Source organism: Pseudoalteromonas sp. P1-13-1a (assembly GCF_001401875.1).
Classification (GTDB): Bacteria; Pseudomonadota; Gammaproteobacteria; order Enterobacterales; family Alteromonadaceae; genus Pseudoalteromonas.
This window is the reverse complement of the sequence record NZ_LKDV01000014.1, coordinates 1-57671: the sequence shown is the minus strand read 5'-3', so window position 1 is coordinate 57671 and position 57671 is coordinate 1. Positions and strand designations below refer to the sequence as shown.

The window sequence follows — 57671 nt, the reverse complement described above, 5'->3', positions numbered from 1 at the left end:
TGTGCAGCCGTTGTTGGGCTGTTGACCCATTTGAAGACTTTCATGAATATGGACAACTCTCTGATGAAGAAATTCACGAGCTGCATAAAGGCGAAATGCTTTATGGCGATACTGAATTTGGCTTGATTTTAAGTAAAGGTAATACTAACTCCACTAGTTTTAAATTTAGAGGAAATTTATACCAAGACTTCGAAAACTGGCGCAATCAGTTTAAATTAGACACTTTATATAAACGCGATGAAAATGACGACACAGGGCAAACAGACGTAACAGCAGATCGTATTTTTGTCTCAGCCCAGGGTAACTACAAGGTGGGGGTTAAAAATTCTTCATTTTTTATTTACGGTGACTACGAAGAAGATAAATTTAGCGGTCTAGAATACAAAAGTACAGTCGCTACTGGTTATGGTGCCAGAGTATATCAAGGTGTAAAAAATAAAGTAGATATTGATATTGGCCCCGGTCTATATCGCTCAGTGGCTGATGATGAGTCAGAAGTAAGTGAAGAAGATGAAAACAAAACCGGTTATTTAGTACGTATTGCAATGCAGTGGGAACGTTTGGTATCAAAGCGTACGCGCTTTAATCAAGATGTGAGTATTGAACAGTCTTTATCGGGGTTAAATTCACGTTTGAAGTCAGAAACCGCTTTGATTAGTCAAGTCATAGGCGCGGTATCGTTAAAGTTTGCCTACATGTATCGTTATAACTCAAAACCTGAAGACGATAATCTTAAATACGACTCAGAATTAAGCGCCACGTTGGTGTACAGTTTTTAATAATAAAGAGAGCGTTATGTATCAGCATAAACAATATGCGGTGTTTATATTTTTTGTTTTAGCATGGATAGGCGGCTTTGTAGCCTTAGCCTGGAACTTAATGGGTGCAGATGCGCCATTAATGGTATTTGCCGGTGTACTCGTTTTAGTTGGCTTTTTGTTTCATGGTTTAACTGTAAAAGTTGACGAGCAAACAATTAGTTGGGCTTTTGGTCCTGGCGTTGCGGGGCAACGATTAGCGCTTGCAGACATAGTAGAGGCTAAAGCGGTGCAAAACTCCTACCGCCACGGTATTGGTATTCGTATTACACATGATGGGTGGGTGTATTCTGTATCAGGCTTTAGTGCAGTGCAGCTAACCTTAAAAGACGGTACTAATTACCGAGTAGGAACAAACGATCAGCAAGGCTTATTACGTGCGCTTGAGGGTAAAATAACACCTAATGAAACGCCTTTAGAGCAACCGGCGCCAATAAAAACCGCGACCTACAACAATATGTTATAAAAAAAAGCGCCTTAGGCGCTTTTTTATCAACGGCACTATGATTAGTGATCGTGACCACAACCGCCTTCACCGTGCACGTGGCCGTGCGCAAGCTCTTCTTCAGTTGCTTCGCGCACCTCTAAAATTTCTACATCAAAATTAAGAGTAATACCCGAAAGCGGGTGGTTGCCATCAACTATAACGTCTTCATCTTGAATCTCGATAATCATTACAGATTGATCACCATCATCAGTTGACGCTCTAAATTGCATACCTACTTCAATCTCCATGCCATCAAACATTGACTTAGGCACCGCTTGCATTAGGTTATCGTGACGTTCGCCGTAACCTTCTTCAGGTTCTACTTTTACATTTAATGTATCACCGGCTTGCTTGCCTTGGAGTGCATTTTCAAGCCCTGGGATTAAGTAGCCTGTGCCAATAATAAAAACCAGTGGCTCGCCATCAAAAGAGTTATCAATGGTATTGCCATCGTTATCCAGTACTGAATAATGCATTTTTACTACTGTGTTTGGTGCAACGATCATAGTCATTCCTATTTATTCATCTTCAAGAGAGTAAGGTAGAGGCAGAATGCTTAGCTCTACCTGAGGGGTGTGCTTTGCACGAAGTACGTGTGTACTTGGTGTATCGTTTGGCAGCACAACAAGGCCAAATAAGGTTTGGCTATTTTCGTTATAGCTTTGGGCAATTAGTTTACCAGCGCGGCGCCAGTTCTCGCCCACTTGGGTTTCAAGCTCTGGCTCTTCAAGTAGGCCATCACTTTTACCTGTAACAATATACATAGCGCGTTTGTTTTTACCTAGGTACTTCATACGGGCAACGGTTTCTTGGCCGGTGTAACAGCCTTTTTTAAAACTAATGCCGTTAATCGCCTGAAGATTCACCATTTGTGGTACGTATTCGCCAATGGCGTCACTATTTAGCTGTGGCTCGCCCGCTTTTATAGCGGCCTCTTGCCATAGCGCGCAGTTATCTAAAGTAGACACATCATCTGGCATACTAAATTGGCTATCAACCATTAATAAAACGCGATTTGGCGCTAATTTTAGTGCTTTACCGCTTGGAAAGTCACAGGCTGTTTGCTCGTCAGAAAAACGAATATCGAGCTTTTCAAGCACTGGGGCTAAATCGTCACTGATCAACCCAATTAGTCTATTCGTAGAGATATCTATATCTACTTTGGCAAACACAGCGTATTTTTTTAGCTCGATAAGCGATTGCTCTACCTCAGGCTGTGAGCCTGCTAGGTAATAACTATCTTGATGGGAAAATAATTTAAACACACCCCACAGCTTGCCTTTGGCACTGCAGTGGCCAGCCCATAAATAATTGCTGTTAGATAGTTTATTGAGATCTTGAGTAATTTGTCCGTGAAGATAAGACAATTTATCCGCACCGGTTAGGCTAATAAGCTGGTGAGATAACGGACATGCATAAACGCTCGACATAAAAACCTTCTGTGCAATACAAATGAGTAGACATAATAACGTAGTTATAACCAAGGGTACAGCAACGAAGCTGGGCAGTTTTTATTATTTGGCCAATGATTAATAGCTGCTAATTATGCAGGTATTTGTTAAACTCAGGGCAATTAAGTATGAGGTTTAAAATGACTGAAATTCATAGTAAAGCACGTATACGCTGGGCTTGTCGCCGCGGCATGTTAGAGTTAGATGTTTTGTTTATGCCATTTGTCGAGCAGGCATATGATTCATTAAATGCACAGCAACAGGCTGTATTTCAGCGTTTGCTAACCCAAGAAGACCCTGATTTGTTTGCATGGTTTATGGGCCATGAAGAATGTAAAGATGCTGAGCTTAATACTATGGTATCGCTAATTTTAGACCGAGTACGTGTATAGGTTTACAGTAGTAAATAACAAAGCAGAACATCGGCCTGTGGTGCAGTTTTTCTGCTTATTGAGTGTTGTAATAGGGCTTTACTTGAGCTCTTTTTTTAGCATTGTTGTCTGTTTAACTCTAAATGCAATTGCACTTTGCTGGGTATGGCAAAAAATACTCGCAATTCACCCAGATAGTGGCGTTATTATTTTAGAGCATAAACAAATACGCTTTGAAAACGAAAACGTAAAGATTCAAGGGCAAATCACCCCAAAAACTATCATATTAAATACCAGTGTATGGCTACATATTAAAGGCTTTAATAAACGTCAGTGGTTAATTATCTCAGCCAATAGTGTGAACAATCAAAGCTACGCGCGGTTAAAGCGCGCAGCTTTGATTGCTATTAATGGCGAGGAGGAGTCAAAATAGTAGGTGTTGGGTTTTCATTTTGCTCAGGGTAGTCAATTGTATAGTGTAAGCCTCGACTTTCTTTACGTTGCATTGCGCTTCTAATAATAAGTTCGGCTACTTGCACTAAATTACGAAGCTCCAATAAGTTATTACTGACTCTAAAGTTTGCGTAATAATCATGTATCTCTTGCTGCAATAATTCAACACGATGTAGTGCTCGCTCTAGGCGTTTAGTTGAGCGCACAATACCTACGTAATCCCACATAAATAATCGCAGCTCGTGCCAATTATGGGTAATAACAATTTCTTCATCAGAATTACTGACTCGGCTTTCATCCCAGCTTGGAAGTGCAAGAGGTTCAGGCGCCTTATCGAGCTTACTTAAAATATCTTTCGCAGCAGCATGGGCAAATACAATGCACTCTAATAGTGAATTGCTCGCCATACGGTTTGCACCGTGCAAACCCGTGTAGGCAACTTCGCCTACAGCGTATAAGTTATCTAAATCAGTTTTACCGTTAAAGTCACTCATTACACCGCCACAGGTGTAATGCGCAGCAGGTACAACCGGAATAGCCTCTTTGGTTATATCCAGCCCTACACTTAAACATTTTGCGTAAATAGTCGGGAAGTGCTCAATGATAAAGTCTTTATCTTTGTGGCTAATATCTAGGTACACACAATTTGCACCTAAACGTTTCATTTCAAAGTCGATAGCCCGAGCCACTATGTCGCGCGGAGCAAGCTCTTCTCTATCATCAAAGTCTTTCATAAAGCGGGTGCCGTCGGGGCGCTTTAAATACGCACCTTCGCCACGCATGGCTTCGGTAATTAAAAAGTTTTGCAGTTCAGGGTGATAAAGGCTGGTGGGATGAAATTGATTAAATTCCATATTGGCTACTCTACAACCTGCACGCCATGCCATGGCAATACCGTCACCGCTAGATACATCAGGGTTTGAAGTGTATAAATACACCTTGCTTGCTCCCCCTGTAGCGAGCGCTACAAACTTAGCGGAGATAGTTTCTACTTTTTTTGCTTTTTTATTCCACACGTACATGCCATGAATATGCGAACCTGGTTTACCTAAGCTTTTATCACTAATCAAATCGATGGCATTATATTGCTCGAGTAGGGTAATGTTTTTATGCGCTTTAACTTGGCTAATCAACGTGGTTTGTACAGCCTTACCAGTGGCATCGGCTGCATGTAAAATACGACGATGGCTGTGTCCGCCTTCGCGGGTTAAATGGAAGCGCTCTTTTCCTTTACTATCAAACTCCATATCAAAAGGAACGCCTTGCTCAATGAGCCATTGTAGACACTGGTGCGCATTACTTGCTGTATAATGCACCGCTTCTCGGTCACATAAACCGCCGCCGGCATCGAGAGTGTCTTCAACATGCGATTCTATGCTGTCGTTTTTTTTATCAAATACTGCGGCAATCCCGCCTTGTGCATACAGTGTCGAGCCTTCGGTGAGGGCCCCTTTACTGATCACAGTAACATTACAATAGTTAGCTAAAGACAATGCAAGCGATAAGCCGGCCGCGCCGCTACCGATAATAGCGACATCAGCAATATGATGTTTATTTTGGTTCATGTCAGAGGTACTTTGCGGTTACAATGCTCAAATTAGAGCAATATTTGTTTTTAATAATGTAGTTGTATCATATTTGTCATATTACTATGTAGTGATTTTAATGGCTTAGCGGCGTTATTTAAGACTATTTTATAAAAAAAGAATATTAAGCAGAACTTTTTATTCATAAAGAGGTCAGAGTATTTGTGAACAATGGCGACACTATGAATAACCAGCAAGAATCAAACAGAGGAGTACCGGCTCGAATGAGCGAGCAGGAATTAGATTTAGCGCTTGTAAAAAGGGTCCAGCAAGGAGATAAAAACGCCTTCAACCTATTAGTAAAGAAGTATCAGAACAAAATTGCAGGGTTGATTTCACGTTATGTGTCTAACCAAGGCGATATTGCAGATGTAGCACAAGAGGCATTTATTAAGGCCTACCGTGCACTTCCAAACTTTAGAGGTGATAGTGCCTTTTATACGTGGTTATACCGTATTGCCGTTAATTGTGCTAAAAATTATTTAGTAGCTCAGGGCCGTAAACCGCCAGCAAACGATATAGACGCTGAAGATGCCGAGTTTTATGACGGCGCGGATTCGATGCGTTCTAACGCATCGCCTGAGAACTTACTGTTAAGCGACGAAGTACGCGCTGTTATTTTTAATACGATTGATAGTTTGCCTGAAGACCTTAAAACCGCGATTACCCTAAGAGAAATCGAAGGGATGAGCTATGAAGAAATAGCCGTGGTAATGGATTGCCCTGTTGGGACAGTACGTTCGCGTATTTTTAGAGCCCGAGAAGCAATAGATAATAAATTAAACCCATTAATAGGCGAGTCTTAGTATGACAAAAGCACACGTTAACAAGTTGGATAGCGAAACGTTATCAGCATTACTTGACGGCGAACAACACCTTGCAGAGGGTAAAATTTCTGATCAGGATGTTGCTACGTTTGGTCGATATGCGCTAATTGGTGATGCGATGCGTGCTCAAAAAAATAACAACGACATACACATCGATATAAGCGATAACATCGCCTTAGCACTTGAAAGTGAGCCTGTGTATGCCGATTTCACCCAATCGACAGCAAACAAAACACCTGATACCGAGCATAGTGAAGCGCAGCAAGACAACAAAGTAGTGGCGTTTAATTGGCGCAAGCCGGTTGCACAACTTGCTATTGCTGCAAGCGTAGCTATGTTTGCCATTGTTGGCGTAAATACCTTGCCGCAAGGTGCGGGCGAGCAAGAAAGCGAAATTCCGCTTTTACAAACTACCCCATTAACAGGTATGGCATCACCGGTGAGTTATTCATCAGAACCTGCTCTTGAAAACGCTGAGCAAGGTTTACGCGAATTACAGCAACAACGCATTGGCGCGTTAGTTTTAGAGCATCAACGTCAAGCACGTGTTGCACACTCTTTGCAAACAGCGCAAAATAGTGACAAAGCGCAAGAGGAAAAAAACTAATTAAATGAAAGTAATCACTTTTGTTCTGTCGTTAGTAGTAAGCTTTAATGTTTTTGCTAACGACACAAATCCCGCCAAAGATTTATTACTAAACATGGCGAACGCAGTCCATACCCGTAATTTTGACGCCTCTTTTGTGGTGGTAAAGGGTAAAGCCATGGAACCTTACCGTTGGGTTCATGCAAAGCAAGGTGAAACAGAGCTTGAGCATTTAAGTTTACTTAATGGCGCGGGCTTAGAAATGGTGAGAATTAACGACCAAGTAACCTACTTTGAACCGCAATCGCAGCCATATTCTATAAATACAGACTCCATTGCTGGGCCAATACCTGAAGTATTATTTAAAGATATTGAAGCATTAAGCAGCCAATATGATTTTGTGCTAGGTGGTAAAGGCCGTATTGCAGGGCGAGCGGCGCAACTGGTGAGAATAGAATCAAAAGATGAATACAAATATAACTATTGGATTTGGCTTGATACAGAGTCATCGCTGTTATTAAAAGCCGCTTATGTTAACCACCAAGGTGAAGCATTAGAGCAGCTACAGTTAACCCATATTAGCGTAACAGAGCAACCAGCACCGATGATTTTAGAAGTGCTCAATCGTAATTTTCCAACGCCGTTACCAGGTAACGCGCTGGAAGGTGAAAAAAGTAATGCCACAAACTGGCGCATTGGTTGGTTACCTAATGGCTTTAAATTACTAAAATCAGACCGCCATAAACTTGATTTAAACAACGAACTTACTGACTATTATTTATATTCTGATGGGTTTGTGGAAATTTCTGTTTTTGTACAGCGCCCCCTACCAGGTCGCCGCTTAAGCGGATCATTAACTTCTGGCGCAACGACAATTTATGTGCATAATGGCGGAAACTTTGATGTATCTGTTGTTGGTAATGTGCCAAGCCAAACCGCAAAGGCAATTGCTGAGTCAGTGACTCGCGCATTATAAACAATTCGTAAGGGTTGTTATGATTGAACAAACACTTACAGTGGTTGCCCTAGATGGCACCACTGCCCACTTAGAAGCCCAGCAAAAAAAAGCCTGCGAAGGGTGTAATGGTCGCTGTGGCTCGCAAGTCTTTGCCAAACTCTTTGGTAGCGATAAAAAAACCTTTCCCTATCAATTTGATACTCCTGTAGAAGTGGGCCAAAAAGTAACGCTTTCATTAGATGATTCGCATTTAGTCAAACATGCTTTTGCTGTATACATGCTGCCTTTATTTTTAGGATTAACGCTTGCATTTATTAGTGCCGAATTACTACTTTTAGCGCAGGGATGGCAAATATTATTCGCCGCTTTGGGCGGTGTAGGTGGTTACTTTTTAGCTAAAAGCAAAGTAAAAACACTCAGGCATGATGTAAAAGTGATAAAAATTCATCCAATTAGCCTTCCTTTAACGCAAATAGATGGTGATTAAGGCCAATTAAATGTAAAATTGCCGTTTTATACCAGAGTAACTTGGAAATACAGGGTAAAAAGGCAATCAAAAATTTGATTATCTAAAGCGCATTTAGCCACTTATATAGCACTTATACCCAATAAGTATTTTCAAGTCACTCAGGTGTTCGTACTTAGCCTATTAAAATAGAAGTTTAGAATCCAGTTTATGAAGCATATCCGTAATTTTTCGATCATCGCCCATATTGACCATGGTAAATCGACCCTTTCAGATCGTTTGATCCAGGTTTGTGGTGGCTTAACAGACCGCGAAATGCAAAAGCAAGTGTTAGATTCAATGGACATCGAGCGTGAGCGCGGTATTACCATTAAAGCGCAAAGTGTAACGCTTAACTACACTGCTAACGATGGCGAAACCTACCAACTTAACTTTATCGATACACCAGGGCACGTTGACTTTACTTATGAAGTTTCTCGCTCTTTAGCGGCATGTGAAGGTGCGCTTTTAGTTGTTGATGCCGGACAAGGTGTTGAAGCACAAACGCTGGCAAACTGTTATACCGCCATTGAAATGGATTTAGAAGTAATCCCTGTTTTAAATAAAATAGATTTACCGCAAGCCGATCCGCTTCGTGTAGCAGAAGAAATTGAAGACATTATTGGTATTGATGCCCTAGACGCTGTGCAATGTAGTGCAAAAACAGGTGTTGGTATTGCTGAAGTACTTGAAATGATTGTAAAGGATATCCCACCACCGGTAGGTGAAAAAGATCAACCTTTACAGGCGCTTATTATTGACTCGTGGTTTGACCCATACCAAGGTGTTGTATCACTAGTGCGTATTAAGCACGGTGAACTACGTGCCGGCGACAAAATAAAAATAATGTCGAACGAGCAAGTACATACAGCTGATCACGTGGGTATTTTTACCCCTAAACAAACCAACACGGGTATTTTACGTACCGGCGAAGTAGGGTTTGTTATTGCCGGTATTAAAGAAATACACGGCGCCCCAGTGGGCGATACGATTACGCATCAAAAAAATGCGGCACCAGTGCGTTTACCAGGCTTTCAAAAAATTAAGCCGCAAGTATATGCAGGTATGTTCCCAATTGCCTCTGATGATTATGAATCGTTCCGCGATGCACTTAATAAACTAAGCTTAAATGATGCGTCGTTATTTTTTGAACCTGAAAATTCAACAGCACTGGGTTTTGGTTTCCGCTGTGGCTTTTTAGGTATGCTACACATGGAAATTATTCAAGAACGTTTAGAGCGTGAATACGATATTGATTTAATTACCACGGCACCTACTGTAATCTACGAAGTAGTAACCAAAGAAGGTACGAGTCAAATTGATAACCCGTCTGACTTACCGGCGGTAAATGATATTGTTGAAATACGCGAACCAGTAGTAGAGGCAAACATACTTGTACCGCAAGAGTTTTTAGGTAGCGTTATTACTCTGTGTGTAGAAAAGCGTGGTATGCAAACTAAAATGAGTTATCACGGCAAGCAAGTCGCTGTAACTTATGAGCTACCTATGGCTGAAGTGGTTATGGACTTTTTTGATAAATTAAAGTCAACCAGTCGTGGTTTTGCATCGCTTGATTACAACTTTAAGCACTTTCAAACATCAGACATGGTACGTGTTGATATACTTATCAATGGTGAACGTGTTGATGCGCTCGCTATAATTGTTCACCGCGACAGTGCACAATCACGCGGCCGCCAACTTGCTGATGCGTTAAAAGAGCTTATTCCGCGTCAAATGTTTGATATTGCGATTCAAGCTGCAATAGGACAACATGTTATTGCCCGCACCACAGTTAAGCAATTACGTAAAAATGTAATCGCTAAGTGTTACGGTGGTGACGTGAGTCGTAAGAAAAAGCTATTGCAAAAGCAAAAAGATGGTAAAAAACGAATGAAGCAATTGGGTAACGTAGAAGTACCGCAAGAAGCGTTTCTAGCTATTTTGAAAGTTGGTAAATAAAAACAAAGGATTATAGATGGCTGGTTATTTCTCAGTTTTATTGGTGTTATTAACGTTAGGCTCAGGTTTAATATGGTTAATTGACCACCTAATGTATGCGCCAAAAAGGCAAGAGCGTTTGGCGCTTGCCCAAACATCTGCCGGTGGCCAGCTTGATGAGGAAACAGCGGCGTTAATAGCACCTGAGCCGGCAATTACAGAAACTGCAAAATCGATTTTTCCGATGATTGCAGCTATTACTATTTTTAGGTCGTTTATTTTTGAGCCTTTTCAAATACCGTCAGGTTCAATGATGCCAACCCTGTTGGTGGGCGACTTTATTTTAGTACAAAAGTACTCGTACGGGATTAAAGACCCAGTATGGCGTAGCCAGCTTGTAGATGTAGGCGAGCCTGAACGCGGCGATATTGTTGTTTTTAAATACCCGTTAGATGAGCGAGTAGATTATATAAAACGTGCTATTGGTTTACCGGGCGATAAAATTGTTTATCGTGATAAACGTTTATATATTCAACCTAATTGTAAAGAAGGCGAGACCCAGCAGGGTGACCTACTTTGTAATGAGTTTAATAAAATTGATTTTAAATTAATTAACGATAATGAGTTTAAACAAGGCCAAATGTCGCTTGCCCGAGTAAATGAAGATTTAACGACACTCAAGCACGACATTTTAATCAACCCACGCGCACCTGAACGTAAAGGGCGTTACTATCAGCAACCAGGTACTCCTTCGGATGAATGGACTGTACCAGCTGATCATTATTTTATGATGGGTGATAACCGCGACAACAGCCAAGATAGTCGCTTTTGGGGCTTTGTACCAAAAGAAAACTTGGTGGGTAAAGCTGTCTTTATATGGATGAGTTTTGAATTTGAGAATGGCCCAGATGATGTTTTACCAGGATGGGTTCCAACTGGTGTTCGTTTTGAACGCCTAGGTAATATTCAGTAACAATGAAAAAAAATGTAACAGAATTATATAAACGAATTGGCTACGAATTTGCTGATCAAGGTTTACTTGAACAGGCAATGACGCACCGCAGTCATAAAGGTCAACACAACGAACGCTTAGAGTTTTTAGGCGATTCAATTTTGAGCTTTGTTATTGCCAATGCTTTGTACGACAAATTTCCAAAAGCGCGTGAAGGCGATTTAAGCCGTATGCGCTCTACGCTTGTGCGTGGCCAAACACTTGCTGAATTTGGGCTAGAGTTTGGTTTAGGTGACTACTTGCGCCTTGGGCCGGGTGAGTTAAAAAGCGGTGGTTTTCGTCGTGAATCAACATTAGCTGATGCTGTAGAAGCCATTATAGGGGCTGTGTTTTTAGACTCAAACATAGACCGCTGTGGCGAGCTGATTTTAGCGTGGTACGAATCTCGACTTGATGCTATTTCACCAGGGCTTAATCAAAAAGATCCTAAGACCTTGCTGCAAGAGTATCTACAAGCGCGTAAGTTATCTTTACCGGGCTACACCGTTGTTGATACCAAAGGTCAAGCGCACAATCAAACGTTCACGGTTGAATGTATAGTTGAAGGTATGGATAGCATTATTTCTGTTGGTAGCTCGCGTCGTAAAGCCGAACAAAAAGCTGCCGAAAAAGCATTGAAGATACTAAAAAATGAATCTTGATACCTTAATACAGCCTCATGAAGGTGATATTGATACGTTTTGTGGCATGGTTGCCATTGTTGGCCGCCCTAATGTAGGTAAATCAACATTGCTTAATGAAATCATTGAGCAAAAAGTAAGTATTACCTCGCGCAAGCCACAAACAACTCGCCACCGTATTATGGGTATTCATACCGAAGGGCAACACCAAGCTGTTTATATTGATACGCCGGGCTTACACGTTGAAGAAAAGCGCGCTATTAACCGCTTGATGAACCGTGCTGCATCGAGTTCAATTGGTGATGTCGAGCTTATTATTTTTGTTGTTGAGGGCACTCACTGGAATGCCGATGACGAAATGGTACTTAATAAAGTATCGCAAAGTGGTAAGCCTGTTTTACTTGTTATTAATAAAATTGACCAAGTAAAAGACCGCGATTTAGTATTACCGCATATGAAGATGCTTGGCGACAAATTTGATTTTGTGGGCATAATGCCGGTATCGGCAACACAAGGTAAAAACGTTGATTTAATTAAAGCCGAAGTAACTAAACGCTTACCACCGTGCGAATTTTACTTTCCTGATGACTATGTAACCGACCGCTCAATGCGTTTTATGGCGGCAGAAGTTATTCGTGAAAAGCTAATGCGCTTTATGGGCGAAGAGCTGCCGTATTCTGTTACTGTAGAAATTGAGCAGTTTAAATGGCAAGAAAACGGTGTTTGGCATATCAATGGGTTAATTCTTGTTGAGCGTGAAACCCAAAAACGCATGGTAATAGGTAACAAAGGCGAAAAGCTTAAAGTGATTGGCCGTGAAGCCCGTAAAGACCTTGAAGAAATGCTCGATAACAAAGTGTTTTTAGAGCTTTGGGTTAAAGTTAAATCGGGTTGGGCAGATGATGAACGTGCCTTAAGAAGTTTAGGCTATGGCGAAGATTAACCTGCATTTAACCAACTAATATGGATAGCGACTTCTACACAGCGTACCTATTACATCGGCGTCCTTATAGCGACTCCCAAGTAATGCTCGATATGCTGGTAGAAGGCGTAGGCCAGCTAAGAATGCTAGCCAGAGTGAGTGGTCGCCAGGCCACTAAACACAAAGCACAATTGCAGCCTTTTCAGGCACTGCTTGTTCATTACAGTGGCAAGTACGATTTAAAATACATTAATAAATTTGAGCTACATGGTAATCCTTTATATTTAACAAAGGATAAGCTTTACTGTGGCTTTTATTTAAATGAGCTGACTAACCGCATTGTGCCGGTAAACGAGCCACTTGAACAAGTGTTTGAGCTCTACAAAACTCACCTAGAGAACTTAAATAGCGATGTCGATTTACAATCGGTGCTGCGCTCATACGAATTTCAACTATTAGAGTTGTTGGGTTATGGCGTCGACTTTAGCTTTGATGCCAGTGGTGAGCCAATTGATGAAAGGCAAACGTATAGTTACTTTCCTGAGTTGGGTTTTTTGATGCAACAAGATACGCGCTCAGGGTTTAGCGGCGCGCAGCTCAAAGCGATTGCTAATCATGATTTTAGCCAAAGCGATGTACTCTATATGGCAAAACAATTAAGCCGTTATTTACTAAAACCTTTACTGGGTAATAAACCATTAAAAAGCCGTGAATTATTTATGGCCTCTCAATAAACATATTTTACAGGTAACAAAATGAAAGACATTCTTTTAGGCGTAAACGTTGATCATATTGCAACGCTTCGCCAAGCGCGTGGTACATCATACCCAGACCCAGCACATGCGGCCAGTGTGGCAGAGCACGCCGGTGCAGATGGTATTACTATTCACTTGCGTGAAGACCGTCGCCATATTCAAGACCGCGATGTATACGTAATGGCTAAAACGATTCAAACGCGTATGAATCTTGAAACAGCGGTTACAGATGAAATGATTAACATTGCCCTTGAAGTAAAGCCTGAGTACGTATGTTTAGTACCTGAAAAACGTGAAGAGCTTACGACCGAAGGCGGCCTAGATGTGGCTGGTAACGTAGATAAAATTAAAGCGGCCACTAAAACACTGACTGATGCGGGTATTAAAGTGTCATTATTTATTGATGCCGATAAAGCACAGTTAGATGCAGCTAAAGCGTGTGGTGCACCGTACGTAGAAATTCATACCGGCGCGTATGCAGATGCCACTAATGATGAAGATTTACACAAAGAGCTTGAGCACATACGAGAGGGTGTAAAATACGCGGCGAGCTTAGGCTTAATTGTAAATGCAGGACATGGCCTTCATTATCATAACGTAAAACCAATTGCTGCAATGCCTGAAATTTATGAGCTTAACATTGGCCACGCTATTATTGCGCGCGCAGCTATTGATGGCCTTGAAAAAGCAGTACGCGACATGAAACGCCTCATGATTGAGGCAAGGTTATAAATTTAACCCCACGGTGGCACCATTTCATAGCAATACTTAATTAAGTAAAATGGTATTAAAACCTGTTAAAAGCGCATTTACTGCGCTTTTTTATTACGTGTTTTTTAGCGTTGATGCTCGGTAGCACTTGCATCTGCCATGAGGTTTTCCAGCTCATCCTGAAGCTCAAATAGTTCAGGCTCAACGTTATCTAGCACGCAATCACTTTTAAGTGAGGTTTCTATGGTTTCTGCCAGTGATTTAAGCTTAGGCACACCGGTATAACAGCACGCGCCATGGAATTTGTGGATAACACTTAATACCGTTTGGCAATCGTTTTGCTCAATAGCTTCGTTGAGCTGCGAGAGCGTCTCTGGCACACTTTGTAATAGCATATTGAGCATTTCCAGCGCCAGCTCACCTTTACCCCCTGCACGTTGTAGCGCAAGCGACCAATCTAAGCAGTTACTTTCAAATGGAGCTGGGCTTTGTGACGTTACACTTTTAATTTTGTCGCGGCTTACGGGCGATTGCGGACTATGATCGCATATAATTTGGCTCAGCATGTCCTCATCAATAGGCTTAGTTAAATAGCCTTTAAAGCCATCTTTTAATAGCTGCTCTTTTTCGCTGTGCAGTGCATGCGCGGTTACCGCAATAATAGGTGTGTCTTCGTTTAAAGAAGACTCCTTAATCAGTTTACAGGCGGTAATGCCATCCATTATTGGCATTTGTATATCCATAAAAATAACATCGTACTTGTGGCTTTTACTTAAGCTGTAGGCTTGAGAGCCATTGTAGGCCGTGTCTATAAATTCAACCTGTTCTTTTAATAAAGTGCAAATAAGTTTTAAGTTTGCATCGTTATCATCTACCACCAGTACTTTTAATGGCAATAAGGTTTGATCGCTTGGCTCAATATTTAAGGTTGGGTGATCAAGTCGATAAGGTGCAGCGAGTACTTCACATAATTTACGATGATTGAGCGGCTTGCTTAAACAGGCATCGGCGCCGCTGCCAATAAATGCCTCGCGCATATTATGCGATACAGTATTAAGCATAAGGTATAAATAATCGCACGACTCGCGAACCATATTCACATAGCCTTTAAGGCGCTGCATATCATCTACCGATGCCATATCACCAATAATACAAATATCGTATTTAAGCATTTTATGCTTGATAGCATCTAAAAATGCGGCCTCATTAAAGCAGGCCGTTACAACCGCTTCCCATTCGTTTAATACAGAAAGTACTGAGTGATGCGTATGCTCGTGCGGCTCTAAGTATAATATGCGTTTACCAATAAGAGACTTAGAAGGTAGGTCGTTACTGAAGGTATGATCAGGCAACCTAAACACACCATTAAAGGTAAAACAGGTGCCGCTTCCAGGAGCTGAATTTAGCGTTATTCGGCCATTCATAGCCTCAACAATGTGTTTAGTAATGATTAAGCCTAAACCTGTGCCGCCAAACTTTCGAGTAATGGATGAATCAGCCTGGCCAAATGCGGTAAATAGTGCATCTTGTTTGTCCATTGGTATACCCACGCCAGTGTCGGTTACTGAGACTAAAATAGAGGCACGGTCTTCATCTAATAAACGGTAGCTTATATCAACTTTTATTGAGCCTTTTTCGGTAAACTTAATGGCATTACTTAACAAGTTAATAAGGACTTGTTTAAGACGTGTTGGGTCACCCGTTAAATCATCAGGTACCTGCGGGTTAATATATATAGATAGCTCAAGTTGTTTTTCATGCGCCGAAGGCGCTAATAATGTCATCACTTCGTTTACGCTATCGCGCAGTTGAAACTGGATGGATTCAAGCTCCATGGCGCCCGCTTCAAGCTTAGAAAAATCTAAAATATCGCTAATAATCGTCAATAAGCTGTTGGCAGAAAGCTCTATGGTATCGAGGTAGTCTTTTTGATGTTTATTTAAAGGTGTTTTATACAACTGCCGCGTAAAGCCAATAACCCCATTAAGCGGGGTGCGTAGCTCGTGACTCATTTTGGCTAAAAAGTCTGACTTAACGCGGTTCGCATCTTGCGCCTCTTTTTTGGCCATGGTTAGCTGAATATTTGAAGTTTCGTATTGCTCTAGGGTTTCGCGGTAATCACTGGTGGCCTGATCAATATTTTTCTGCATTTCGTCTTTTTGCATAACCATAGTGTGGGCAATGGTATTAAGCCCTTCACGCAACAGTTCAAATTCTCCCATCATGGTGTCGTTTAAACCTGTGTCTCTTTTGCCCTCTACTAACTTGTCGGTAGCAAGTACCAACTTATTAAGCGGGTTCATGAACATTCGGCTAAGCTTAAGGGCTAAAATAGAAGCCAATACTATTGAAAATAAAATAACAATGCCGCTAATTAACACTGCTCGTTGCTGGCCTATAATGGCTTGGTCTTTATTTAGTTGCAAAATAACGGTGCCAAGCGGGGTTTGAAAATCATTAATATCCCATTTTGATACCGGCGCGGAGTGATTAAAAATAGGGGTGTAAAAGGTGATTAATTCTTCAGTCTTATTAATTTTTGTTGTATTGAGGTTTTCAATTTGTGCTTTTTGGGTCAGTTCATCAAATGAGCGATGATAGTTACTGGTCATAATAAGCTGATTGTTAGTATCAAAAATAGCAATCGACTTAATGGTAGGAGAGTGCTTATTGTGTGTGTAACTAATAAGACGATTGAGCAGCTTTTTATTTTTTTCTAGTAAAGGTTGCTCTAATGCAATTGCTAAAGGCTCAGATATTGAGCTGCCTTGTTGATATAAAATTTCATCAAGCTCAATGTAACGATTTATTGTAAAATAGCCGCCAAGTAACAAACCAATGATCACTGTGGGGATCAAGGTTAAGGTTAAAACAGAATCACGTAAGCCTAATTTGGTCATAATGGAAGCGTTATTATCATTATTAGTATGCACCGAGTATATACGGTTCATCGGCTATTCTCAAAGCATCTGATTTGCTTATACGTAATACAAAATTTAAGGTAATGCCGCATGGCGCAAATTTTTAAAGCAAAGAAAAAACCACTTAAACAGCAAACACTCACACTTAATATTACGGCCATGGATCATCAGGGGCGAGGTGTTGCCAAACACAATAATAAAGTGTGCTTTGTAAGCGGCGCTTTAACGAATGAGAAAGTAACGGCAAGCCTAATAGAAGATAAAGCTAAGTACAGTAGTGCTAAGTTGGTTAAGGTTATTAATCCAAGCGATGCACGCACGCAACCATTTTGCCCGCATTATAATCACTGTGGTGGGTGTCAGTTACAGCACCTAGAAATAAATCAGCAAGTGGTTGAAAAGCAGACTGCAGTGACGCAATTATTTAAAAAGTTTGCCAAATTAAGCGAGTTAAATTGGCAAGCGCCTTTATTAAGTAAGCCCACTCATTACAGGCGCAGCGCCCGAATTGCTGTAATGTATGATAAAGCCGCTAAAAAAATGCGAGTTGGGTATCGTGCGCTTAGCTCTAAAAATGTGATTAGTATTGAGCAATGTGATGTGCTTAGTAAGGCATTTACTAACGTATTTAGTATTTTTGAAACGCTTATTAATCAATATAAAGCGCTACACAGTATAAGTCATTTACAGTTATGCCAAAACGAAGCTGGGAACTTTATTGTTATTCGTCATACTAAAGCGATAGCAGATGAAGCCAAACGCTATGTACAAGAGGCGGCAAATGCACAGCAATGGTTAATTACTTGGCAAGACTGCAGCGATGTTATAGAGCAAACTCATTTACCTACACCTTATTATTTTTTAGAAAAATTTAATTTAAAGTTCGAGTTTGGCCTTGGTAATTTTATTCAAGTAAATGATGAAGTTAACCAAGCAATGTTAACGCAGTCGGTAAATTGGCTTAACTTGCAAGGAAACGAGCAGGTATTGGATTTATTTTGTGGGATTGGTAACTTTTCATTAGTGCTTGCTCAGCATGCTAAATCGGTTATTGGCGTAGAAGGGGTTGCATCGGCGGTTGCAATGGCGACACAAAATGCGCACACTAACTCTATTACTAATGCGCACTTTCATTGTTTTGATTTAACGCAAAAAATTGAAACAGCACAATGGTTTAATAAGGCGCTAGACGTATTAGTATTAGACCCTTCTCGTACCGGTGCTATGGCTGTTTTAGAGCAACTTTCTTTAAAGCAGTTTAAAACCATTTTATACGTTTCTTGCGATCCTGTTACTTTAGCCCGTGACAGTGCAATTATTTCGCAAGCAGGTTTTGAAGTTACTAAAATTGGGCTAATGAATATGTTTCCGCATACAGGACACATAGAAACAATGGCGTTATTTCAACGGAGGTAAAGCGTTTTATGGTCGCTACACGTCAATCACATCAGCAGGACGACACAGGTGACTTTGCTACTAGCCTAAAACAGTTAGCGTTATCGCAAGATAAAATAACGCTACTAAACAAAGCGCAAGCATTGTGTGTTACATGTGACAACCAAGCACGGCAAAACACGGCTATCGAAATGGTCGAGATTTTAGCCGAGCTTAATTTAGATGCAGAATCTCTCGCAACTGCGTACCTCACGCATTATTACTTAAATGACTTAGTAGATCTTGAAACCGTAGAAGCACAACTTGGCAAAAATGTAGCCATGCTTCTAACGGGGGTTGCACAAATGGCGGCTATTAGTACTTTATCTCACCAAGGTAAAGGAACAATGCAGGTAGATAACATTCGTAAAATGTTACTTACTATGGTTGAAGATGTGCGCGCGGTTGTAATTAAACTTGCCGAGCAAGTGTGCCATTTACGTAATGTAAAAAATGGCGATGAAGAAGAGCGTGTTATTGCTGCTAAAGAAACCGCCGATATTTTTGCCCCGTTAGCAAACAGGTTAGGTATAGGGCAGCTTAAGTGGGAACTTGAAGATTTATCGTTTAGGTATTTACACCCCGACACTTATAAAAGCATTGCTAAGCAACTTGATGACAAACGCCTTGCCCGTGAAGCCTATATGGAAGATATGGTTGAGCAAGTTAAAGCGCGCCTAAGCGAAGCCGGTATTGAGGCGCAAGTGTATGGCCGCCCTAAGCACATTTACAGCATTTATAAAAAAATGCAGCAAAAAAACTACGAGTTTGATCAGCTGTTTGATATTCGGGCGATGCGAATAGTGGTTGAGCGCCTGCAAGATTGTTACGGCGCCCTAGGTATTGTGCACACTAATTGGCGTCACTTAAATAAAGAGTTTGACGACTACGTGGCTACACCTAAACAAAACGGCTATCAGTCAATTCATACTGTGGTATTTGGCCCTGAAGGAAAAACCGTTGAAATACAAATACGTACCAGCGAAATGCATCAAGATGCTGAGCTAGGTGTAGCCGCGCACTGGATGTACAAAGAAGGCGCCTTACCAGGGCGTGGCTCAGGTTATGAGCAAAAAATTAGCTGGTTGCGTAAATTACTGCAATGGCAAGAAGAAGTGGTCGATGGAGGCGACTTAGCCGAAGAGCTGAAAAACCAAGTTGTAGAAGACCGCGTTTATATATTTACCCCAAGTGGCGACATTATTGACTTACCTGTTGGTGCTACACCGCTGGATTTTGCTTATTACATTCACTCAAATGTAGGGCATCGCTGCATAGGAGCGAAAGTATTTGGCAAAATAGTGCCGTTTACGCACCAGTTATCTACAGGCGATCAGGTCGAAATACTCACACAAAAGCAGCCTAATCCAAGCCGCGATTGGCTAAACCCATCGCTTGGCTATATTAAATCGTCGCGTGCGCGGGCTAAAATCCATCATTGGTTTAAACAGCTCGACCGTGATAAAAATTTAAGCGCCGGTAAAGAGATTCTTGATAACGAACTGCAAAAGCTAGATTTAACCTATAAAGATTTAGACCCCGCTATTAAGCGCTTTAACTTTAAAGAGTTAGATGACTTAATGGTTGCCATAGGCGCAGGCGATGTCCGTTTAAATCAAATGCTCAACTTTGTAAGCGACCGTACCGAAGAAGAGCCCGTTATTCGTTTTAAAGCGCCTAGTAAAGTAACAGGCGATAAAAACGGTATTGTGGTGGACGGCGTTGGCAGCCTAATGAGCCACGTTGCAAAATGTTGTCGCCCAGTCCCTGGCGATAAAATAATTGGCTATATTACACAAGGCCGAGGCATAGGCGTGCACCGCGAAGATTGCGATGCATTTAACAACTTAAAAGAGCAGCACCCAGAGCGCGTTATATCGGTGAGTTGGTCAGATGAAATAAATGGCTCTTATGCGCTGAGTATAAAAATTGAAGCAAGCGATCGCTCAGGTTTAATCCGCGATATTAGCTCTGTACTGGCTAATGAAAAAGTAAATGTGATCAACATGAACGTCAATACCGTTGGGGCCGATCAGTTGGCAGTATTTACTATGCAAATAGAAGTGCACGACCTATCGGGCACAAACCGGGTATTATCTAAGTTGCATCAAATTGAAGGTGTGCACAGTGCCAAACGAAACCAATAAAGTGGCTGATACCAACGCACTCGAGCAGCTTTTACATATAATGCAAACACTTCGCGATCCTGAGGACGGGTGCCCTTGGGATTTAAAACAAGACTTTAAATCTATTGTGCCGCATACATTAGAAGAAGCTTATGAAGTTGCAGATTGTATTGAATCGGGTAATTTAAACGATCTTAAAAATGAGCTCGGTGACTTACTGTTTCAAATAGTGTTTTACGCCCAACTTGCCAAAGAGCAGGAATTATTTGATTTTAACGACGTGGTTAGTGAGCTAAATAGTAAACTTACCCGCCGTCACCCTCATGTTTTTAACACTAAGCAAGCGTTAACCGACGAGCAATTAGCAACGCAATGGCAAGCAATTAAAGCACAAGAGCGTGCAGCAAAAGTACAGCCGAGCAACGCCTCGCTTTGGCAAGATATACCCACTAATATGCCAAGCTTAGCTAAAGCTAAAAAAATTCAGCAGCGGGTCGCCGCACTTGGTTTTGACTGGCCTAATTATCATGGTGCACTTGATAAAGTAAGCGAGGAAGTACTTGAAGTAAAAGAAGCGCTTGAGCACGACCCTTTATCTGATCACACCGCAGAAGAAATAGGCGACTTATTATTTGCTACGGTCAATGTGGCTCGCCATGTTAAACGCGACCCGGAGCAGTTACTCAGACAAGCCAACGATAAGTTCTCGGCGCGCTTTGAAAAAGTGCAAGGTTATTTAATTGCAAAAGGAAAAAGTTTAGAGAGCGCAACGCTTGATGAAATGGAAGAAGCATGGGAAGCCATTAAAAAAGTGAAATGAGATGAGCTCAGCACAAACTAATGTTAATCAAAGAACATTTTTTGTGCGGGTAAACGCTATTTTTAGCTGGATTGCTCAACGCTGTTTTGGTATAATTTCGCCCCGTCTTGATGATATACCCAGAGTCTCTTTCTCGGGTGTTATATTCCTTTTAATTCCTGATATTCTAGGGTTCGCATGAGTACAAAATTTATCTTCGTTACTGGCGGGGTGGTTTCTTCGTTGGGTAAAGGTATTGCAGCAGCGTCATTGGCAGCTATTTTAGAGGCCCGCGGTTTAGATGTTACCATTTTAAAGCTGGATCCTTACATAAACGTTGACCCAGGCACAATGAGCCCAATTCAACACGGTGAAGTATACGTTACAGAAGACGGCGCCGAAACGGATCTTGATTTAGGTCACTACGAGCGTTTTATTCGCACCAAAATGACCAGCCGCAACAACTTCACACAAGGGCGTGTATACGAAGACGTGTTACGCCGTGAGCGCCGTGGTGAATACTTAGGTGCAACCATTCAGGTTATTCCACACATCACAAACGACATTAAGCAACGTGTATACGACGGTGCTGAAGGTCATGACATTGCGATTGTAGAAATTGGTGGCACAGTAGGCGATATTGAATCACAACCGTTTATTGAAGCAATTCGTCAGTTAGGTACTGAAATTGGCCGCGAACGAGCGCTATTTATTCACCTAACGCTAGTGCCATTCTTAGGCCCTGCAGGCGAAGTTAAAACAAAGCCAACACAGCACTCAGTTAAAGAGTTACGCTCTGTAGGTATTCAGCCTGATATTCTTATCTGTCGCTCAGACCGTAAATTGCCTAACAACGAACGTGCAAAAATTGCATTGTTCACTAATGTTGAAGAAAAAGCGGTTATTTCGCTTCCTGACGTAGATAGCATTTACAAAATTCCTGCGTTATTAAAGTCACAAGAGCTGGATAACTTTGTGTGTCGTCGTTTCCACCTTGACGCACCAGAAGCTGATTTAGTTGAATGGGAACAGGTGCTTTATCAAGAGTCTAACCCAACTGGCGAAGTAACGATTGGTATGGTTGGTAAGTACATTGAACTACCAGATGCATACAAATCAGTTAACGAAGCGCTAAAACATGCAGGTCTTAAGAACCGTTTAACTATTAATATTGAATACGTTGACTCGCAAGACTTAGAAAGCAAAGGGGTTGAATTGCTTTCTCATCTAGATGCTATTTTAGTACCAGGTGGTTTTGGTGGCCGTGGTGTTGAAGGTAAAATTTTAGCGGCTAAGTATGCCCGTGAAAACAAAGTACCTTACCTAGGCATTTGTTTAGGTATGCAAGTAGCCCTTATTGAATACGCACGTAACGTTGCTGGTTTAACCGATGCTAACTCAACTGAGTTTAATATTAACTCAAAAGCACCTGTTGTGGGCTTAATTACAGAGTGGCTAGATGCTGAAGGTAATATTGAAGTACGTGATGAAAAATCTGACTTAGGTGGCACAATGCGTCTAGGCGCACAAAAATGTCATTTAACGCCGGGTTCTAAGGTGCATGAAGTGTACGGCAATACAGAAATTGTTGAACGCCACCGTCATCGCTACGAAGTAAACAACAACTTTGTAGAGCAATTAGAGCAAGCTGGCTTAAGCTTTACTGGTTTATCAGAAGATAAAAAACTAGTCGAAATCATCGAAAACAAAGATCACCCATGGTTTATTGCTGCGCAATTCCACCCGGAATTTACGTCAACACCACGCGATGGTCATCCGTTATTTGAAGGGTTTGTAGCAGCCGCTCATACTCATCAAAAAACGTCTTCGTAATTAAAAAAAGCCGTGCATATTGCACGGCTTTTTTGTCTAAAGGGCTGACTAAAAGATATAAAACGTAGTAAAGTTAGCTGAACTCACCATTTTGGGAATATAGAGGAATCAAGATGTCAGAAATCGTAAAAGTAATTGGTCGCGAAATTATGGACTCGCGTGGTAACCCGACTGTTGAAGCTGATGTATATTTAGCTGATGGTTCTTGGGGCCGAGCTGCCGCTCCTTCAGGTGCATCAACAGGTACTCGCGAAGCGCTAGAGCTACGTGATGGTGACAAAGCCCGTTACTTAGGTAAAGGTGTATTAAACGCAGTTGGTTTTATTAACAACGAAATTGCGGATGCGCTAAAAGGCCAAAATGCATTAGAGCAAAGTGCTGTAGATAAAGTAATGCTAGATTTAGATGGCACTGAAAATAAAGAAAAACTAGGTGCAAATGCTATCTTAGCAGTGTCACTAGCGACTGCAAAAGCCGCTGCACAATTTAAAAAAGTTGAGCTTTACGAGCACATCGCAGACTTAAACGGTACACCAGGTGTTTACTCAATGCCGCTGCCTATGATGAACATCATCAATGGTGGTGAGCACGCAGATAACTCTGTAGATATTCAAGAATTTATGATCCAACCTGTTGGCGCTGCAAACTTCCGCGAAGGCCTACGTATGGGCGCTGAAGTATTCCACAGCCTTGCTAAAGTATTAAAAGCAGACGGTCATTCTACAGCGGTAGGTGATGAAGGTGGTTTTGCACCAAACCTTGAGTCAAACGAAGCCGCTCTTGCTGCTATTAAAACTGCTGTTGCAAACGCAGGTTATGAGCTAGGTAAAGATATTACACTGGCTATGGACTGTGCTGCATCAGAGTTTTACGACAAAGAAGCAAACATTTACGACCTTAAAGGTGAAGGTAAAAAATTCACTTCAGAAGAATTTAACTATTTCTTAAAAGAGCTAACTGAGCAATACCCAATTGTTTCAATTGAAGATGGCTTAGATGAGTCTGATTGGGATGGCTTTGCACACCAAACTAAGCTACTGGGTGATAAAATCCAGCTAGTAGGTGATGATTTATTCGTAACGAACACTAAGATTTTAAAACGTGGTATCGACAACGGTATTGCTAACTCAATCCTAATCAAATTTAACCAAATTGGTTCATTAACTGAAACGTTAGCAGCAATCAAAATGGCTAAAGATGCAGGCTTTACTGTTGTTATTTCTCACCGCTCCGGCGAAACAGAAGATGCAACAATTGCTGATTTAGCGGTAGGTACTGCTGCAGGTCAAATTAAAACGGGTTCACTGAGCCGTTCTGACCGTGTTGCAAAATACAACCAACTTCTTCGCATTGAAGAAGCGCTAGGCTCAAAAGCACCTTACAACGGTCTTAAAGAAGTTAAAGGTCAGTAATTACTGCTCTTTAATTTAAGATTATAAAATCCTCGCCCAGGCGGGGATTTTTTATGCCAGTTACTTTTCTAGTAGGAGACCTGAGTGAACCTTCTAAGGTGCCTATTTAGTAAAAACGAGCACACCTGAAGCGTTTAATAATTACGTGTAATTAAAGCTGAAACTGCTGCTTTAAAATCTCACCTGTAAAACTGGTTTTTAAATAAAAACCACGCGGTAGGGTTTTTATAATTTGACCATTTGGTCCAATAGCATCAGTAACCACTTTGCTGTTTGCCGCCTTAGGCCTTATTTGAATCGCATCCCCTAAATGACCTGATATTTCATCTACTCGCCCAAGTGCTATTAATTCCATTTGTTCTTCCCAGTCTCGTTGTAATAAGGCATCTTGCTCAGGTGTTGGTTGCCACAAAAAGCCGCTACCTATCGTTCTGTCAAATGGGGCTATATCTCGCTCACTTAGTATGGGTAACCATAAAACATGATTTAGCTTTTTACGCACAGCGCTTGTATGCCATGTCATACCGGTGACGTTTATTAAAGGTGTTACCGATACAAACGTAGTCTCTAGTGGCTTACCTTTGTAAGAAATGGGGAGTGTTTTTAGCTCTATCCCTAAATCTTCAAAGTCGGGGAGGGGTTTGGAGCCTGCAGTAGCGCCTAACACGTATTCAATAAGTTGCCCAGTCCAGCCTTTTTCGCGTAATAGGTCGTCAGGGGTTTTAAAACGGTATTGCGATGCCAATTGCCCTAATGTTAATCCGGCAATAGCGTTTACGCGTTGCATTAAGTCATTAATTGAATGGGGTCTAGTTGGTCGCATGCTATTGGTTTACCTTGAATAATTAACAGCGCCATGATAGCAAAAGCCTACTTAGGTGGATATCTTTGCTTTTGGTTGTTTTTTATACGTGCTGTGTTTGGCGTAATTTTGCTCACGCCAAAAAGTCACAATTTAACTGTAAGTGACTGACCAGCTTTAATATTTTTTCTTAACTTATTCAGTTTTAATTAAGTTGGCAAATTCTATATGGGATAAATACAACAATATAAACATGTTTATCCACAGAATCTGTGGAGAAAGCAAGTGTTTAGATCTTCTATTGTGGACTTGTTTGCAAAATAGCCGTGTTTATTAAAAGTTATTCACAAGCTGTGAGTAAATAGTACAAAACATATTAATCAAGGCATAGCTTAGTTTTTTTTGCTAAAAGTTACATGATTTAGGGGTTATTTTAGCCCTAGACTCATCAGGTGCTAATTTATCATTAAGTTGTTATGCACAGTGTAAATAGTAAACTTGTAACTAGGGCGTGGTGACTTTGGGGATAATAGTGTTTGCCGAATTGCAGCTAATGTGGAACAATCATTAAAAATCGACTTACAAATGAGGCACTAAGGTGATTGATGCCGAAGGTTTTCGTGCCAATGTCGGAATTGTAATTTGCAATAATCAGGGGCAAGTTTTTTGGGCTAGACGTTACGGTCAACACTCTTGGCAATTTCCCCAAGGTGGTGTTGATGACGGAGAAACACCCGAACAAACTATGTACCGTGAATTACACGAAGAAGTAGGTTTGCGACCAGAAGACGTAGAAATAGTCGCAAGCTCAAAACATTGGTTACGCTATAAATTACCCAAACGATTAATTCGCCGCGACTCAAGTCCGGTGTGTATTGGGCAAAAACAAAAATGGTTTTTATTAAAACTGCGTTGCAAAGATGAAGATGTAAATTTGCTTAAAACTCATCATCCCGAATTTGATGATTGGCGCTGGGTAAGCTATTGGTATCCAGTGAGGCAAGTGGTGTCGTTTAAGCGCGATGTATACAGACGGGTGATGAAAGAGTTTGCACCGTTTGCAATGCCTTTTAATAAAAGAGAACATCATAAAGAGCAGTGGCGACACAAAAGGTAGTAGTATAATTATAAAATAAGGAGCAGGTAATGCTGGCAACACTAAGAACTATTGCTGAGTCTGTGTCGCAACAAGCGAACTTAGACAGTGCCCTAGTGTGCTTTGTGAAAATGGTGAAAGAAGCCATGAAAACCCAGTGCTGCTCTATTTATTTTGCCGACTACAGTCAAGATAACTTTGTACTTATGGCAACCGAAGGCCTAAACCCTGATGCCGTAGGTAAGTTTAGAATTGGTTTTACCGAAGGACTTGTTGGTTTAGTTGCTCAGCGTGAAGAGCCTATTAATATTGCTTTTGCAAAATCTCACCCACGTTTTAAGCTCTCCCCCGAAGTAAACGAAGAAGGTTACAATGCCTTTTTGTCTGTACCTGTGGTGCATCAAAAAAAGGTATTGGGCGTTATTGTTGTACAACAAAAAATGGCGCGGGTTTTTAGCCAAGACGAAGAGTCGTTTTTAATTACGCTTTCGGCGCAGCTAGCCTCGCAACTTGCGCATGCTGAAATAAAAGAGCTTTTACGCCAAGACGAATCATCACATCAAACCTCAGTGCTAAAAGGGGTGTCGAGTGCGCCGGGCATAGGAATTGGCCAAGCCTTTGTGGTGCTCCCTAAGCTTGATTTTAAATCTATAGAGCTTAAAAAAGACTCTGATAGTGCTGAGCAGAAACGTTTATTTACACAAGCCGTTGCTGCCACCCGCAAAGAATTTAATACCCTGTCTATGACTTTGAGTGACTCAATACCCCGTGAAGCACTCGCGGTATTTGATGTATACCAACAATTACTTGATGCCAAAAGTTTAGGCCACAACGTTGAGGTACAGTTACAAGAGGGCTGGTGTGCAAAAAGCGCCTTAAAAATTGTTATTGAGCGGCTTATTTCACAGTTTAATGCCATGCAAGACCCTTACATTAAAGAGCGGGCCGTTGATGTAAAAGACATTGGACTAAGAGTATTGCACCATCTTGTAAACACTGAGCACGCAGTAAAAGATTATCCGCCGAATACTATATTAATTGCGAATACCTTAACGCCCGCCATGCTAGCTGAAGTACCCAACGGGCATTTAGCAGGTGTAGTGAGTGTAAATGGCTCAGCCAATAGCCATGCCTCTATATTAACCCGCGCTATGGGAATACCAGCTATTTGGGGTATTGAAGATTTACCCTTATTGCAATTTGATGGTAAACCAATGATTTTAGATGCCTTTTCTGGGCGTTTATATATTTCTCCTTCGCAAGTGTTACTCGATGAATACGCACAGTTAAAGCACCAAGATAAATTACTCAATAACCGCTTTTTAGCAGAGCAAAGTGCACAGTCGGTTACTTTAGATGGTGAGCAAATCAATTTAATGCTCAATGCAGGGCTTGAGCTTAATACTGAACAAAGCAGTACACATATTTGCGATGGGGTAGGGCTTTATCGTACCGAAGCATGGTTTATGCAAAAGGGACAATTTCCTTCACAGGCCGAGCAAGAAAACTGGTATAGGGAGGTACTAAAAAGTTATCACCCAGCGCCAGTGGTTATGCGAACGCTCGACATTGGTGGCGACAAAGTTTTAGATTACTTTAATATCACCGAAGAAAATCCCTTTTTAGGTTGGCGTGGTATACGCATAAGCCTTGACCATCCAGAACTGTTTTTAGATCAACTCAAAGCCATGTTAAAAGCAAATATGGGCTTAGGTAATTTAAAAATAATGCTACCAATGATCAGTGGCTCAGAAGAAGTAGACGAAGCGCTCGCGTTATTTGAACAAGCTTATTTTGAATTAAGCGAAAAGTGCCCAGAGCAAAACTTGGAGCGCCCACAAGTGGGTATTATGCTTGAAGTACCCTCCAGTATATTTATGCTCGACGAGTGGGCTAAAAAGGTCGACTTTTGCTCAGTAGGCAGTAACGATTTAACGCAATACTTACTTGCTGTAGATAGAGCAAATGCGAGGGTAGCTCAGTTATTTAACCCATATCATCCCGGTGTGTTAAGGGTATTAAATAAAGTGGCTAATGAATGCAGCAAACACAGCTTACCTTTTAGTTTATGTGGCGAGCTGGGCGGCGAGCCAGAGGGCGCAATTTTACTTATTGCCATGGGCTATAGGCGTTTAAGTATGAACATGTCGTCATTGACTAAAGTAAAGTGGATTTTAAGACGCTTAAACATTAACGATATGCAGCAGTTACTTGCAGAGTGCCTAATGCAGTCGAACGCTAAACAGGTACTGCGTCTAACGCGCAATTTTATGATTGAGCACCAATTAGGCGATCTATTCTACACCGCTAAATAATGCAGCGCTTAAAGATGCTATTAACGTAATAATCCTTTAATATAGGCGCACGAAAAGGTATTTGAGAACACTATGTATGACTTAGCTTTACTCGTGGCCAGTTGTGCGCTACTTGGCTGTGTAGTTGGCTTTTTAGCGGGGCTATTAGGGATAGGCGGCGGTTTAATTATTGTGCCTGTTTTAAGTAGTTTATTGCTGATGTTTAATGTTACTTCACCTGATCACGTTTTGGTTATTTCTATTGCAACATCGCTTGCCTCTATTTTATTCACGTCTACTTCTTCAGTATTGGCTCATCATAAAAATGATAATGTACCGTGGCAAATTGCGCCTTGGGTAATGTCGGGTGTAGGCCTAGGCGCTTTAATAAGTGGCTTTGCCGCCAGTTTAATACCAGAACAAGCGTTACGCAGCGTGTTTGCTGTGAGTGTTGTGTTTATTGCAGGCAGAATGGTATTGGCATCACGCAGTAAATCGCTTAATGAAAAACCGTTACCAAAAGGGCCAATTTTAGGGAGCATTTCTGCCCTTATGGGGGCGCTTTCTGGTTTAATAGGTATTGGCGGCGGCGCGCTTATTGCCCCTATGCTTAACTACTTCTCGGTTGATATAAAAAAAGCGATAGGGTGCGCATCAGCATGCGGCATTGTTATCGCGTTATTTGGCTCTATTGGTTATATAAGCGCAGGTTGGAACGTAACTGATTTAGCCCACGGGTTCGCAGGGTTTGTATACTTACCTGCATTATTTGGTATTGTAATAACATCGTGGTTTGTGGCGCCCTTAGGGGCTAAAGCAACTCATTATTTACCTGTTACTATAATAAAGAAAATTTTCGCGGTGTTGCTTGTGCTCATCGCACTTAAAATGGTTTTTAGCTAAAGGTTTATTTATGGCACTTGAGTTTCCTCAAATCGATCCAATCATTTTTTCTGTTGGACCGCTAAGCGTACGTTGGTACGGTTTAATGTATTTAATTGGTTTTGCGTTTGCAATGTGGTTTGCTAATCGTCAAGCCGCAAAACCTAACTCTGGTTGGACTAAAGAGCAAGTAAGTGACTTGCTTTTTTACGGCATGCTTGGGGTTATTTTAGGTGGCAGAATTGGCTATGTATTGTTTTATCAGTTTAGCTACTTTTTAGAAAATCCATTCTATTTATTTAGAATTGACCAAGGCGGAATGTCGTTCCACGGCGGAACTTTAGGGGTTATTACCGCTATTATTCTATTTGCAAAAACCCGTAAAAAATCACTGTTTGCAGTGGGTGACTTTGTCGTGCCGCTTGTACCAGTGGGTTTATTAGCAGGGCGTATTGGTAACTTTATAAATGGCGAATTATGGGGCCGCGTAAGCGATGTGCCATGGGCCATGGTATTTCCAACGGGTGGGCCGCTTGCGCGTCACCCATCGCAGTTATACGAAGCCTTTTTTGAAGGGTTAGTCCTGTTTTTAATTTTATTATGGTTTATTAAAAAGCCTCGCCCTGCAGGCAGTGTAGCCGGTGTATTTTTATTAGGGTATGGCGTATTTAGATTTTGTATTGAATATTTCCGCCAACCTGATGCGCAGCTTGGCCTATTTGCCAACTTTATCTCAATGGGGCAAATACTCTCGTTGCCTATGATTATTGGTGGCCTTGGGCTATTAATTTGGGCATATAAAAAACCGCAACCTGTAACAGCAGCAAAGGCATAGTAAAACATAACATGAAACAATATTTGAATTTATGTCAGCGCATCGTTGACGAAGGTGTATGGGTAGAAAATAAACGCACAGGCACGCGCTGCCTAACTGTTATTAATGCCGACTTAGAATACGATGTAGGTAATAATAAATTTCCTATGATCACCACGCGTAAAAGTTATTACAAAGCCGCTATAGCAGAGCTTTTAGGTTACTTACGCGGGTACGATAGCGCAGCGCAATTTCGCGATATAGGTTGTAAAACCTGGGATGCAAACGCAAACGATAATAACGCATGGCTAAATAACCCTAACCGCAAAGGCGAGGACGACATGGGCCGCGTTTATGGTGTGCAAGGACGTAATTGGCAACGCCCAGATGGCTCAACGCTCGATCAGCTTGCTAAAGTAGTAAATAACTTAAAAAACGGCATTGATGACAGAGGTGAAATAATTACCTTTTATAATCCTGGTGAGTTTGAGCTTGGTTGTTTGCGCCCATGTATGCACACACATACGTTTTCGCTGCTTGGTGACAAGCTGTATTTAACATCATATCAGCGCAGTTGCGATGTGCCGCTTTTATTACCCTATAATAGAAATGCACAGTATGAGAATGAGGAATTGAAAGATTCCTTTTTTTTATACTATAGTAAACGGAATTCGATACATTAGTTATTCGCATATTACGCTATGGATATTGTGATTTAGGGTGAAATAAGTATTAAATGAGATTTAAAATAGTAGAAGGAGAGCAAATTGATTTAAAGGAATCAGAAGCAGTAATGTCGCTTCCTAAGCATGACCGTCCAAATGAAGAAGTAACAGTAACTGGAGTTGCTGTATTTAACTCAAAACATCAAGTTCTTCCACATGTCTCTAATTGGTTGTCAGAAGCATTACGGCATGGAAAAACGCCATTAACAACAATATCAACTTACGCAAAAAACCTTTCGTATTTATTTGATTACTTGAACGAGCAAAGTACATTTAAGTATCAGGAGCTCGACAATGCAATACTAGATATTCAAGAGTATAATTTTAATGAATATTTTGCTTATTTAAGTCAAATAAAACGTCTCGCTTCAACGACTATCAGTAACAGAGACGCTACTTTCCAATCCTTCTTTAATGACTATCTTTGTAAGGCTCGAAATAACGGTAAAGCACTTCGTGATGATAATCCATATGATAATGGTTTAATTTATGGGTCTTCAAAGTCTAAGTTAGTTGAAATGTGTAGTTTAGATGAATTAGCTGCACTGATGATGTGTACAAATCACGAGCGAGAAAAAGTTTTACTGCAATTCATGTATGACACTGGTCTTAGGCGTTCCGAAATCCCTAGAGTTAAGAAAGAACACATTGATACTGCGTTATCTACTGACAAGCAAATGTATATATTAGATGCTCAAACTATTGTAATTCCTTCTGAGTACAAACAAGTATTTGTTGCGGGTTCAAAAGGAAAAAAGCGTCAAATTAATGAAAGATATACACTAACAAGCATTCATACTTTAGCTAGATTGCGACGATATTTTTCAACACCTGAATATAGGATCAGAGCTAAAAAGTTTGGCTTAGATGCACCCGCATTTCTAAATTCTCATGGTGCACCATACAATTCGGGATCGGTAAGTAAATTTTTAAGCCGTGTATCTGAACGTGCGTTAAGAAATGGGCTGATAAAGAGAGCGATTCATCCACATATGTTGAGACACGGCTTCGCTGGTTCTGTATTAAGATCTCCGGATTTAGGCGATCATGCTGTTGATAAACTAGTATTGCTTCAGATATGTCTTGGACACGCATATTTGAAAACAACTCAAATCTATACTCAATTACCTTATGAAACCTACGGTAAAATTGCTGGCAATAACGGTGAAATATTAACTCGTTCTCATTTGATGGAGCAGTTGAATGCCCAGACGAAGACTAAAAGGAAGTAGTTATTAATTATGCAAGATCCAAAAGTTAAAATTTTAGAGAATTTCGTAAACGAAATAGATAAAAACCGCGATAAAGTTTGGGGTGTTCCAGTATCTCATATTTCAAAAAAAAATGGATATCTAGCATCCGCATCTTATGCTGAGTTAAGTCGAAATCTTGGTTTATCCCAACAGGGGATCAATTTTGATTTATATAAAGTTAGCGGATACAGTCCTCACCTCGAGAAATTGAATAATATTCTTAAAGAAGAAGGTGTAATCTTAAAAGGTCATATAGCGTCAGCACTGGAAGTCCGCAGAACAACGAAACATTGGTGGAATAACCTAACTACAAAAGAAAAGCTTAACGTTAAAACTTTCGGAAATGCAATTCGCTTTAAGGCGTATATTAAGAATTGGCGCGGAGGTAAAGGATACGAAATTGTTAAAGATTGTGGTAAAGAGTTGAACGCTGAACTTTTACAGTTAGGTGGGCTTGATAGCAATTACTTTGCTGTAAAAGACAGAGGTACTCTTCGTGATCAAGAATATAGAAACAAACAGCATCAGGCAGTTCAACGCTGGGACGATCTAGCCAAAAAATCACTCAATTCATATAGAGAATTCGTTAATGTTGATAGTTCTGATGAACCATTCGTACAATTAAAACAGTTAGCTGCACTAGTAAGAAAAGGAGCAGCGTCAGTTTCTAGTAAAAAGAAACCAAAAGAAGCATTTGTTCATTTATGTAGATTTTTGGAACAAAATAATATTGATCCTAAATCTACCCTACAAGATATTTTAAGTGAGTTTTTGTTAGTTAGATTCCATCAAGACTATGTTATCCCTAAAATGCATAACGGAAATATTGCTCCTAGCAATGCCCCTACAATCATTAGTTCGGTTCGGAAGATGTTGAAACGAGCAACTAAACTAAAAGAGATCAGTTTTCACAGTTTTCATGACGTGGAAGTAAAAACTTTAGGTCGTGTTACAGACACTTATAAGCCTTATTTAAAAAGCGAGCGTCAGGCTGTTACACGCGCTATTCAAACCTCTATTGATGACACAATGGCTTTATTTGAACCATACCAAAAGTCAGGAGTTGGTGAGTATTCTTTAGGCGACAATGGTTTCATTAAACCGGGTTTTTCTAATATTGAAAATGCAAGATACTTGTTTGAAAATCATTTAAATTGCATACCAACTTCTTTTAATGGTGCTCAAACTCTAGAAGAAAAGGGGTTCTTAAAAATAATAGAGAAGCTAGACATGGGGTTGCACGAAGTGTATAGAAGTTGGGGTGTACCTTCCGTTATAGATGCAGACACTATTGCTCCTTTCGTCTATAGACTTGCGCAAATTACAGGAATGAATGCAGACCCATTGTTTGATATTTATGTTGATGATTTTGTGATTTCACACGAAACAACGCAAAAGCCATGTTTGAGATATTGGAAAGAAAGAAGCTCTGGAGGTAAACAACTCCATCTTGATCTTTTTGAAGCTAAGCTTCAGTGGTTATCAAAAAAGCAAAGCGAAGAAGTAAAGGAAGTATTCGAGAACGTCATTAGAATTACTGATAGCATCCGCAAAGATGCTCCGGAACATGTTAAAGATAAGTTGTTTATGTATAAGAGTACAGGTCAAACAACTCACGGTGAAATTAAATCTTTTTCCGATTTAAAAGGAAAAACCACCTCTATTTATTCTAACTTCGTAGCAAAACATGATTTAAAGTCTGAAAGTGGTGAGCCACTGGTATTCACTATTAGTCGATTTAGACCAACATTCGTTAGTGAATTATTGGAAGCAGGTGTCAGTATTAGAGAAATCCAATTAATGCTGGGCCATTCAAACATTGAAACAACTATGAATTATTTGGACAAGTTAGACTTTAATCGCATAGCTAGAGAAAAGTTAACTGATGCAATTAGCAAAATTCATAATCGTATTTTTGTTAAAGCTGATGATGAAGCTTCTAATAAATTTTTAGACAATCCGGATAAAGTAATTTTCACAACCCCACTTGGGGGCTGCTCAAATATATTCTCGCCACCAGATTTTGTTAAGAAAGTGTCAGGATTTAAGAAGGGAAGCCCTTGCTCTCAATACAATAAATGCCTGTCATGTGAAAATGTAATGATAACTGTCGATAAGCTACCTATGCTTTTTGCAATGAAGAGAGATTACATGCTCTTGATGCAAAGAAATCGAATTATGGATACTCCTCATGGTTATGTAATTGAAGAAAACTTATGTCTGTTAGATGAGATTCTTAATCCTAAGAAGTCTGACTTTGATGCAGAAGTTCTGTTTAGAGCGGAGAAACTCGCACAATTTGAAGAAACAGCAGTCATTGATGGAGTAACAGTATAATGGAAAATTACAACATCGACGCAAGCGTGTCATTAGTTAAAAGCTTCGCTCAAAATAAAACTGTTTTGATTCCAATTATTGAACAATTCAATGAACTTAAAAATGATATGGAATTGCCAGCAACCGTCAGTTGGTTGCCTAGTTTGCTAAATTTACAAGTCACAAAGAAAAGTCAGTTTCATGAGAATGTCTGGGACTATAACGAGGACTACCTTAATCCTCCTAAATCAGTTCAGGGGGCTAAGCTTCGAATTAACTTTAATGATTATCCCTGCATTCCTAATTTTGTTATGACAGAGATCAAGTGCCTTCTTCACATGTGCGTCTTAACTCCTATGGCCTTTAAGAAAACGAAGGTCAAGAAACAAGACCGAATTTCAACTAGACCAAATACAGTGATAGCTCATTTCGAGGCTGGCTTAAGGTATATCGATAAAGTCTTTCAAGACTTAAGCTCTTTAGGCCAAGAATTCATAAATGAGCGTTTTCAAAGTCTGACTGATGTTTTGGATAACGACTTTAGAACAACTGCAAAATGTTTCGAGTATGTTGCAGGCAATGAATTGAGAAAGTTTCTCTATTATTTGACTCATCCATATACTAAAAATATATTAGGTTCCTGCATTGAAGTTGATTTTGAGTCAATGGAGTGGCCTGAACATAAACAAAAAAAGAGAGAAGCTAAGCGATATTTTGCAAACGAAGATTTTGAAAAATTGGCTCTTCATTCCACTTTTACAGTGATTGATTTTTTAACTCGATTATCTAAGGATGTTGAAGATAAAACCGCGTTAAAACATTTTAATGCTTTCAATAAGAGGCGCGATTTAAACTTTAATTTTAATGAAAGCACTCTTAATGATTATATTTTATTAAGATTATGGTCTAAAGGTTACTCTCAAGGCTTCATTGCTTCTAAATGTCATGTCCCTAGAGAATTTTGTGATCCCTTTGGTAAATTATATCCGCACAGAGAAGTCCGAAATATTATGAATGGTAAGCATAATATTCGGCACTTCGATCATGTTAGAAACTATATTAACCAAGTCTATTACTCTTCGGCAATTATAACTGCTCTGTTGACTGGTATGAGACCTGAAGAGTTGAGTGAAATCAGAATTAGTAGTTGTTTGGTTGTGCATGAGGGCTATGACGTTTTAGTTTCAAATGTTAAAAAAAATGATTTTGAGAACTTAAAATTATTTGATGATAAATGGGTTGCGATAGCGATCATTAAAGATGCTATCAAAGCAGCTTCAATGATTTCATCCTTAAAAAATAACGACTTCCTATTTAGTAACGTGGATACAGTTTCACCAACAAAAGCTGCAACCAACATGAGTTCATCGGGAATTAAGCACTTTATTGATAACTACTTAAATGTTGTTTTAGGAAAAGAACGAACTAAGTCAATTAAATTCAATTCTTATATGTTTCGACATTCTTTAGCATATCAACTACACCGAATAGAGCTTGGGTTGCCGTTTATTTCTTTTCAATTGAAACACGTAGTTGATAGGGTTGGCAAGTACACAAGTTTTGGAAGTTCAAGTGGCACGACATTGGGCTATGGTGAAATAGCTGAAAATATAATTGCTAATAAGTCGATGAATAAATCAATTAGACGTGATGCTGAAGTTGAGCGAATTAAAACGGTTATGGACCCCGATGGGGTTTATGTTGGCCCCAACGCTAAAGAACACAAAGTCAGATTAAATAAGGTTTTTCAAGGTTATATGGAAGTAGGGTATACCAAGGATGAAATTTTTGACGCTATGGCCGATCAAGGAATGGCAGTTATTAATGTTGGAACCGGATTTTGTTTTGGTGGAATGGAAGACTATGACGAAAGTATCCCTTGTATTGGCTCCCTTAGGTGCAACCCAATAAGATGTAAAAATGCCATAGTGGGAAAAGCAAATATCCCTAAATGGAAAGAGGTTTACGCGTCTAATACCGCCTTACTTGGTAAAGATGGATACGAAGATAGAAAGAGCCAGCTTCTCGAAGCTATAGAAGAAGCTAAACAGGTTTTAATTTATCTCGGAGAGGCTGTAGATTGATGAGCACACAAGCCTATGATGAGAAAAATCAGCTCGATTATGATGAGTACACTCGTAGATTAAATAATGCCCTCGATGAAATAAGTAAAAACACTAAATTGAAGGCTACGATCAGTGAAGTTGCTCGACTGTCGGGGGTAGGTAGAAATACAGTTGCTGATAGAGAGTTTCCAAAAGAAAGACTTAAGGAAATAAAAGATCAAAGGAAACGAAAGACCCTCGACGATAAAAAACAAAAACGAACTGAACTGGAAATTATTACAGAAGAACGTGATAAACTAGCAACAGAAGTTGTTCTTTGGTTTTCTAAATACTCAAAAGCTAAAAGGGACAGTGATTCCTATGAAATACAGTTAAAACGAGCATTAGAGTCAGGCGAATTTTACAAGCGAGAATTCGATAGACAGAAAAATCTAATAAATGCTCTAGAAGCTAAAAATGAACAACTTAATGAATTAATAAGAGACTTAAATAAATGAAATCATACTTAGATTTACTTAAAGATGTACTGGAAAGTGGCACGCAAAAAGGTGACAGAACTGGTACTGGAACAACTTCTGTTTTTGGCCGCCAAATTAGACATGATCTTTCAAAAGGTTTTCCGCTACTAACTACCAAGAAACTCCACTTTAAAAGTATAGCTAATGAACTAATTTGGTTTTTGAATGGTGACACAAACAATAATTGGTTAAATGAACATGGCGTGAAAATTTGGGATGAGTGGGCCTTAGAAGATGGTTCATTAGGACCAATCTATGGTGCACAGTGGACAGCTTGGCCTACAAAAGAAGGTGGTACAATAAATCAAATTGACTACGTAATTGATACGCTTAAAAACAATCCAAATAGTCGAAGAATACTATTTCACGGGTGGAATGTTGAATATTTACCAGATGAGACTGTCAGCCCACACGAAAATGTACAGAACGGAAAGATGGCGCTTCCACCTTGCCATTTATTATATCAATTCTATGTAGCTAACGGAAAGCTCTCAGGTCAGCTTTATATCAGAAGTTCAGACATATTTTTAGGTCTTCCATATAATATTGCTAGTCTATCATTGCTCGTACATATGCTCTGCCAACAATGTGATCTTGAGCCAGGTGAAGTGATTGTAAGCTTTGGTGACTTACATGCCTATTCTAATCACATGGAGCAAATTCAAGAGCAAATGTCTCGTGAGGCTAAACCTCTACCCGAACTTAAGATAATTAGAAAACCTGACTCTATTTATGATTATAAGTTTGAAGACTTTGAAATCGTCGGTTATGACGCACATCCAAATATTAAAGCGCCTGTGGCTATTTAATGTCTTAATTTTGGTAAATCATCATGGACAAAATTTTGAGTTTACTTTTGTCCATGAACATAAGTCTAATATCAGCCTTATCTTCAGCTCTTAAGCAAGGTGAACAAATATTAATACTGATGCCTTCTTACCTAACAATGACGGTGGTCAATTAAAAGTCTTGCTAAATAAGGCTTAGATAAGATTACGTTTTTTTCTGGACAACATAAAAGCAATTTTTTTTTGTTAAACCCTTTTGTTTTATCTAAGTGGCATGGAGCTCCTTACTTTCCCACAAAATAATGTGATGTTTTCGATATATAGCGATAGTTGTCAAAGCTAGTAATTTTAATTGGTGGTGACGAATTAGGTAGCTGCGCTTTCTCCATGCTTGGGTCCCCAAGTTATTGACCACTACACAAGGGCTTATTTAATTTCTCAAGTTATCTTTGTTAGTAGCTTTCTAGCGAAAGCTGGGAAGTCCACACATCCTCTAACGCTCAAATATACGATTTAACTTTAAAGTTTCTAAATGAACAATCTATTCAATTGCTCTAACTTCGCATGTGCTTCATCTGAAATATCAAAGAGTAATAATTCATCCAACCCTTCAGGTTTAATAGGTCGATGATTAAAATCACCATCTAGGGTTAGGTTGTTTGCAACTTTAGCCAAAGGTGCTTTTGAATTGTTTTTGAGGTTTGTTTTAGCCGTCTTTTCATTGTTAATTAATCTATCTATATTAATATCAAACAAATCCCCTTCCTCTGCTAAAACTTTAGGTGGGCTATCAATCGGTTCGAGCACAATGCTTTTTTCACTCTCAATTTCAACATCAAAAATTTTAACTTTGCCTAGTTCACCAGGGACGTCCTCTGCAACACGTAATGCAAAATCAATTAAGTTAGGCTCAGCTGGCATAAACATAAATGCATCTTGGTTAACTGAATCAGTCATGCGCAGAATGCGTCCTAATATTTGCCTAAAATAAAGCTCAGTGCGGTAATTTGTTAAATTACAGCATACTTGTAACCGAGGAATATTAGTGCCTTCACTTACCATTCCAACGCTAATAAGCCACTCACTATCGTTTTGCCTAAATTGCTTTATGATTTTGTCTGGCTCATTTTCGCTGCTAGTAACAATAATTGCGCTGCTGTAGAACTTGCTACGCATTATCCTATTAATTACATGAGCATGTGAGATTGATGAAGCCACAATTAGCCCTCCAGCTTCAGGGTTAATACTTCTAATCTCATTTAGTTTATTAGTAGCTCTAAGGAGCAAATTTTCAATAACTAATTCGTTAGTAACAAGCTCAGAGTATGAAATAACTTTTGCCTTAAGCAATTCAAAAAAATTAGTAAAGGTCGTTGTTTCTTCGGATTTTGTTAAAGTAATTTTATTATTATCTAACGCAATTATTTGCGGCACTCGGCATACTTTATCTGATATAGCTTCTTTTAACCCATACACATAATCACAGTTTATTTGGCCAGACTCATTACAGTAATTTGATAGTGCTATTGGCAAGGAATCAGATCGCCAAGGCGTGCCGGTCAGCGAGAGTGTAAATACAGCTTTTTCTTTAATTAAATTGAGGATAGGGCTTCCCCAAGAGTTTGCATCCTCAATTGAAGAACCCGCACAGTGGTGTATTTCATCAAATATTACAAAAACTCTATATTGCTCAAATAACTGCCAAACATTTTCATTTAATGTGCTTAGTGCTTGATATGTGTATGAATCACCTAGCGCACCTATAGAACCATCAAATCGAGCATTAAATTGCAGAGATAATTCATCGGCAAAATCAGCAGAAACAACAGACGAAGGAGAAAAGCAGAGTATGATATCTACAAGCTTTTCATCATATAGTCTTTTTGCTAATACCGAGGCCATTACTGTTTTTCCAGCACCAGGTGTAGCTAATGTTAAAAATTGCTTAACGTTGCTTTTGTACTTTGCTAGCGCTATTTTTACACACTTTTGTTGCCAATCACGTAGCCGCATTTAGAGTGCCTTGTTCAGTTATATTTTCTAAAAGTATATTTAAAGCGGCAATTCGGCCTTTTAAATTTTGTTGTCGTTCTTGGGCAATTAAATATTGCCGTTTAAATAGCGTTTGATGTTGTGGGTGTTTATTCCAAAGATTTATATAAGTTTCGAGCGTGCCTATACATTGCAATAACTCGTTATTGCAATCACTTAGCTCCTTTTGGCAATCAGCTTTAAAATTACTGACATTTGGCACAGAGGATTGAGTAGGGATAATTTTATTTGGCTCAAAATAACGTGTTTTTGTGTAAGTCGTTATTTTTCTATTTAATGATGTCGATGAGTGTAACCAACCTTTGCATACAAGTTTATTAAGCTGTGCGTAAACAAGCTTTCTAATTTTTACAGGATCAAGTGTTTGATCTTGATGTAGAGCTATGTACGCAGTTCTAACTTCTACAACAGTAAAGCGATCAATATTACGCTTGCATATAATGATTTTAATTAAGGGATCTAGCTTCATCGACAACTTAAACAAATTTAATTGATAGAAAGGTTCATTTATTGATATATATGTAAATAAGTTTCATTATATGTCATGGGTTGGCAGGCTGCAATATGGGAATATTTACACTTTGCCTGTGGATATTAGCAATGCAGCCTATACAAACGCTGATTGGTATGAATATAAAATTAGCGCGAACAAAATGCTCAATACCTCAAGCTGAGCTAGCTAATAAACTCGGTATTGAGGCAAGCTACTTAAGCCGTATTGAAAAAGGCCGAGTGCCTGTTTCTTGTGAGCGAATTTATCAAATAATTAAAATACTAAACTGTGGACTAGAAGAGATTTTCCCAGACCCATCAGAAGTAGATATACAGCTAAGCAAAAATAAGTAATTGCAGTATTAATCAAAGCTTTTCATTTAATCGCTTAATGACGGAATTTAAGCAATAAATACAAACGGAATAAAAACCAACATGACTCAAATTACTCTCCAACAATTAGAATCTTTCCTATGGGAAACTGCCGATATTTTACGTGGCAACATGGATGCTTCAGAATTTAAAGATTACATATTCGGGATGATGTTTTTAAAACGTCTTTCAGACTCGTTTGATGAAGCACAAGAAACCGTAATCCAGCATTATTTATCCACCGGTAAAACAGAGGCACAAGCAAAAGAGCTATCGCAAGATGAAGACGAATACGACAGCACCTTTTATATCCCTGAAAACGCGCGTTGGAGCGTTTTAAAGGACTTAAAGCACGACATAGGTGCAATGCTTAATAAAGCGACAGAAGCCATTGAGGAGCACAACAGCTCGCTTGAAGGCGTGTTAGTAAGCATCGATTTTAATATAAAAAACAAACTGTCTGATGCCAAACTACGTGACTTGCTCTCTCACTTTAGTAAACACCGCTTGCGTAACAGTGATTTTGAACGTCCTGATTTATTAGGTACGGCTTACGAGTACTTAATTAAAATGTTTGCTGATTCGTCTGGTAAAAAAGGCGGCGAATTTTATACTCCAAGCGAGGTGGTGCAATTACTTGTATCACTATTAGAGCCAAAAGCGGGTATGCGTGTATACGACCCTACGGCAGGCTCTGGCGGCATGTTGGTGCAAACACGTAATTACTTAGCGTCTCACGGTCAAAACCCATCAAACTTATCCCTTGCTGGGCAAGAGATGAACCTAAATACGTGGGCTATTTGTAAAATGAATATGTTTTTACATGGCGTATTTAGTGCCGATATTCGTAAAGGCGATACTCTACGAGACCCACAACATACTGAGCAGGGTCAACTCATGACCTTCGACCGCGTTATTGCAAACCCACCATTCAGTTTAAAAAAGTGGGGCAAAGAAGAATGTGATAACGACGGCTATGGGCGCTTTCCATACGGTACACCACCAAAAGACGCGGGCGATTTAGCGTTTGTACAACACATGATTGCCTCATTAAACGATGAAGGCATGGCAGGCATTGTCATGCCACATGGTGTGTTATTTCGTGGTTCAAGTGAAAAAGCAGTTCGCCAAGGCATACTAGAAGACGATTTATTAGAAGCTGTTGTAGGCCTACCATCAGGCTTATTTTACGGCACGGGTATACCTGCCTGTTTATTAATTATTAATAAAAACAAAATCGCGATACGTAAAAACAAAGTGTTATTTATTAACTCAGAACTAGAGTTTGAAGAAGGTAAAAACCAAAATAAACTACGCCCACAAGACATTAAAAAAATAATAGCTACATTTCATGATTATCAAGATATAAAACGTTACGCCAAAGTAGTCGATATTAGCGAAATTAAAGAAAACGACTTTAACTTAAACATTAGGCGCTACGCAGATACCTCACCACCACCTGAGATATTCGACGTACGCGCCATACTGCACGGCGGTATACCAGTACGCGAAGTTGAAAGTGAATACATTCGTGAAGAAATACTACAAGACTTTGACGTAACAAAGGTATTCGATAAGCGCGATGAAAACTACTTTATATTTAAACCAGAGCTTACTTCTAAAGAACTAATTAGAGCTTTTATTGCTGAGAATATTGGCGATGAAGTTGAAGCAGCTGTAATTACTCAACTAGAGCGTTGGTGGGATAAATACCAATTATCGTTATTTGAGCTAGATGAACAAGTGACTAGCGCAGAAGTTGAAATGAAAGGTTACCTAAAGGAATTAGGTTATGAGTAATGCTATTTTTCAACCTTTTGGTGAGCTACCTATTGACTGGAAATATGGGTTAGTTGAAAAAAATGTTAATTATTTGACCGGACCTGCTTTTGACAGTGATAAATTTAACACAGAAGGCCGTGGCGTAAGGTTAGTTCGAGGAATAAATCTAACTAAAGGGGCTACCCGCTGGCAATCAGAAAAAACAAAGTATTGGGACTCGGATCTAGAGAAGTTAATCAAGTATGAATTGATTGAGAATGATATTTTAATAGGTATGGATGGTTCATTAGTCGGAAAAAACTACGCTTACTTAAGAAGCGTTGATTTGCCTGCATTGCTAGTTCAGCGAGTAGCAAGGTTGAGAACTAAAGAATACTTTAGTTCGAAATTTTTATATTTTTTGTTTGGTACTGATGAATGGTTAACATACGTTGAAACTGTAAAAACAAGCTCTGGTATACCCCATATTTCGAATGGAGATATCAAGGCATTCCATATCCCAACCCCCCCATTCCCTGAACAACAAAAAATAGCCAAAATTCTAACTTCTGTTGATGAAGTAATTGAAAAAACACAAGCGCAAATTAATAAGTTAAAAGATCTAAAAACAGGCATGATGCAAGAGTTGCTGACCAACGGCATCGGACACACCGAATTTAAAGGCTCACCCGTTGGCAGAATCCCTGCTGAGTGGGAGATTAAAAAGTTTGGTGATATTACTCTTGAGCATAAACAGGGTTATTACTCTAAAGATAAATATACTCTTGATGGTACTTATCTAATTAGAATAACAGATATGCAAAACCCTTTTATTTCTTTTGCTGAAATGCCTAAGATGCTAATTTCAGAAAAGGACAAAAAAGCATACAAGGTCCTAAACGGTGATTTTCTCTTTGCTAGAAGTGGTGCTATTGGTCGCTACGGAATTTTTGATTCAAACAATGAGGCCACTTTTGCGTCGTATTTAATTAGGTTTCGATTTGATTTAGAAATGATATTGAATGAATTTGTAGGTTTTTGGTACGAATCTGATGTTTGTCAAAAACAGTTAGGTACTATTACTCAAGGTAGCTCTAATATAAATATTAATGCGCAAAATATTAAAGAACTACGGATACCTATCCCAGCGCTAAATGAGCAGAAAAAAATCACTCAAGCGATTTTATCTATTGTAAAAAAAATAAATTTCGCGAAGTTGAAGTTGAATAGCTTAAAAAATCAGAAGAAAGCCCTAATGCAAGATTTACTCACCGGCAAAGTACGCGTCAAGGTAGATAGTGAATAGCAATAAAACAGTCAAGGACGACAATTAATGAATACCACTGATATTAAGAAATTCAAAGGTAATGACATCGTTTTAGATCAGTTTCATCAAGATTTAAAAAACACGGCGGATGAAAATAATAAAGTTAAATTTATACAGCAGGTGTCGCCGTCTTTTTATTTACCGCCAGTAAGCAAGGTATTCGCTTTAGTTGGCTTTATTAAAAACCAAAAGCAGTTGTTTGAGTATTTTGAAACGTCTTACCGAACGCCTTTAAAGCTATCGGAGAGTAGTCGATATGATTTATTTAATAAAGGAGTTGGTTTAAGGAGTATTGGCAAAATAGTTGATTGGCTTAAATTAATTCCCTTTCCTTTGGAAAAGCTATTAAACAAAAGACTATTAGTTAAAACTAGACGCAGTGATCAGGCCGGCTCTAATGCAAGTGAGTGGTATTCTGCGCTTAATGGGTATAAATGTAGCTCATTTTACGATAGCGAAGTTAATGAAAATGAATACGATTTATTAGTTAACTTTATTGAGCGGCGTTGTAATTCAGAAGTGGCTTTTTTATTGGATATTAAAAAAGAGATTAAAGCGGGTAAATTAAAACCGGACGACGTAGAGGCCGCATGGAATGCTCAGTATTCTTTATGGGGAGACAACCCACATATACCTAAAGGCACTATTAAAGAGCTAGCTAATTTAGCATTGCTACACTCTCAAAAAAAGAAATTAAGCGAGGAGCAAAAGCTTACTTTTTTGGAAGGCTATTTTTACTTAATTTTTGATTTTTACCTAGAAGCAATAACACACTATGAAATTGGTTACCGTTTAGCATTAGGTGCAAACATGGATAAAGTTAAAAACGAAATCGGTATGATTTCAGGTGCAATATACTTGTACGCAACTGATGAAAATATAAAAACCTGCTTTGCAGGTATGCTAAAAATGTTAAAAGATACACTATCAAAGTTAATGGGAGAGGTAAGCTACAGGAAGCTTGCAAGCTTTATTGAAATAGAAAAAGTCGATTCGGAACAGCCAGATGACCCATTAGAAAGCAGGCACTATAATCAGCTTAAAGACTGGCGCAAAGGTATTAATTTACCTAGTAATAAAAAGCTAATTGCTTTTATCAGCAATTTAAATTTATTTGCTGAAGAGTCTAGCAATGATTTAATTTTTGATATGTGTAAAGTAGTTATGGCAGTCGATAAGTTAATTGCTGAAAAGCTTACTGAGGCAAAAAATGAAACCGCTACTCAAGAAGAGATAGAAGTAATAATAAAAAAGGTACTTGCTAATATCCCTAGTTATTACAGAGCTAATTTAAAGACCAAGATCGAGAACAGCAACCAGTAACATAATTGATCTAAGTTACTGGTTGATAGCTTCGCTGGTAGTCCATATTGATTAAAGGCATATTTACTGGTGCTACCACTCGTAAGGAAATTAAGCTTAGATAACTCAATAAAGAGGTATTCACTAAGTAATCTTTGTATCTAGGTTAAGTTAATTCTCAATTTAGAAACGTAAAAAGCATTGTAATCAATAGCATCTGCGAGTAAATTATTAATAATAAGATTACCAAAATGCGCACACTATATTTTTACTAGAAGCTTTATAACAAGGGGTAACTTTCAGTAATGCGCTGCCTTAATTTATCTAGGGCAAGACAATGTATAAATTTTGGGAGAAAATTTAGGGCAGCACGCACTGCGGAGCAGAGTCTTAGCGACATTAACAGTAAAACGGAGGTGGCGCCTATGGAAAAACAACTGCAACTAACCGGATTTAAATCCGCCCTGGTCATCCTCGGATGGCTCGCATTTTTTAGCTCTTACTTGTTCCCTGAGTCCATACTTATAGCAATTAGTCTTCAAACTGTCGCCAGGGTTCTGCCCTAAATTATCTCTTATTTTATTCTGTAAAATTAACAACGTATTTTTAGTACTAGACTCATTACCACTTTTCGATCGTTTTTAATCAAGGTAGCTCTCAGGTTTATGAATAAAACATTGATAGAATCAAGTAAAACCACTATGTATCATGGGGAATTTACAGACCGTAAAAAAGAGTTCCAAGAAGCATGTAAGTGGTTATCTGAAGAAATGGGATTCCCATACAAAAGCACTAGAATCGGAGATTACGAAAGGCTGTTAAAAACGTTTTTTAATTCAGGAGCTAAAGTACCTACAGACGGTGCTCTGATCAATGATTTTTATCTGTTCATGCAAGCCGCAACTGAAGCTTGCCAGATAATTCGGTTATGGAATACATTTAAAGACAAAGAGCACGAAGGATTAAAAGGCCGTATTCAGCATGTAATGTCTGGTAAAAGTATGCGTGCAGAGGCAATCAAAAAGAATAAAAGGGGGCAAAATGATGACCCTGCAAGAGATTTTGCATTTGAGTTAAATATTGCCTCTAGATTTCTCAAAGGCGGTTATGAAGTTGACTTAACAGATGATTGTGATGTAGTTGTCACCATTGACAAACACAAACTGTATGTAGAATGTAAACGATTAAAATCTCTACAAAAATTAGGGCATCGTATAAAAAAAGCTTCTAGTCAGATCGATACACGTATTGGTGGAAATCGCAAAAACAAGTTTGGCTTGATAGCTCTGGACGTAACTGATGTCATTTTACCTGAGGGGACTGTGACAGCAACTAGTGATGTGCGTTTGTATGATATGGATATACAAAAAGCAATCACAGGCTTCGCTATAGAGCAACAGGATATTTCAACAAAAAATACGGGACGTAATGTTGCAGGAATTCTATTCGAATTTAGTTCAAGTGCTTTCCTTTCTCAAGAAGAAAAAGAACCTGTTTTAGGTTTTGGTCGTGCCGCATGCATGTATAGGCAAGCAAATCAAAATAAAAAATCATTAGCACTTGTTACAGGTTTTATAGATAAAATTGCAAATCAAAACCTATAGATTTAATCAATTCATCGAATGTTTCCACCATCCGTTTCAAGCATATAACTGCCAGATTTTATTAAACGATTAATCAAATCTGACAGTTCAAGCTAAGACTCAATGACTTTATTCATCATCTAGTTGTTCTTGCCAGTCATCTGGGCGTTCATCTTCACCACGGCTTTGCCAATAAGCATCGTTTTCAGGGTCTAGCTGGCGCGAGTAGTTGTCTAAATCATGTTGTTCCATAATTATATTACTCCGTTATTTTTGTTTTTTGCTGCCGCGCGCTGTGCTTTTGCTGCAAAGCTGCCTTTTTCAATTTTACCACCATTCGCTTTTGCTTCTTGGCTTGTAATTCTGCGGGCTGCGTCAGTTGTCATTGGGGTTTTGTTTGTGCTCATGTGCACACTCCTTATATAGTTAATGATTATTAGCAGAAGCCTCTGCTAACGAAATGGATTATGCATTGATAAAAATCGCCCAAAAAGGGGGGGAAACTGTCCAAAATCATTTTTTATTAAAATAGCTATTAATTTTTATAAGTAGCTTTAATATAAGGGGATATTAGCTATATCAAATTTTATAAGTATTTATAACGAGTAAACGCACTGAGAAAAGTATGAATCAGGATGAATTAAATAAGGTAGAACTTCCGGCAATAGCGCAGTTACAGCAACTGGGTTGGAAGTACATTAATGGATTAAACCTTTCTCCAGAGGCGGGGGTTAGGCCTTATAACCGTGATGTTGTGCTTGTAGGGCAATTAAACGCGGCCATAAAGCGCATTAACCCGTGGATAAGTGATGAGAACTTAAAAAAAGTATCACGCGAAGTCACTCACCCTTTATTTGCTGGTTTAATGGAATATAACCATGCCTTTTACAAAACGTTGGTGAGCTACCAATCAGTAGAGCAAGATTTAGGTAAAGGCCGTAAAGGACAAACTGTTAAAATTATTGATTTTGATAATATAGATAACAATGAGTTTGTTTGTACTAATCAGTTTAAGGTTGAGGGTGTTAACCAAAATATAATCCCAGATATTGTGTGTTTTGTTAATGGTATTCCGCTTGCGGTTATTGAGTGTAAATCCCCTTATATAACAAGCCCCATGAGCGATGGGATTAACCAGTTAAGACGGTATGCTAACTTACGCCACCCCAACGATGACGAAGGCGCTGAGAAGCTATTTTGGTATAACCAACTTATGGTATCTACCTGTAGAGACCAAGCTAAAGTAGGTACTATTAGCTCAAGCTCTCAGCACTATGGTGACTGGAAAGACGCTTACCCGTTTACAGATAAAGAACTTATTGTAGAAAATGGCACTGAAGGTGTTACTGCACAACAGCGTTTATTAGCCGGCATGTTTAACCGAGAAGGTTTTTTAGACCTATTACAAAACTTTGTTATTTACGAAACAGTTGACGGCCGTTTAATTAAAAAAGTTGCACGTTATCAGCAATACAGAGCCGTAAATAAAGTAATTGAACGCCTTAAAAATGGTGAAACCCGTAGAGATAAATCGGGCGTAGTTTGGCATACACAAGGCTCTGGTAAGTCACTTACAATGGTTATGCTTGCAGTTAAAATGCGAAGAGACGCAGAGCTTCAGCAATACAAGCTTGTATTTGTTACTGACCGAACTCAATTAGACGAGCAGCTTTCATCTACGTTCAGAGACGCACAAGGCGAAACGGTTTATAACGCATCATCGGTTGCTAAACTAAGAGAGCTTTTGAAAAAAGATTCATCTGATTTAGTAACTGCAATGGTACAAAAATTTCAGGAAGCTGAAAAAGAAGCTGCTAACGGCGACCCCGATAAAACATTTACAGATTTAAACACCAGCGAAAAAATTATAGTACTTGCCGATGAGGCACACCGTACACAATTTGGCGGGTTAGCAATGGTGATTAATGCAGCTTTACCTAATGCACCTAAAATTGGCTTTACGGGAACACCCCTGCTTAAAACTCAAAAAATGGGGCAAGCGTTTGGTGGGTATATTGACCAATATAAAATTAATGAAGCGGTTGAAGATGGCGCTACAGTAAGAATACTTTACGAAGGCAGAGAGGTAATAACTGATGTGTCGGGTAAGTCTCTCGATAAGCTTTTTGAAGAGTACTTTGGTGATTATACTAAAGAAGAACAACGCGAAATTAAGAAGAAATATGGTGTTGAGCGAGCTGTACGTGAAGCCCCCGCACGCATTCGATGGGTATGTATAGATTTACTTAAGCATTACCGGGAGCACATTCAGCCAGATGGCTTTAAAGCTATGATAGTAACGGGTAGCCGCCATGCCGCTGCGCTTTATAAAAGAACCCTAGATGAGTTAGGTGCTCCACCATCTGAAGTGATTATTTCAGGCGATCATAATGATGAAGCTTACATATCGCAGTACACAGATAAAGTTAAACAAAAAAAAGCGATTGATGACTTTCCCAAGCCATTAAATGAAAACCCGACTGCGTTTTTAATTGTTAAAGATATGCTATTAACGGGCTTTGACGCGCCAATAGCACAAGTAATGTATATAGACCGCAAACTACAAGACCATACTTTAATGCAGGCTATAGCGCGCGTTAACAGAACATATAAAGGTAAAACCTGTGGCTTTGTGGTTGACTACTATGGGCTTTCGCAGCATTTAACCGATGCGCTGGATATGTTTACCAGCGATGATGTAGACGGTACTTTTCAGTCATTAAAAGATGAAATTCCTAAACTAAAAGCCGCCCATACTGTTGCTATGAGCTTTTTTAAAGGTGTACTTGTAAATGGCAAACCAAGTACTGACGTTGATGACTATGTACTGGTTTTAAAAGACGAAACGATAAGATCGCAATTTGAAATGGCGTTTAAGCGTTTTGCTAAACAGATGAACGTTATTTTACCTGATAAGGCCGCGTCTCCTTTTATTAAAGATTTAACCTTTTTAGGTAAAGTGCTGAATGCAGCAAGGGTACGTTACCGTGAAGAAGGGCTTGATTTATCGGGCGTTGGCGAAAAGGTAAGGCAGCTAGTTGATGAGCACATTATTAGCACTGGAGTTGACCCTAAAATACCACCAGTAGATTTATTAGCTGCCAACTTTAAAGATAAACTTAAAGAAGTTAAGTCAACCGAATCAAAAGCCTCAGAAGTTGAAAGTGCTATTAAGCACCACATTACCGTGAACCTTGAAGAAGACCCTGAATACTATAAATCACTAAGCTTAAGGTTGAGAGATATAATAGTGAAGAATGCAGGCAACTGGGAACGCCAGTTAGAGTTGCTACTGGATATGGTTGATAACATTGAGAGCGAACATCAAAAAGCAGCTCAGGATATTGGTTTATCAGAAACCGAATACGCCTTTTATAATATTTTAACCGCTGAAGTATCGCAGGTAGCTGAGAATAAAGGCGGCTATGTTATTGATGAAACTGTGATGGAAGAAGTAAAAGCGACAACACAAACATTGGTTAATACCTTTGACGAAGCGACTCAAATTGTTGATTTTTTCAATAAGCAAGACGAAGTAAAACGAATGAAAAAAGAGATTAAACGCGCCATTATCGACCAATCTTTTGGTGAGCCAAGCTTAGTTAAAGTAGTACAGGAGCGCTTTATGGAACTAGGAAAAACCAAGTTTGATAAGCGTTAATTTATGACTAAGTCTTTAGCAGAAGAAAGCACACAAGAGTACTTAGAAAGTAATGGGTTTACCGCCCTTATAAAACGTACCAATCGCACTAAAACAGCTTCTATAACTGTTGAAAGCGGTGAAGTATGCGTTGTGGTGCCCCATGCTTTGGACAATGAAAGAATAATTAAGCTACTCAAAGATAAAAGGCAGTGGATAAAAGAAAAAATAGCCCTTCATTATGAAGCTCAGCCCAAGAGCAATAAAGAGTTTGTTTCTGGCGAGTGTTTTTCATACCTTGGCCGTAATTATCGTTTAAAAGTAAATCAAGGATATTACAAACCGGCTAAACTAATTAATGGCCGTTTTAGCGTAACCTTATTTGCTGGTACTGATAACGCTGATTTAATTAAAGAGTCATTACTTGCTTGGTACGAGAAGCATGCTGAGATTAAGTTTAACGAAAAAGTTAAACGTTACGCCGACATAATGAATGTTAAATATAACTCGGTGGGTATAAAGAATTATAAAAGCCGCTGGGGTAGCTGTACTGCTGAAGGTGATATTACCTTCAATTGGAAGGTGATAATGGCTCCTAATCGCATTGTAGACTATGTAGTGGTGCATGAGCTTTGCCATTTAATACACCATGACCACTCTCCAAAGTTTTGGCGCGAAGTAGAGCGCTTTATGCCTGATTATTTAGAGTGTAAAGAGTGGTTAAAGCACAATGGTGCAAGGTTAGAACTCTAAGGTGGTTTACTTAGTTCCTAATATAAAAAATTTTATACGCTGTAAGTACTTAATTTAAATATACAAAGAGATATAGTAACTATGAAACACAAACCAGAGGGCTGGGTAGTTTTAATATATCAATCAGCTGACGATGTAACGCGGTATGCCATTTTTTGCTCTTGGAAGGGTAATGATATTTGGAGAGTAAGCTCTGGCTCTAAGGCTTTACCTGATTTATCACCATGCGGAAAATACTGGATTTGGCCTCAAAAATCAGGCTCAATCTATGAACTGCCAATTGATGGGGAAAATGGTTACACATTTTATACCGGCGCAGTTTTAGATAACTTATTAGCAAATGGGTATAGCGACGGAACGAAAGTTAAGCGTATCGCTTTGAATGATATTTTGAATGTAGGCTAAGCCTGAGTTAGTACACAAGATTTTGTAATAGATTTATATTATCAACGTTAGCTTTTAGTGCATTCATTTATTAGCTTTTAGTGCATTCATTTATTAGCTTTTACCTGTGCTTACTTAAAGTTTTTAAATATGTGACGTTATGCAAAGCCCATTATCTTCAAAAGTAAAAAAATAGACTGAAGAATCCGTATTGAATCCAACTCAAATGACTAATGTACTAAACATAATACCTACTATTAAAAATAATTTTTTATACATAAACTTCAAGTAAATATATTAAGTCAAAACCATTGCTCTTCACTTTGGGTATCACATTAGTGAACGTGTGCTCTTGGCACTGAGCTCAACTTCGGCAAAGTGCGAGAAACAGGCGGTAGCTCAAGCACGTTTTTGGACAAAAACAATTTAGAGTCGTTGGACGGCTATGTGCCAGAAGCAAAGGATGGTTTATCAAATTTGAACGTCGGCTATCCAGTGATAAACAGCCGTTTATATGACTCAATTGGGTAAGCTAGAAGCGTACCCAACATTTTGATAGGCAAAATGTTGGGACTTACTTCGTTGGAATCAATCTACACAGGCTAAACGCTAAAGTGCTAGACTTTCGCCAATCACTGTTAAATTAAGTCTCTATTTTTCTTATCATTTTTTAAATTTATAGCTAAAGGTGATAAGCCAGATGTTTGATATTTATAGGATACATAATTCGCGATTCTACTTTCATGTGTAGACATTATAATTTGATAACCCTTAAACTCTTCCCTCAACAATTGAATAAATGATGCCATATTTATGTCATCCATACTTTGAATTGGGTCATCAATTAATAACGTTTTTAACCCTGTAGGAAACACTTTATTCATCGCCAGCATAAAAGCAATAATCACTCCAGCTAGTTGGCCTGAACTCATTGTACTCCAAGCGTCATGTTCAGATCCGATACTTGAACAAAAACGATAATAACCATTATTGTTCAATTTATCAGGTGCTTCCAAAATAACACCACTCGCCGGCATCCCTGATTCAAGTCTTGTTTGTAAGATTTTACTGCTAATATTGTAAAAAGGTATTTGAATTTTTTTGGCTATCTCTTTTTCATATCGAGTAATATTAGTTTTATATATTTTATGCCCGTCATTTAATGCGTTTAGTATATTTTTATAGTTTGATATACCTGTGTCATACTCTGTTATTTCATCTGTTAACTTACTGTATTGATTGTTATTTAATAGTTTAATTTGATTTTCTAAGTACTGAATATCGTTAGTAACATTTTCTAATGAAAAAGGCCAATCATTAACTTCTGTACTCGCATCTACACCAATATCATCTAATTTAGCTTTAATTGGCTCAAATTCGTCCCCAACTTTGACTGAAAGCTTACTGTCTAAAGTTTCCAACAGAGTCTTAATTTCAGTATATTTTTCTTCTACAGAATAATCTGCAGAGAATAAGCTAGGGCAAGCGTGTTCACTGTATTGCGGGAGGTGTTCATCGAACCAACTTTTAAGTTTTATAATCTCATCAAATCGATCTTTACTAACCTGACGGGTTCTCAATATTTCTTTGTAGTTATCATTAAAATGGCTGTATTTAGCAAAGCGATCTTTACTTCGTTGGATAGAAGGTGAAATTAACTCATCTATAAGCTTGTTATAAGCTAGCTCTAGCTTTTTACTTGAATCTGTTTGTAATTTTTCAAAAGCTACCTTTTGTTCTTTATATGCTTTATTAAGTTCGATTAAATCGTCATATGGTTGCCCGCATAATGGACAATCGATACCTTCTTTATTATCCGAATGTTCAATGATCTCTTCTTCTTCGCGGCAATATTTATTTAACTTTTTAATTAGCGTTTCACTGGAATTGGTTATGCTAGTTAAAAGTTTCTCGGTTGTGCTTTGAGTATTTACAAGAGTTTCATAGCTATTGATATCAGCTTTGTTTACTTCGTATAATTTTTTGAAATGTTTTTGTATTTTATTCAATAAAACATCTGTAATCTCAATTTCTTTAGTAATATCTAAATTTTTTAGTTCACTATAATCTGCACATTTTTCAACAGTCTTAGTAATCCACAGGATATGTTTGCTTAGTGATTCAATGCGGGTATAGCCTACGTTTTTACTATCCGCGATATTACTAAAAAGAAGCAGGTTTTTTATTGAATTTTTATTCTCTGCTTCAAGCTGTTTTTTAACCTCGTGTCGCTGTTTAATAAGTGACCAAACATTACCCCCGCCATCACTTAATATCTTTTTGCATTCCTCAAGCGCGGCTTTATATTTTTCGAGTTCTGCAATCGTTTTTGTATCTAGCTGTTCTATTGTATTTCCAGATAAGCTAATCTCATCATATGCACCCTCTTCAGTTCGAAGTTCTTCACGTTCTGCTGTTTTATCGCTTTTTTTTGTTTCCAAGTCTGTTTTTTTAGCTAAAACTAAATTTTTTAATTTTTCTAATTTCTCGAACGCGTTTTTTTCATCACCGATACCAAAGAGGTGATCTATTTGATTAAATCTTGATTTTTCATCAAGTTTAAGAAAATGCAAAGTTTCTTCTTGCTGAATGTAATTGAATACAGTAAACATTTTATTTAATTCTTTAAAATTTAACGCTTCCTGTAATTCTTCAATTATATTCCCATTTCCTTCTCCAATTTCAATAGATATATCGTCAACATTATCTGGCCAGCTCTTTAAGATTCCGCGATAAATATGATTAGCCCATTCTTTATTTTTTCCTTTTTTAGCTTCTATGTAAGTGCCGATAATCAATGAGTTATTATTAGAGATTAATTCTAAAACCACGAAAGCCGGAGCTCCGTCGACTCCATTAGTTGATATCAACATATTTTTATTTCGTTGCTTGGTATCAATTATTTTAGAATCTTTAAACCGACTGACAGTACCTGTGAAGGCTATTTCAATTGCATCAAATATTGTTGTTTTACCAAATCCATTTGGGCCATCTAAAATAATTAAATCTTTATTTTCGAAGTTATATGAAAATTCTTCCGTGTAGGATTTGAAGTTTTTAACAAGCAATCGGCCAATTCTATAATTACCCATTGAACCCATTTCCTTTTAAATTAGTTAGCAGTGCTTCTGCATCTAAGTAGGCATCGGACTCTTCCATTTTTGACGCATATTTCATTGCTACTACATAAATTTCCTCTAGGTTTTTATCTAAGATGGTAAATTTACTATTTTCTTCTTCGTCCGTGTCGGTGTTGATCGTAATACTGTATTTTTTTGTATTTTCCGCGATTTCATTGTCGATCATATTCTGTAAGGAATTAGATTCCGAGCTTTTTACGTTTAAATGTAAAAATGGCAACTTTTCAAAAAATTGGGCGCATCCTGCATAATCAGAGTCTTCGTTTGTCTTGCTCATGAATTGTTTAAACTTTTCAGTGTCATGCATGTAATCTTGCAAATATCTAGTTATTTCAAAATCCGTTGAGCTGGAGATTTTATTTCCCAAATTATCTAAAAACTTGGTTGGGAGCAGTACAACTTGTTTTTTAAAAAAATACTCGTTTTCTTCTATTTCAGTAATTTGGGTAAGTAGGTTAGTAATATCACCAATTTTACTTGTGAATAGCAATAACGTGGTGTTTTTCTCAAAGCTATTATCTAACGCTAAAAATGGAACTCCATTTAATGGTCGCAAATCATTAACACCCGCATCAGTCATTAAGTGGGTTAAGTATGACATCAGACTGATTTGTAAATCACGATTGACTAAATTTAATTCGGATATTTGAATTTCGGCCAATAAAAAATAATCACCAACTTTATTGTTTCTAATGAGGATAAAGTCTTGTGACTGTAGAATTGTTGTGTCGTCATCAACTAAATTAAAAATACCAGCAGACAAGCCTAATTCACCTAATAATTTAGTAATGGTATTGAGAAAATCCTTATTCATTTAATTTTTCCTGTGCTAATTCATAATGAACAAAAGTAAGATCTTTGGTTGAGGTTATATGTTTTTTATCTGTTACTTCATAGCCTAGCACGTTAGGTACTTCTACAAATTTTTCAAGACGACCTGAAAATTTAGTGTTATTAGGTGAATCGATAACAATAAAGTCAGTATCTTTATTTAAATATATATATCGATCTTTAAAATCTATTTTTAAAGCTTCAATAGCCTTTCTTGTATGACGGGGGTTTGAGCGATTTACGCTAATAGTACTTGCATAAAAATACTGACCATTTTTTGGAAAAAAGAAAGAGTCCTCGTATTCCATGTTTAGATTTTCAAGAAAACTTAAATAAACTATGCTGATATCATTTTCACTTGCTATATGTTGATGATAATAATTACTTTTAGTGGAATTATTGCAAACAGGTAGGTGTGGTTTTAATGCTTTTAACAATAAAGCTAACTTCCCTTGTTTAATATATTTATCCTTAGTCGTTTTATAATGCCTATAGAGGTTTCTTCGCTCTACTAAGTTTTCTTCATCTAAAAAATCAATTTGCTTTTGGAATGCATTCTCAAAGTTTTCACGGCAAATTAGTTCCCAGTAGTGATCGTTTGATTCATCAATAATTTCCATTCTTAGGCAGGCTAAAATATTTTCGAATGGTAATTTTCGTTTTACTTTTTCACTTAGCCGTATTGTTTCATCCCGATTTAGATCTTCATGCCTCTGTGCGACATATTTATCAACAAGGTCTTTTATTGATGCAACGTAAATAGTTAATATTTCAGGAGTGATAACAAGGTTTGGATTTTGATGTTGCAAAATAGATTCAGCTAAACAAATCAATTTCTTCGTTAATTCTGCATCTTCAAGTGCTAGTTCGTAGTCGGAGTTGCTGTCAAACGAGCATATAATACTTTGATTTATAAGTGTTCTTTTTGAACCGTGTTTCAAACTGACGTTTGATTTTTTTATGTCTTTGTAATCTGATAGGTCTTTATCAGGAATGGCTATCTTTTTTGATGTATGGACGTAAACACACCCATTTAAATATTGATCTTTTATAGTTATAAAATCACCTAAGTAATTATTAACCGCAGTTACCGCATCATCATTGTAACCATCTAGGTTTGAGATTTTATTTACTATTATAAATCGGCTTTGATCGACAACGTTCTCTTCAATTAATCTACTAACTAATGTTTCAATGTATTTCTTTTTATTAAAGTCTTTGGAATTAATCTGAGCATAATAACCAATATATTTAAATAGATCATTTTCGGATATTCGACCTTGTTGTCTTGATAAAATAGTAACAATGGCGTCAATATAACTACTAAATTGATCATTATTGTAATGTTTAACTTGATGATGGCTTATATACTGGTTATTTTGGAGTATAGAAAAATCCTCCAACCATTCGAATTCAATACTATATTGCTCACAGAACTCATCTATATCTTCATTACGAAGCAATGCATCATTAATAAGCTTTAAACATACATAAAGTCCGACTTTTCCTTGATAAGAAAAACCGTTCCACGTCGCGGTTGCATCAAACAATGGACTTTTAAATTGTGTATCTTCCATTTTCTAGCTATTTCAATCCTTTTGGGTGATATGCGAGGTAGCCACATATAAAAACAATAAATTACAACAGCTTCAAATCTAATTCCATTTTATTTTGCAAATCAATTAGGCAAGCATCTATTGATCGCTAAATCTGAATTAGCTATCCGAATTCAGGCTCAGTTTTTATTCTCATATATTCAGAGGGCATATCGGCAGATATAACTTGGAAAGCTGACGTTTAAGCTTCAAAGATTAACGCCCGCCCCTCGCTCAAAGCCACCTTTAGTGCATTTACGCTAACTCACTTTGGGGCAGAAATGAGTTTGGCAACATCGCCTCTGTTAGATTCCAATCAGCACAGAAAGTACTACCTCTATAAGAACTATGCTTTAGTTC

The 57671-nt window shown here is 38.7% G+C and carries 48 protein-coding genes and 1 pseudogene (1 of these 49 running past the window's edge); 37 read left to right on the top strand and 12 right to left on the bottom strand.

The window, feature by feature from the left end:
* Together AN391_RS10580 and AN391_RS10575 are read left to right on the top strand one after the other, a co-directional pair.
* A protein-coding gene (locus AN391_RS10580) for a DUF481 domain-containing protein (protein ID WP_146258063.1) crosses the window boundary here: on the top strand, window positions 1-779 show its 3' portion. Its footprint begins 1 nt before the window's first position; the window shows 779 of its 780 coding nt (coding positions 2-780); the start codon is cut by the window's left edge — 2 of its three bases fall inside, at window positions 1-2; the stop codon is at window positions 777-779.
* Window positions 780-795: 16 nt separating this feature from the next.
* The gene (locus AN391_RS10575; RefSeq protein WP_055015369.1) at window positions 796-1284 is read left to right on the top strand and encodes a hypothetical protein; all 489 of its coding nucleotides are present in this window, start codon (window positions 796-798) and stop codon (window positions 1282-1284) included.
* Between the two features lie 41 nt (window positions 1285-1325).
* On the opposite strand, the gene AN391_RS10570 is transcribed toward AN391_RS10575, so the two are convergent.
* Together AN391_RS10570 and AN391_RS10565 are read right to left on the bottom strand one after the other, a co-directional pair.
* The gene (locus AN391_RS10570) at window positions 1326-1811 is read right to left on the bottom strand and encodes a peptidylprolyl isomerase (protein WP_004586217.1); all 486 of its coding nucleotides are present in this window, start codon (window positions 1809-1811) and stop codon (window positions 1326-1328) included.
* Between the two features lie 12 nt (window positions 1812-1823).
* The gene (locus AN391_RS10565; RefSeq protein WP_055015368.1) at window positions 1824-2735 is read right to left on the bottom strand and encodes a folate-binding protein YgfZ; all 912 of its coding nucleotides are present in this window, start codon (window positions 2733-2735) and stop codon (window positions 1824-1826) included.
* A 161-nt stretch (window positions 2736-2896) separates the two neighbouring features.
* On the opposite strand from AN391_RS10565, the gene AN391_RS10560 reads away from it, so the two are divergent.
* Both AN391_RS10560 and AN391_RS10555 read left to right on the top strand, forming a co-directional pair.
* Window positions 2897-3148: a succinate dehydrogenase assembly factor 2 gene (locus tag AN391_RS10560; protein ID WP_004586219.1), complete on the top strand. Its 252-nt coding sequence runs from the start codon at window positions 2897-2899 to the stop codon at window positions 3146-3148.
* A 37-nt stretch (window positions 3149-3185) separates the two neighbouring features.
* Window positions 3186-3560, top strand: coding sequence for a protein YgfX (locus tag AN391_RS10555; protein ID WP_327077822.1), 375 nt, complete (start codon window positions 3186-3188; stop codon window positions 3558-3560).
* Here the strand turns inward: AN391_RS10555 and nadB are convergent.
* Window positions 3535-5145 carry an L-aspartate oxidase gene (gene nadB, locus AN391_RS10550; RefSeq protein ID WP_055015367.1) on the bottom strand — a complete coding sequence of 537 codons (1611 nt, stop codon included), beginning with the start codon at window positions 5143-5145 and terminating at the stop codon, window positions 3535-3537. The two genes, AN391_RS10555 and nadB, sit on opposite strands and share 26 nt — an antisense overlap.
* A 245-nt stretch (window positions 5146-5390) precedes the next feature.
* On the opposite strand from nadB, the gene rpoE reads away from it, so the two are divergent.
* The 10 genes from rpoE to pdxJ all read left to right on the top strand — a co-directional run bounded on the left by rpoE (window position 5391) and on the right by pdxJ (window position 14021).
* A complete protein-coding gene (gene rpoE / locus AN391_RS10545; RefSeq protein ID WP_004586222.1) occupies window positions 5391-5972 on the top strand; it encodes an RNA polymerase sigma factor RpoE in 582 nt (193 codons plus the stop codon).
* A gap of 1 nt (window position 5973) precedes the next feature.
* Complete coding sequence (locus AN391_RS10540) at window positions 5974-6600, top strand: sigma-E factor negative regulatory protein (protein ID WP_055015366.1); 627 nt, start codon at window positions 5974-5976, stop codon at window positions 6598-6600.
* Window positions 6601-6604: 4 nt separating this feature from the next.
* Entirely contained in the window at window positions 6605-7555 is a 951-nt protein-coding gene (locus AN391_RS10535) for a MucB/RseB C-terminal domain-containing protein (RefSeq protein WP_055015365.1), read from the top strand.
* Between the two features lie 19 nt (window positions 7556-7574).
* On the top strand, window positions 7575-8024 hold the full coding sequence (locus AN391_RS10530; RefSeq protein WP_004586225.1) for a SoxR reducing system RseC family protein: 450 nt from the start codon (window positions 7575-7577) through the stop codon (window positions 8022-8024).
* Window positions 8025-8213: 189 nt separating this feature from the next.
* Complete coding sequence (gene lepA, locus AN391_RS10525) at window positions 8214-10001, top strand: translation elongation factor 4 (protein WP_029771928.1); 1788 nt, start codon at window positions 8214-8216, stop codon at window positions 9999-10001.
* A 16-nt stretch (window positions 10002-10017) separates the two neighbouring features.
* Window positions 10018-10953, top strand: a complete 936-nt coding sequence (gene lepB, locus AN391_RS10520) for a signal peptidase I (RefSeq protein ID WP_004586227.1) — start codon at window positions 10018-10020, stop codon at window positions 10951-10953.
* Between the two features lie 2 nt (window positions 10954-10955).
* Window positions 10956-11633, top strand: a complete 678-nt coding sequence (gene rnc / locus AN391_RS10515) for a ribonuclease III (RefSeq protein WP_004586228.1) — start codon at window positions 10956-10958, stop codon at window positions 11631-11633.
* Window positions 11623-12555, top strand: a complete 933-nt coding sequence (gene era / locus AN391_RS10510) for a GTPase Era (protein ID WP_004586229.1) — start codon at window positions 11623-11625, stop codon at window positions 12553-12555. The genes rnc and era overlap by 11 nt, the downstream gene beginning before the upstream one ends.
* Window positions 12556-12575: 20 nt before the next feature.
* Window positions 12576-13268: a DNA repair protein RecO gene (gene recO, locus AN391_RS10505; RefSeq protein WP_024033080.1), complete on the top strand. Its 693-nt coding sequence runs from the start codon at window positions 12576-12578 to the stop codon at window positions 13266-13268.
* Window positions 13269-13289: 21 nt separating this feature from the next.
* Entirely contained in the window at window positions 13290-14021 is a 732-nt protein-coding gene (pdxJ, locus tag AN391_RS10500) for a pyridoxine 5'-phosphate synthase (protein ID WP_004586231.1), read from the top strand.
* 104 nt (window positions 14022-14125) lie between these two features.
* Here the strand turns inward: pdxJ and barA are convergent, their stop codons facing one another.
* The gene (barA, locus tag AN391_RS10495; RefSeq protein WP_055015414.1) at window positions 14126-16900 is read right to left on the bottom strand and encodes a two-component sensor histidine kinase BarA; all 2775 of its coding nucleotides are present in this window, start codon (window positions 16898-16900) and stop codon (window positions 14126-14128) included.
* Window positions 16901-17011: 111 nt separating this feature from the next.
* Here barA and rlmD point away from each other — a divergent pair, with 111 nt between their 5' ends.
* From rlmD to eno, 5 genes are all read left to right on the top strand, one after another.
* Window positions 17012-18337 (top strand): 23S rRNA (uracil(1939)-C(5))-methyltransferase RlmD, encoded by a 1326-nt coding sequence (rlmD, locus tag AN391_RS10490; protein ID WP_055015364.1) that lies wholly within the window; start codon window positions 17012-17014, stop codon window positions 18335-18337.
* Window positions 18338-18345: 8 nt separating this feature from the next.
* Window positions 18346-20502, top strand: a complete 2157-nt coding sequence (gene relA, locus AN391_RS10485) for a GTP diphosphokinase (RefSeq protein ID WP_055015363.1) — start codon at window positions 18346-18348, stop codon at window positions 20500-20502.
* Window position 20503: 1 nt separating this feature from the next.
* Window positions 20504-21301 (top strand): nucleoside triphosphate pyrophosphohydrolase, encoded by a 798-nt coding sequence (gene mazG, locus AN391_RS10480; protein ID WP_200909021.1) that lies wholly within the window; start codon window positions 20504-20506, stop codon window positions 21299-21301.
* A 177-nt stretch (window positions 21302-21478) separates the two neighbouring features.
* Complete coding sequence (locus AN391_RS10470) at window positions 21479-23113, top strand: CTP synthase (RefSeq protein WP_055015360.1); 1635 nt, start codon at window positions 21479-21481, stop codon at window positions 23111-23113.
* 113 nt (window positions 23114-23226) lie between these two features.
* Entirely contained in the window at window positions 23227-24525 is a 1299-nt protein-coding gene (gene eno / locus AN391_RS10465) for a phosphopyruvate hydratase (protein WP_055015359.1), read from the top strand.
* Between the two features lie 151 nt (window positions 24526-24676).
* On the opposite strand, the gene mutH is transcribed toward eno, so the two are convergent.
* Window positions 24677-25348, bottom strand: a complete 672-nt coding sequence (mutH, locus tag AN391_RS10460; protein WP_055015358.1) for a DNA mismatch repair endonuclease MutH — start codon at window positions 25346-25348, stop codon at window positions 24677-24679.
* A 577-nt stretch (window positions 25349-25925) separates the two neighbouring features.
* Between mutH and rppH the strand changes: the two genes are divergently transcribed.
* The 10 genes and pseudogenes from rppH to AN391_RS10410 all read left to right on the top strand — a co-directional run bounded on the left by rppH (window position 25926) and on the right by AN391_RS10410 (window position 38100).
* Window positions 25926-26444 carry an RNA pyrophosphohydrolase gene (rppH, locus tag AN391_RS10455; protein WP_004586239.1) on the top strand — a complete coding sequence of 173 codons (519 nt, stop codon included), beginning with the start codon at window positions 25926-25928 and terminating at the stop codon, window positions 26442-26444.
* Window positions 26445-26473: 29 nt separating this feature from the next.
* Window positions 26474-28738, top strand: coding sequence for a phosphoenolpyruvate--protein phosphotransferase (gene ptsP / locus AN391_RS10450; RefSeq protein WP_055015357.1), 2265 nt, complete (start codon window positions 26474-26476; stop codon window positions 28736-28738).
* Between the two features lie 72 nt (window positions 28739-28810).
* Window positions 28811-29620 (top strand): sulfite exporter TauE/SafE family protein, encoded by an 810-nt coding sequence (locus AN391_RS10445; protein ID WP_055015356.1) that lies wholly within the window; start codon window positions 28811-28813, stop codon window positions 29618-29620.
* Between the two features lie 10 nt (window positions 29621-29630).
* Window positions 29631-30434 carry a prolipoprotein diacylglyceryl transferase gene (gene lgt, locus AN391_RS10440; protein WP_055015355.1) on the top strand — a complete coding sequence of 268 codons (804 nt, stop codon included), beginning with the start codon at window positions 29631-29633 and terminating at the stop codon, window positions 30432-30434.
* A gap of 11 nt (window positions 30435-30445) precedes the next feature.
* Window positions 30446-31021: pseudogene (locus tag AN391_RS10435) on the top strand (thymidylate synthase); the annotation flags it as partial.
* A gap of 128 nt (window positions 31022-31149) precedes the next feature.
* Entirely contained in the window at window positions 31150-32370 is a 1221-nt protein-coding gene (locus AN391_RS10430; RefSeq protein ID WP_055015354.1) for a tyrosine-type recombinase/integrase, read from the top strand.
* Between the two features lie 9 nt (window positions 32371-32379).
* A complete protein-coding gene (locus AN391_RS10425; RefSeq protein WP_055015353.1) occupies window positions 32380-34728 on the top strand; it encodes a site-specific integrase in 2349 nt (782 codons plus the stop codon).
* Window positions 34728-36791, top strand: a complete 2064-nt coding sequence (locus tag AN391_RS10420; RefSeq protein WP_055015352.1) for a tyrosine-type recombinase/integrase — start codon at window positions 34728-34730, stop codon at window positions 36789-36791. The genes AN391_RS10425 and AN391_RS10420 overlap by 1 nt, the downstream gene beginning before the upstream one ends.
* Window positions 36791-37270 (top strand): hypothetical protein, encoded by a 480-nt coding sequence (locus AN391_RS10415; RefSeq protein ID WP_055015351.1) that lies wholly within the window; start codon window positions 36791-36793, stop codon window positions 37268-37270. Before AN391_RS10420 ends, AN391_RS10415 begins: the two co-directional genes overlap by 1 nt.
* Window positions 37267-38100 carry a thymidylate synthase gene (locus AN391_RS10410; RefSeq protein WP_055015350.1) on the top strand — a complete coding sequence of 278 codons (834 nt, stop codon included), beginning with the start codon at window positions 37267-37269 and terminating at the stop codon, window positions 38098-38100. Before AN391_RS10415 ends, AN391_RS10410 begins: the two co-directional genes overlap by 4 nt.
* A gap of 507 nt (window positions 38101-38607) precedes the next feature.
* On the opposite strand, the gene AN391_RS10405 is transcribed toward AN391_RS10410, so the two are convergent.
* Both AN391_RS10405 and AN391_RS10400 read right to left on the bottom strand, forming a co-directional pair.
* Window positions 38608-40092: a DEAD/DEAH box helicase gene (locus AN391_RS10405; RefSeq protein WP_055015349.1), complete on the bottom strand. Its 1485-nt coding sequence runs from the start codon at window positions 40090-40092 to the stop codon at window positions 38608-38610.
* Window positions 40079-40600: a hypothetical protein gene (locus AN391_RS10400; protein ID WP_055015348.1), complete on the bottom strand. Its 522-nt coding sequence runs from the start codon at window positions 40598-40600 to the stop codon at window positions 40079-40081. The genes AN391_RS10405 and AN391_RS10400 overlap by 14 nt, the downstream gene beginning before the upstream one ends.
* Window positions 40601-40695: 95 nt before the next feature.
* Between AN391_RS10400 and AN391_RS10395 the strand changes: the two genes are divergently transcribed.
* The 5 genes from AN391_RS10395 to AN391_RS10370 all read left to right on the top strand — a co-directional run bounded on the left by AN391_RS10395 (window position 40696) and on the right by AN391_RS10370 (window position 46989).
* On the top strand, window positions 40696-40977 hold the full coding sequence (locus AN391_RS10395; RefSeq protein ID WP_235576483.1) for a helix-turn-helix domain-containing protein: 282 nt from the start codon (window positions 40696-40698) through the stop codon (window positions 40975-40977).
* Between the two features lie 81 nt (window positions 40978-41058).
* The gene (locus tag AN391_RS10390; RefSeq protein WP_055015346.1) at window positions 41059-42795 is read left to right on the top strand and encodes a type I restriction-modification system subunit M; all 1737 of its coding nucleotides are present in this window, start codon (window positions 41059-41061) and stop codon (window positions 42793-42795) included.
* Window positions 42788-44062: a restriction endonuclease subunit S gene (locus tag AN391_RS10385; protein ID WP_055015345.1), complete on the top strand. Its 1275-nt coding sequence runs from the start codon at window positions 42788-42790 to the stop codon at window positions 44060-44062. Before AN391_RS10390 ends, AN391_RS10385 begins: the two co-directional genes overlap by 8 nt.
* Window positions 44063-44089: 27 nt before the next feature.
* Window positions 44090-45406, top strand: coding sequence for a hypothetical protein (locus tag AN391_RS10380; protein WP_055015344.1), 1317 nt, complete (start codon window positions 44090-44092; stop codon window positions 45404-45406).
* A gap of 644 nt (window positions 45407-46050) precedes the next feature.
* A complete protein-coding gene (locus AN391_RS10370; protein WP_055015342.1) occupies window positions 46051-46989 on the top strand; it encodes a hypothetical protein in 939 nt (312 codons plus the stop codon).
* A 108-nt stretch (window positions 46990-47097) separates the two neighbouring features.
* Here AN391_RS10370 and AN391_RS20890 read toward each other — a convergent pair whose 3' ends face one another.
* Together AN391_RS20890 and AN391_RS20550 are read right to left on the bottom strand one after the other, a co-directional pair.
* Window positions 47098-47220, bottom strand: a complete 123-nt coding sequence (locus AN391_RS20890) for a hypothetical protein (protein WP_257125148.1) — start codon at window positions 47218-47220, stop codon at window positions 47098-47100.
* A 2-nt stretch (window positions 47221-47222) separates the two neighbouring features.
* On the bottom strand, window positions 47223-47375 hold the full coding sequence (locus AN391_RS20550; protein ID WP_152967899.1) for a hypothetical protein: 153 nt from the start codon (window positions 47373-47375) through the stop codon (window positions 47223-47225).
* Between the two features lie 218 nt (window positions 47376-47593).
* Between AN391_RS20550 and AN391_RS10365 the strand changes: the two genes are divergently transcribed.
* From AN391_RS10365 to AN391_RS10355, 3 genes are all read left to right on the top strand, one after another.
* A complete protein-coding gene (locus AN391_RS10365; RefSeq protein ID WP_082429324.1) occupies window positions 47594-50629 on the top strand; it encodes a type I restriction endonuclease subunit R in 3036 nt (1011 codons plus the stop codon).
* Between the two features lie 3 nt (window positions 50630-50632).
* Window positions 50633-51361, top strand: a complete 729-nt coding sequence (locus AN391_RS10360) for a M48 family metallopeptidase (protein ID WP_055015340.1) — start codon at window positions 50633-50635, stop codon at window positions 51359-51361.
* A gap of 81 nt (window positions 51362-51442) precedes the next feature.
* A complete protein-coding gene (locus tag AN391_RS10355) occupies window positions 51443-51766 on the top strand; it encodes a hypothetical protein (protein WP_055015339.1) in 324 nt (107 codons plus the stop codon).
* Window positions 51767-52383: 617 nt separating this feature from the next.
* Here the strand turns inward: AN391_RS10355 and AN391_RS10350 are convergent.
* The 3 genes from AN391_RS10350 to AN391_RS10340 are packed head-to-tail and all read right to left on the bottom strand — an operon-like array spanning window position 52384 to window position 57293.
* Window positions 52384-54837, bottom strand: coding sequence for an AAA family ATPase (locus AN391_RS10350; RefSeq protein WP_055015338.1), 2454 nt, complete (start codon window positions 54835-54837; stop codon window positions 52384-52386).
* Window positions 54830-55699 (bottom strand): ABC-three component system middle component 1, encoded by an 870-nt coding sequence (locus tag AN391_RS10345; protein WP_055015337.1) that lies wholly within the window; start codon window positions 55697-55699, stop codon window positions 54830-54832. Before AN391_RS10345 ends, AN391_RS10350 begins: the two co-directional genes overlap by 8 nt.
* Complete coding sequence (locus tag AN391_RS10340; protein WP_055015336.1) at window positions 55692-57293, bottom strand: hypothetical protein; 1602 nt, start codon at window positions 57291-57293, stop codon at window positions 55692-55694. The genes AN391_RS10345 and AN391_RS10340 overlap by 8 nt, the downstream gene beginning before the upstream one ends.
* Window positions 57294-57671 lie beyond the last annotated feature (378 nt).

Excerpts from the sequence above, each read along its gene's own strand:
- AN391_RS10575 (WP_055015369.1), top strand. The coding sequence starts at position 796 with ATGTATCAGCATAAACAATATGCGGTGTTTATATTTTTTGTTTTAGCA.
- AN391_RS10570 (WP_004586217.1), bottom strand. The coding sequence starts at position 1,811 with ATGATCGTTGCACCAAACACAGTAGTAAAAATGCATTATTCAGTACTG.
- AN391_RS10565 (WP_055015368.1), bottom strand. The coding sequence starts at position 2,735 with ATGTCGAGCGTTTATGCATGTCCGTTATCTCACCAGCTTATTAGCCTA.
- AN391_RS10560 (WP_004586219.1), top strand. The coding sequence starts at position 2,897 with ATGACTGAAATTCATAGTAAAGCACGTATACGCTGGGCTTGTCGCCGC.
- nadB (WP_055015367.1), bottom strand. The coding sequence starts at position 5,145 with ATGAACCAAAATAAACATCATATTGCTGATGTCGCTATTATCGGTAGC.
- rpoE (WP_004586222.1), top strand. The coding sequence starts at position 5,391 with ATGAGCGAGCAGGAATTAGATTTAGCGCTTGTAAAAAGGGTCCAGCAA.
- AN391_RS10540 (WP_055015366.1), top strand. The coding sequence starts at position 5,974 with ATGACAAAAGCACACGTTAACAAGTTGGATAGCGAAACGTTATCAGCA.
- AN391_RS10535 (WP_055015365.1), top strand. The coding sequence starts at position 6,605 with ATGAAAGTAATCACTTTTGTTCTGTCGTTAGTAGTAAGCTTTAATGTT.
- AN391_RS10530 (WP_004586225.1), top strand. The coding sequence starts at position 7,575 with ATGATTGAACAAACACTTACAGTGGTTGCCCTAGATGGCACCACTGCC.
- lepA (WP_029771928.1), top strand. The coding sequence starts at position 8,214 with ATGAAGCATATCCGTAATTTTTCGATCATCGCCCATATTGACCATGGT.
- lepB (WP_004586227.1), top strand. The coding sequence starts at position 10,018 with ATGGCTGGTTATTTCTCAGTTTTATTGGTGTTATTAACGTTAGGCTCA.
- rnc (WP_004586228.1), top strand. The coding sequence starts at position 10,956 with ATGAAAAAAAATGTAACAGAATTATATAAACGAATTGGCTACGAATTT.
- era (WP_004586229.1), top strand. The coding sequence starts at position 11,623 with ATGAATCTTGATACCTTAATACAGCCTCATGAAGGTGATATTGATACG.
- recO (WP_024033080.1), top strand. The coding sequence starts at position 12,576 with ATGGATAGCGACTTCTACACAGCGTACCTATTACATCGGCGTCCTTAT.
- pdxJ (WP_004586231.1), top strand. The coding sequence starts at position 13,290 with ATGAAAGACATTCTTTTAGGCGTAAACGTTGATCATATTGCAACGCTT.
- barA (WP_055015414.1), bottom strand. The coding sequence starts at position 16,900 with ATGACCAAATTAGGCTTACGTGATTCTGTTTTAACCTTAACCTTGATC.
- rlmD (WP_055015364.1), top strand. The coding sequence starts at position 17,012 with ATGGCGCAAATTTTTAAAGCAAAGAAAAAACCACTTAAACAGCAAACA.
- relA (WP_055015363.1), top strand. The coding sequence starts at position 18,346 with ATGGTCGCTACACGTCAATCACATCAGCAGGACGACACAGGTGACTTT.
- AN391_RS10470 (WP_055015360.1), top strand. The coding sequence starts at position 21,479 with ATGAGTACAAAATTTATCTTCGTTACTGGCGGGGTGGTTTCTTCGTTG.
- eno (WP_055015359.1), top strand. The coding sequence starts at position 23,227 with ATGTCAGAAATCGTAAAAGTAATTGGTCGCGAAATTATGGACTCGCGT.
- mutH (WP_055015358.1), bottom strand. The coding sequence starts at position 25,348 with ATGCGACCAACTAGACCCCATTCAATTAATGACTTAATGCAACGCGTA.
- ptsP (WP_055015357.1), top strand. The coding sequence starts at position 26,474 with ATGCTGGCAACACTAAGAACTATTGCTGAGTCTGTGTCGCAACAAGCG.
- AN391_RS10445 (WP_055015356.1), top strand. The coding sequence starts at position 28,811 with ATGTATGACTTAGCTTTACTCGTGGCCAGTTGTGCGCTACTTGGCTGT.
- lgt (WP_055015355.1), top strand. The coding sequence starts at position 29,631 with ATGGCACTTGAGTTTCCTCAAATCGATCCAATCATTTTTTCTGTTGGA.
- AN391_RS10430 (WP_055015354.1), top strand. The coding sequence starts at position 31,150 with ATGAGATTTAAAATAGTAGAAGGAGAGCAAATTGATTTAAAGGAATCA.
- AN391_RS10425 (WP_055015353.1), top strand. The coding sequence starts at position 32,380 with ATGCAAGATCCAAAAGTTAAAATTTTAGAGAATTTCGTAAACGAAATA.
- AN391_RS10420 (WP_055015352.1), top strand. The coding sequence starts at position 34,728 with ATGGAAAATTACAACATCGACGCAAGCGTGTCATTAGTTAAAAGCTTC.
- AN391_RS10415 (WP_055015351.1), top strand. The coding sequence starts at position 36,791 with ATGAGCACACAAGCCTATGATGAGAAAAATCAGCTCGATTATGATGAG.
- AN391_RS10410 (WP_055015350.1), top strand. The coding sequence starts at position 37,267 with ATGAAATCATACTTAGATTTACTTAAAGATGTACTGGAAAGTGGCACG.
- AN391_RS10405 (WP_055015349.1), bottom strand. The coding sequence starts at position 40,092 with ATGCGGCTACGTGATTGGCAACAAAAGTGTGTAAAAATAGCGCTAGCA.
- AN391_RS10400 (WP_055015348.1), bottom strand. The coding sequence starts at position 40,600 with ATGAAGCTAGATCCCTTAATTAAAATCATTATATGCAAGCGTAATATT.
- AN391_RS10395 (WP_235576483.1), top strand. The coding sequence starts at position 40,696 with ATGGGAATATTTACACTTTGCCTGTGGATATTAGCAATGCAGCCTATA.
- AN391_RS10390 (WP_055015346.1), top strand. The coding sequence starts at position 41,059 with ATGACTCAAATTACTCTCCAACAATTAGAATCTTTCCTATGGGAAACT.
- AN391_RS10385 (WP_055015345.1), top strand. The coding sequence starts at position 42,788 with ATGAGTAATGCTATTTTTCAACCTTTTGGTGAGCTACCTATTGACTGG.
- AN391_RS10380 (WP_055015344.1), top strand. The coding sequence starts at position 44,090 with ATGAATACCACTGATATTAAGAAATTCAAAGGTAATGACATCGTTTTA.
- AN391_RS10370 (WP_055015342.1), top strand. The coding sequence starts at position 46,051 with ATGAATAAAACATTGATAGAATCAAGTAAAACCACTATGTATCATGGG.
- AN391_RS20890 (WP_257125148.1), bottom strand. The coding sequence starts at position 47,220 with ATGGAACAACATGATTTAGACAACTACTCGCGCCAGCTAGACCCTGAA.
- AN391_RS20550 (WP_152967899.1), bottom strand. The coding sequence starts at position 47,375 with ATGAGCACAAACAAAACCCCAATGACAACTGACGCAGCCCGCAGAATT.
- AN391_RS10365 (WP_082429324.1), top strand. The coding sequence starts at position 47,594 with ATGAATCAGGATGAATTAAATAAGGTAGAACTTCCGGCAATAGCGCAG.
- AN391_RS10360 (WP_055015340.1), top strand. The coding sequence starts at position 50,633 with ATGACTAAGTCTTTAGCAGAAGAAAGCACACAAGAGTACTTAGAAAGT.
- AN391_RS10355 (WP_055015339.1), top strand. The coding sequence starts at position 51,443 with ATGAAACACAAACCAGAGGGCTGGGTAGTTTTAATATATCAATCAGCT.
- AN391_RS10350 (WP_055015338.1), bottom strand. The coding sequence starts at position 54,837 with ATGGGTAATTATAGAATTGGCCGATTGCTTGTTAAAAACTTCAAATCC.
- AN391_RS10345 (WP_055015337.1), bottom strand. The coding sequence starts at position 55,699 with ATGAATAAGGATTTTCTCAATACCATTACTAAATTATTAGGTGAATTA.
- AN391_RS10340 (WP_055015336.1), bottom strand. The coding sequence starts at position 57,293 with ATGGAAGATACACAATTTAAAAGTCCATTGTTTGATGCAACCGCGACG.